We start from the raw sequence: 56625 nt of genomic DNA, 5'->3' as shown, positions 1-56625 counted from the left end.
CAGGCCATCGAGCTGTTTCACATATTCGGCAGTTTTGGTGGCCACGGCCGATAAGGTCTGGACAAAGTTAAGGGCAGGGCGCTCTACGGTCAATAAACTGCGCGCAGAACCGGCCAGCTTTAAAAAGGCTTCATTGGCTGCCACGCGATCACCATCCTGTTTCAGCCATTCAATCTGAACGCTTGGATCGTACTGCTGGATTAAGGCATTCACCCAAGGCTGACCGGCCAGCACCATGTCTTCACGGCTGATAATGGTGGCGGTGGCCTGTTCATCTTCCGGGGTAAGTAAAGCGGTAATATCTGCCTCGCCAATATCTTCCTGCAGGGCCTGCTGAATATTGATCTGGATAGATTGCTCCAATAAAGATTGTGGTATGCTCATTGCCTGTCCTTATCTCTTTACCCATGAAAATTGCGCGATATATTAGCACTGTTCGGCTGGCCCGATGCGCTTTTTCGCGGCTTTTTTGTCTGATTTGAGATTTTCAGCTGAAAGTTTTAGGATGGGCTAAATTTTTATACTGAAAAAAATATCAGGATCATTCTATGCAGCAGGCGGCTTCTTTTCAGGTCATCCAGGGACAGTTAAAAGGTGCGCGGCAGGTGCCTTCACCGAATTTTAACCAGCGTCCGCAGCAGACCGAAATTCAGCTGGTGGTGATTCACAATATCAGTTTGCCGCCATCACAGTTTGGCGGCGGTTATATCGAACAGTTTTTTCAAAACCGGCTGGACTGGTCGGCGCATCCTTACTTTCAGACCATTGAAGGGATGCAGGTCTCGGCGCATCTGCTGATTTTGCGTAGCGGCGAAGTGCTGCAATGTGTCAATTTCAATGACCGCGCCTGGCATGCCGGACGTTCCAGTTATCTGGCCAAGCCGGAATGTAATGATTATTCCATTGGTATTGAACTGGAAGGCAGTGATGATCTGCCCTTTGAAGCGATCCAGTATCAGGTACTGGCGGAAGTGGTGTCGGCCTTGCAGCAGGCCTATCCGAAAATCCAGCGTCATCTGGCTGGACATTCCGATATTGCCCCGGGGCGCAAGACCGATCCGGGACCTTATTTTGACTGGAGCCGGTTCCGGTCTTTACTGCGTGACTGCAACAGCAGGATAGAAGCAGCATCTTCATCAATTCATAACGAAACTTGTGCTTAGGTTTCTTTACAATAGCGGCTAAATTTTTATTTGGGTGGTTCCGATGGCGCTTTGGCGATCGACCTTTATTGTCAGTACGATGACCATGCTGTCCCGGGTGTTGGGACTGGTGCGGGATATTGTGTTATTAAATGTGTTTGGTGCGGGAAAGGATTTCGATACCTTTGTGGTGGCCTTTCGTATCCCGAACTTTTTCAGGCGACTGTTTGCTGAAGGGGCATTTTCCCAGGCCTTTATTCCGGTTCTGACCGAATATAAAACCAGCCGCACCCATGCCGAAGTGCAGATTCTGATTAGCCGGGTGTTTGGCTGTCTGGCCTCGGTGATGAGCCTGCTGACGCTGGCTGCCATGGTGGCAGCGCCGGCGGTGATGTACGTTTACGCACCAGGTTTCCATAGCGATCCGGAAAAATTTGCGCTGGCCACGGACATGTTCCGCCTGACCATTCCCTATTTGCTGTTTATGTCGCTGACCGCTTTTGCCAGCAGCATCTTAAACAGTTATGGCTCCTTTACCACGCCGGCCTTTGCACCGGTGCTACTAAATCTGGCCATGATTGCCGGAGCCCTGTGGCTAACGCCGTATATGGCCGAGCCGATTATGGCCTTGGGCTGGGCGGTGATTATTGCCGGAGCCTTGCAGCTGGCGATCCAGATTCCGGAATTATGGCGTAAAAAGCTGCTGATTCCGCCAAAAATCGACTTCAAGCATGAAGGCGTTGAGCGCATCATGAAGCTGATGCTGCCGGCCCTGTTTGGGGTATCGGTGACCCAGATTAACCTGTTGCTGAACACCATCTGGGCGTCATTTATGCAGGATGGTTCGGTATCGTGGCTGTACAGTGCCGAACGGATGACCGAGTTGCCGCTGGGCCTGATTGGGGTGGCAATTGGTACGGTGATTTTACCATCCTTGTCGGCGCGCCATGCCGAGCAGAATCAGGAAAAATTCCGTGGCATGATGGACTGGGCGGCGAAAATTATTGTGCTGGCTGGTGTGCCTGCCAGTATTGCACTGTTTATGCTGTCGACCCCAATTATTCAGGCCCTGTTCCAGCGCGGCCAGTTCACCTGGGAAGATACCCAGATGACGGCCTTGGCCCTGCAATGTATGAGTGCCGGGGTCATCGCCTTTATGCTGATTAAAGTCTTTGCTCCGGGCTTTTATGCCCAGCAGGATACCCGCACCCCGGTTCGGGTCGGTTTAATGGCGGTGGCAGCCAATGCCATTTTAAACGTGGTGTTTATTGGGCTGTTTAAACTGATTGACTGGGAAGCCGAGCACATGGCGCTGGCACTGGCATCTTCAGGTTCCGCGCTGGTCAATGCCGGTATGCTGTATTTCTATTTGCATAAACGCGATATTTTCCGTTTTGGCGGGCACTGGAAAAAACTGCTGTTCCAGTTTGGCACGGCCAATGCGGTGATGGTGGCTGCCTTGTGGTACGCTTTGAGCTGGTATAACGGTGATGTATCGCAGTGGATGCGCGTGCTGGAAGTTTTGCTGCTGTGTGTGGTGGGTGTGGCAGCGTATGCTCTTGGTCTGCTGGCCACCGGTTTCAGACCGCGTCATTTAAAACCTTAATCCGGTAGAGCTGAACACGAAAGATGTTCAGCTCCTATAAAAAAACCCTTTGAGACTCAACAGCTCAAAGGGTTTTTTTATAGGCTTTTATTGCACGATGCTGCTGCACGAGCAGCGCAAGCGTCTTTATTTATTGATCACTTCCAGCAGTTCGACATCAAAAATCAGGGTGCTGTTCGGTTCAATCGCATCGCCAGAACCAATCTGGCCATAGCCCAGATTCGCCGGAATAAAGAAGCGGTATTTGGCTCCTTCACGCATCAGTTGCAGCCCTTCGGTCCAGCCCTGAATGACTTGTGTGACCTGAAATTCAGCCGGTTGCTGACGCGCCATCGAGCTGTCAAATACAGTGCCATCAATCAGGCGGCCTTCATAATGCACGCGTACTTTGGAGCTGGCCTTCGGTTTTTTTCCGGAACCGGATTGCAAGACCAGATATTGCAGCCCCGATGAAGTGACTTTCACCCCATCCTTACGCGAGTTTTCTGCCAGAAAGGCCTTGCCAATCATGTCATTGGCTTCAGCGCGCTGTTTCAGCTCAATCAGCTGTTTGGCTTCGGCCTGCTTTTTGAACTGGGTCAGAATACGGGCCATGTCTTCATCGCTCAGGCTGGCTTGCTGGCCCAGTGAGGCGGCTTTTAAACCCGCCACAAAGGCATCCAGATCCATACCTTTTAAGGTGTCGACATTGCTGCGCCCCATTAAATAACCAAAGCTGTAGCCCACCTGCTGTTCAGTGGAGCTTTTGGTGGTCACCGGTTGAGCCAGTGTGGCCGCGCTACACAGGGCGAGGCCGAGCAGGGTGATCGTTTTTTTCATATTATGCGTCCCTAAACAACGAAGGAGAGCCAGGCTCTCCTTGTTTTTTATTTTACTTCAATCAGCTCAACATCAAAGATCAAGGTGCTGTTTGGTGGAATCATGCCCGGCACGCCCTGTTCGCCATAACCCAGTTGTGACGGGATATACAGCGTGGCTTTCGAGCCTTCTTTCATCAGTTGCAGACCTTCGGTCCAGCCTGGAATCACCTGGTTTAACGGGAACTCGATTGGTTCACCACGCTCAACCGAGCTGTCAAATACTTTGCCATCGACCAGTTTACCAGTGTAGTGTACTTTTACCACAGAGCTGGCCGTTGGCTGTTTGCCATTGCCTTGCTGGGTAATTTTATATTGCAGACCTGACGCGGTGGTTTGTACCCCTGCCTGTTTGGCATTTTCAGTCAGGAAGGCATCGCTGGCCGTTTGTGCCTGCTGGGCCTGATCAGCCTGTTTTTGTTGCAGTTCCTGCTGGAACTGTTCATAGGCCTTTTGTAATTCTTCTTCAGTATAGGCTGGCTGCTGACGCGCATGACCTTCACGGACACCAGTCACAAAGCTGTTAATGTCCAGCTCTGGTGGAGTTTGATGGGCAACTTCATAGCCTAATGCATAGCTGATTTTTTCAACCGCAGACGCATTTGCAGATGCTTTTGAGGATACAGTGGCAGGGTGTTGAGTTGCATAATAAACAGGAACAAGTGCAGCACCGCCTAAAATTACAGCAACAGCAATGGGTAAGGCTTTACTCATAGGTTTTCTCAAATCATTTTATCGTGTCAAAGCTGCTTTCATGTTAGCAGACTTTTTGAATCAAACCGCTGACATCAATCATTCGGTTTGGCTAATTAATATATGCGCATCGTTAAGCATATGCCATAACAGACTGAATATCTAACACATTTTTTATACAATCGGGGCCAGCCGCAGAGGTGGCCCAATTTATTCGTGAGTAATTGTATCTATTATAGATTTGGCTTCAAAGCAGATTAAAAATCTGCTTTCAGCACCACCCGGTAACGCGCCCGGCCAGCATGTAAATGTTCAATTGCCTCGTTAATCTGCGACATCGGGAATACTTCAACCTGCGGCGCCAGCTGTTTGCGGGCGGCAAATTTCAGTAACTGGCGCAAGGTCGATGGTGAACCGGTCGATGAACCTGTCACCGCTTTGCCACCACCAATTAACGCACCAGCCGAGACCTGTAACGGCTCTAAGGTCAGGCCCAGCATATGCAGCGTACCATTTGGTGCCAGGGCAGACAGATATACCGGCCAGTCCAGGCTGACATTCACCGTACTTAAAATCAGGTCAAACTTGCCGCGCTGGGCTTTCAGGGCAGCGCTGTCACGGCTATTCACCACATGATCGGCGCCCATGGCTTTTAACTCTGCGGTTTTCTCCAGGTTGGAACTGAAGGCCGTAATTTCACAGCCCCAAGCTTTGAGCAGTTTAATGGCAATATGCCCAAGGCCGCCAATTCCAATCACCCCGACATGATGCACCGCCTGAATCTGGTGCTTAATGATCGGATCAAATACGGTAATACCGCCACAGAGCAGCGGGCCGGCACTTTCCGCATCCAGATCAGCCGGTAAGGGAATGACCCATTGCCAGCCGGCGCGGACCTTATCGGCAAAACCGCCGGCATGTCCGACAATGGTGGCGACACTATCGCCGGTACATTGCACCTGCCGGCCGGACAGGCATGGATCGCAGTGCTGGCAGCTTTCTGCCGTCCAGCCAATGCCGACACGCTGGCCCACAGATAATCCTTTGGCTTCACTTCCTAACTGGACAATGGTGCCAATAATTTCATGCCCGGCCACCACCGGATAGACCGAAGAGCGCCAGTCATTGTTAATCACCGACAAATCGGAATGGCACAGGCCACAATATTCCACCTGAACTTCGACCTGATGCGGCAACAGTTCGCCAGCATCAAACTGATATGGCACCAGTGCTTCGCCGGGTTGCATGGCGGCATAGGCACGGATGGTAGTGTTGCTCATGATGAGTGCTCCTCGGCTAAAGGGGGAAGGGATTTAAAGGCGCAGTGATCTTCATGGTCGTTGACCATGCCGACGGCCTGCATAAAGGCATAACAGATGGTGGGGCCAACAAATTGAAAGCCCTGCTTTTTTAAAGCTTTAGACAGCGCCACACTGGCTGCAGTATAGGTCGGTGCGCTGCGATAATCGGGTACGGCATGCTGCTCGGGCTGATGATCGACAAATTGCCACAGCCAGTCGACCAGATTGATACCTTGCTGCTGCAGCTGGAGCCAGGCCTGAGCATTGGTGCGGATGGCTGCGAGTTTGGCCGGATGCCGGATTAATCCGCGATCCTGTAATTTGTCCTGCAAGGCCTGATCAGACAACGCGGCAATATCGGCAATGGAATATTGAAAAAAATGCTGACGGTAACATTCGCGTTTTTTGAGCACGGTAATCCAGGCCAGACCGGCCTGCTGGCCTTCCAGACATAGCATTTCAAACAGCTGCGCTTCATCGTGAAGCGGGCGGCCCCATTCCTGGTCGTGGTAGGCGATATAGAGCGGATCTTCGGAGCACCAGCCGCAGCGTGTTCGATCCATAGATGATGCTCCTGTACGGGTTTAAAGCTGGAAATGAACCCATTGATCCTGACGGTTATCCCAGTAAGACAATTCCGCCTGAGGCAGATCGGCAAAGGCAATCCAGACATCCTTGCCGGATTTATCGGCATAGCCGGTGCTGATCAGAAGTGCATCTTCAGTAATTTCCATGATCCAGCCCTGATGACTCTGGCCGTTCAACATAATTTTCTGTTGATTCCCGGATTCGGCAAATTCGACCAGTCGATTGATCAATGCTTCTGACATGTACACTTCCTAAAGCAAACTAACGTAAATAGGGATAGGGATTGACTGCACCGCGACCTTTGCCATTTAAATACAGGCCATAATGCAGATGCGGCGCGGTATGGCGGGCGTTGCCGCTATTGCCGACATAGCCAATGAGATCGCCTTTCTTGACATAATCTCCGACCTTCAGGCCACGTTTATGCCGGTCCAGATGGGCATAATAATGCCAGCTGCCGCCCGGTCCCAGAATCCATACCACTTTACCACCCAAATTGTTATTGCGTAAGTCGGCAATGAGGCCTTCGGTGGCGCTGTACACCTTGCTGCCGCGTGGCGCTAGAATATCAATGCCTTCATGTAGGCGACCGCGACTGCGTGACGCACCCCAGGTATCTTGCAAGTGTTGACGTTTGACGCCCTGTACCGGCACTGGCAAGCGGGTTTTCAGCGGCATGTGCTGCAGTTTTTTAACCATGGCCGGCGGTAGGGGTGCAGCAGATTTTTTCGGTGCCGAGGTACAGGCCGCTAGCAGAATCAGACTGAAGAAAACACAGCAGAGTGAAATCGAGCGAAGCACAGCATCTCCCTGATGATTATTATGTCGATGGTATTCGAATTCCAGTCTTTGACTATGTCATAAATCGGCGGCCGAGATCAATTTTTTCATGGCGGTCGGCAGTCCACGTGCAGTGGCCTGTGCCGGCGTCATCCATTCGGCGTCCAGCTCAATCGCCAGATGTTCCTGCTGGTCCGGCTCGACCGGAATTACACTGGCATCCAGCAGCCAGGTAAAGTGGGTAAAGCTGTGTGAAATCTGCAGCTGCTGTTGTCGCTGTTTCAGACCCAGACGCTGACAGAGCGCCTGAAACTGCGCTGGATCATCAATAATCGGCAGGCACCATAATCCGCCCCAGAGGCCGCTATTCGGCCGCTGCTGCCACAGCCACTGGCCATCACTGTGTAAGAGCAACACCTGGGTCTGTCTTACGGGTACGGCTTTTTTCGGTTTTTTAAATGGTAATTCGGCTTCTAGGCCCTGCTGGTGGGCCTTGCAGTGCTGCTGCATCGGGCAGTACAGACATAAGGGTTTTTTCGGGGTACAGATGGTGGCACCGAGGTCCATAATCGCCTGGGTGTAGTCATGATTACGCTCGGTCGGACACAGCTGTTCTGCCAGCTGCCACAAGGCCCGTTCATGTACCGGTTTGGACAGATCATCTTCAATGGCAAAAAACCGCGCCAGCACCCGTTTGACGTTGCCATCCATAATTACGCCGTATTGTCTGAGACCCAAAGACATCAGTGCGCCTGCGGTCGAGCGGCCAATGCCGGGCAGGGCCATCCACTGTTCCAGATTTTCCGGGAAATGTCCTTGCTGGGCCACTATGCCAGCCGCTTTATGCAGATTGCGTGCCCGGGCATAGTAACCGAGTCCGGCCCAGTACGGCGCCACTTCCTCCCAGGAGGCTTGGCCTAAGCTTTCCACATCGGGAAAACGCTGAATAAAACGCTCGAAATATTGCAGCACGGTTTTGACCTGGGTCTGCTGCAGCATGATTTCCGATACCCAGACTTTATACGGGTCATCGGCCACCTGCCAGGGCAGGTCATGGCGACCGTGTACATCAAACCAGGAAAGCAGGGCATGGGAAAAAGAAAAGGCAGACATGAGAACCGGAACTGTTAAGCAGTCGCCTAGTATACCCAAATCTTGCCGATGCAGCAGGCAATAAAAAAGGTGATGCCGCGGCATCACCTTCTGTTTTGGTAGCGGTAAGGCTTAGATGCTGCCGCTCATCCCCCAGCGTTGGTCCAGCTTGAGGATTTGACCTTCATAGCGTGGAATAATATGGATATGCAAATGCTGCGATGGGCTGCCAAACACATCGCCATCGTTAAAGCCGACATGAAAGCCCGCCGGTTGATGGCGCAGCTGTAATTCATTCCGCGCCAGTTCCAGCAGCGACATCAGGCTTTTACGTTCTTTGTCGGTAACATCAAAAAAAGAACTGACATGACGTAGAGGGATAATGACACAGTGGCCTTTAGACAATGCGTTCGGTTCGGGTAGAATCACGCCATAATCATTTTTGGCAATGACATCATATTCATCAAAGTTGCAATATGGGCAGTCTTGTTCGGTCATTCTTCTATCCTCTATTCAAATTCATTAATCTTTTTCAATATATATGGCCTCATGCCAGAATCAGGCCAAACGGCGTTGTAATAATTGGTACATGGCATCCAGGCTTTGCTGTTCTGCTACCGGGCTATAGCCGAGGTCGACGCCATTGGCTTTGGCACGTTCATCGGCCAGCGGGTTACTAAAGCCGTGCTTGGCATCTTCAAACACAATCACGTCATGTTCTACCTGGGCGGCGTGCATTTCTTCACGGAAGCTGGCCACATCATCCAGCGTTACCATGCTGTCCAGTTCACCATGCAGCACCAGAATTTCTGCCTGTACCTTGCCTTCCTGCGCCGGTTCTCTGGCCGCCAGAATGGCATGGAAAGTCGCAACGGCTTGCAGGTTGGCGCCTGAACGGGCCAAACCCAGCACCACTTTGCCGCCATAACAGAAGCCAATGGCTGCCAGTTTAGCCTGATTTACTTCCGGTTGGGCAGCTAAAGTGTCCAAAGCCGCAGACGCACGAGTCACAATTGTATTCGGGTCTTCAAAGGTCTGGCTCATCCACTCATTGGCCTGGGCAGCCGTGGTGGTATTTTTCTTGTCGCCATACATATCAATGGCCAGGGCGGCATAACCATGTTCTGCCAGTTCGCGGGTACGCTGTTCAATATATTCATTTCGGCCCCACCATTCCGGTGCCACAATCACACCCGCGACTGGTGCATCGGTTTCGGGTGCAGCAAAATAACCAACCAACTGGCTACCATCTGCCGCCGTATACTGAATTTCGCGAGTTTTGATTGCTAAAGTCATGCGTCCAATCCTTGTGTTTTTTGAAATAATTCGATTAAAACATAAAAATGAGACAGCGGTTTGAAAAACATTTCAATGGGCCTAAACAAATGTGAGAAAATATTTTTAAGTTATTTTTCAAAGAATAATCTGTCTGTATCTGCTGTCGGTCTAAACACAGGCATAAAAAAAGAAGGATTTGCATCCTTCTTTTTTGTGAGGGTCAGGGTATAAGAAACTATACCTTGCCGCGGGACAGGAAACCGACAATTGCCAGAATAACAGCAATAACCAGTAGAATGACCGCGAAATCTTTAGATAAACCAGCGACACCACCGAAACCGAGTAGACTGGCAATAAGTGCGATTACAGCGAAGATAATGGCCCAACGAAACATAATTTTTCTCCATGTGTTTTTATACTTCTTGATCAAGTATAGGGGCAAGTCGCTGATTTGATTGTTTTGCTTTTGTTTATTAAGTGTTCAACTATTTATTTAAGTCTATGATTCTATTGTATCTATGACATAGCACATGCTTTTGTAGAAGACTGTTATAATAGACCGGTTATTTTGTAGTGTTGTGCATCATGTCTGATCAGCTTCGTCCCCAATTCTGGAAAAATTATCCGTTAACAGCCTTAACCCAGGCAGAATGGGAAGCGCTGTGTGATGGCTGCGGCTTATGTTGCCTGGTTAAACTGGAAGATGAAGACAGTCATGAAGTCGCTTACACCAAAGTGGCCTGCAAGCTGCTGGATTGTACGACTGCCCGCTGTTCGGACTATCCGAACCGGCAGCAACAGGTGCCGGACTGTATTCAGCTGACGCCGGAAAAGCTGGACAGTATTCACTGGCTACCGCCAAGCTGTGCCTATCGCCGTTTAAAAGAAGGTAAAAACCTGCCGTCCTGGCATTATTTAAATACCGGTTCACGTCAGAGCGTGATTCGCGCCAAAAAATCGGCCGCTGGCCGCTGTATTTCTGAAACGGAAGTCAATGAAGAAGAAATAGAAGACTATATTGTGCGCTGGGTACGTTAAGTTTTTAGGCCGTCTATATCTTTAAGAGCAAAATTGGCGATTTAAACCTGATAAAACAACTGCCGACACTCAGGCTGAGTTTCCCGCAGCAAGCGCTAAAAAATCGGCTATTGAAATACTGCATTTTGCCATAACATAGTACACTCAGCCGCAGCTTTGTACAGAAAACCTTCTATGTCAGACAGCCATATTCCACTTCCTGAACGTTTGCGCCCGCGCGATCTGTCGCAGATTATCGGTCAAGATCATCTTCTGGGTGAGCAGGCCCCGTTACGCCAAATGATTGATCAGGGCCATTTGCCCTCAATTATTTTCTGGGGACCACCAGGCGTTGGAAAAACCACCATTGCCTTGTTGCTGGCGCAGGCGGTTGATCGTCCTTTTGTCAGTCTGTCTGCGCTCAATACCGGGGTTAAGGAATTACGTGAAGTGATTGCCGATGGCGGCGATTTACTAACGCCGGTGGTGTTTATTGACGAGATTCACCGCTTTAATAAATCCCAGCAGGATGCCTTATTAAATGCGGTCGAGAAGGGCAAAATTACCCTGATTGGTGCCACCACGGAAAACCCGTCTTTTGAGGTAAACAGTGCCTTGCTGTCGCGCTGCCAGGTCTATACCTTAAATGCACTGAGTGCCGAGGCCATCCAGCAGCTGCTGACCCAGGCGGTCCAAAGCGATAGCTTCTTAAAAGAACGTTATATCCAGATTGAGGAATTTGAAGCGCTGGTGCAGTTTGCGGCGGGTGATGCACGTAAGGCACTCAATTTACTTGAACTGATTGCCGGCACCTTTGAGCCAGACACAGAAAACAGCATTAACAATGCCCTGGTTGTGAAAGTGGCGCAGCAGAATATTGCCCGTTACGACAAATCTGGTGAGCAGCATTATGATCTGGTCTCGGCCTTTATTAAGTCGATTCGTGGCAGTGACCCGGATGCAACCTTGTACTGGATGGCGCGCATGCTCAAGGGTGGAGAAGACCCGCTGTTTATTGCGCGGCGTATGCTAATTGCTGCCTCGGAAGATATTGGCAATTCCAATCCGAATGCCTTGTTGCTGGCCGGTGAATGTTTCCGCGCAGTGCAGGTGATTGGTATGCCGGAAGCGCGGATTATTCTGGGCCAATGCGCAGTCTATCTGGCCACCAGTGCCAAAAGTAACAGTACCTATCTGGCCATTAACAAGGCGCTGGACTTGGCGGAAAAAACCGCCAATTTGCCGGTACCGTTACATTTGCGCAATGCACCGACCAAGCTGATGAAAGAGCAGGGCTACGGGGTGGATTATCTGTACCCGCACAATTACCCGGAGCATTTTGTACTGCAGGATTATCTGCCGCCAGAATTAAAAGGCACCAAGCTGTATGAATCGGCGCGCAATAAACGTGAAGTCGAAGCCGAGCGTTTACAACAGCGGCGCTGGATGCAGCAGCAACAGCAGCAATAAAAAAAAGCCCAATTCAGAGGGATGAATTGGGCCAAACTGGATGTTAGATTGGGAGAGAACATCCGCGAGGATTAACGAAACTGATCGGCAGCCACTGTAAAATTTACTATGTGTTGCCTATGTGCTTAAGCATAGGCCAAAACGGAAAAGATGTGAAAACGATCATTTTTATAAGTTGAATTTGTTTTTTCGATTGAAATAAAAAAACTCAGCCAATAAAAAAACCGGATCAGCTGATCCGGTTTTTTATCGTTCATCTTGGAGATGATCAGATATTGTCGAGGTTGATGCCTAAACGTGCCGCAACTTCTTCATAGGCTTCAACCACGCCGCCTAAACCTTGACGGAAACGGTCTTTGTCGAGTTTTTTCTTGGTGTCTTTGTCCCATAGACGGCAGCCGTCTGGAGAGAATTCATCACCCAGCACGATACGGTCGTGGAACACACCAAATTCAAGTTTGAAATCGACCAGAATCATGTTGCCGGCATCAAACAGGGCTTTTAGTACATCGTTAACTTTGTAAGTCAGTTCTTTCATTTGTGCCAGCTGCTCAGCAGTCGCCCAACCCAGCGCAATTGCTTGAGATTCATTGACCATTGGATCGCCTAAGGCATCATCTTTAAAGAACAGTTCAAATGTTGGCGGGGTCAGTTCCTTGCCTTCTTCGACACCGAGGCGACGGCAAAGAGAACCAGCTGCATAGTTACGGATTACGCATTCAACCGGAATCATGCTCAGCTTTTTCACCAGCACTTCATTTGGGGTCAGCAGTTTTTCAAAATGCGTTTCGATACCGGCTTCAGCCAGTTTTTCCATAATAAAGGCGTTAAAACGGTTGTTCACCTTACCTTTACGATCTAGTTGTTCGATCTTTTCGCCATTGAACGCAGAGGCATCGTCACGAAAGACTAAAATCAGGTGGTCTTCACTATCTGTGGTATAAACAGATTTCGCTTTACCAGTATAGAGCAAGGTTTGTTTTAACATGAGGGAACCTTTTTCAGAAAAAAATGCCTAGTAATGTCTAGGCTGGCCAATTTTGGTAAATCTGGGCCAACAGGTCTGCAGCTTTTTCTTTGTCTGCAAAACTGTTGTCGGCGTTGAACACAGCCAGGTTGTTACTTGTACCGACAGAGGTGAGTCTTAAGACGTAGGTCTGTTGATCGACCGAGATGGTGACTTCGTAACGGTTTTTGCTCTGACCAATAATGCTATGGTTCAGGCTGCTGAGTGTGGCAAGCGTATACTGCCAAATTGTAGCAGAATTTCCATCTATTTTGAGCAGTGGATTTTGATTTCCATCTACAACCGGTTGTGGACGACCTGGCGCGGTGTTGTCCTGTACAGCAGCGGCCTGAGTCGGCTCTACGGCTGGAGGACGAGGAAGTGCGAAACGGTTGCCACGGCTGTTTTCCAGCTTCGGTGCATGTTCAATGGCCAGTGGGTCAACCGTTGGTGCAGGATACAATGGCGTTGCTGGTCGGGCCACAGCACCTTCAGGATATTGTAAGGGCGCAAGGGTGGTGGTGTCTTTATAATCCAGAGAGCCATTGCTGATGGCTAAAGAACTACAACCTGCCAAACTTACCACTGAAAGTGCAGCGATTAAACCAAAACGTAATTGCATAATATTGTGCTCTTATTAAATGACACCCGAAGCCTGTAAAGCTTCACGTAACGGTGCGCGATATTGTTCTGCAAGTGGCGTTAATGGCAGGCGGATGCCGGTACCAATTAAGCCCATTTCATGAAGTGCCCATTTCACCGGAATTGGGTTTGATTCACAAAATAGAATATTGTGTAAATTTGCAACTGTATTGTTACGTGCTTCAGCGCTGTCATTGTCGCCGGCAATGGCTGCGGCACAAACTTCGCTCATGACTTTTGGTGCCACATTGGCCGTAACCGAGATATTGCCTTTGGCACCAGCCAGCATTAACTGATAGGCAGTGGCATCATCACCTGAATAGACAGTCATGTCTTTACCCGCCAGACCGGCCAGTAATTCACGGCCACGTGGTACATCGCCAGTGGCATCTTTAATGCCCACAATTTGTGGAATGTCGGCCAGACGAATCACTGTTTCGTTGGACATGTCGACGCCAGTACGGCCCGGAACGTTATACAGGATTTGTGGCAGATCCACTGCTTCGGCAATAGTCTTATAATGCTGATATAACCCTTCCTGGGTTGGCTTGTTATAATATGGCGTGACGAGAAGTGCGGCATCGGCGCCGAGTTCTTTGGCTTCTCTGGTCAGTTCGATCGCTTCATGCGTTGAGTTTGCACCAGTACCAGCAATCACCGGGATACGTTTGTTGGCCACGCGAATGATTTCTTTAATCACACGTGTATGTTCAGCCATGCTTAATGTAGAGGCTTCACCTGTCGTGCCCACGGCCACAATACTGTTCGTGCCTTGTTCTATGTGCCACTCAACCAGCTTCTCGAGACCTTTCCAATCTACGCTGCCATCTTCTAACATTGGGGTGACGATTGCGACAATTGAGCCTTGAATGGTCTGTGCTTGCTGAGTCATTTTGAAAAAATATCCTATTTTTCCATCCACAAAAGTTCGTAGAAACAGAAAACGTGGATGGTTGCAGTATTTTGATTTGAGTCAGAATTCAATAAGTCATGATTGAATAATGCTTATGCAAATTATGACTGATTCAGTGTGTCAGAACAATATCCGTAAGTCAAAGCCAATATCAACTTTATCCGCTGCTCAAAACAGTCCGGTATAAGGCATAAGTTGGTGCTTTTACAGCAGTTCCGGTTCATCTTCGACTTTAGAATGAACTGGTGAGTAAGCATAGGTCTATAGAAGCTGTCCGGACAGCAATTTTGCCTGGAAAAAGCAGTAAAAAGCTGTGAAAACCAGGTAAAAGGGTCGGAATTAAGATAAAAAAACACTTAAACTAGACCTGAAAATTATTTGAATAGCCTTTTTTTTAATGCCATTTCCTGCTTAAACCAGCTCGGAATGATTTTTTTCAGATCTAAATAAAAATAATAATTTTGACTGTTTGTTTATTTGTAACCGTTGATATTTATATGAATTTTATTGTTTTTTTAAATTGATATGCCTCAATTAAGTCTTTCTAAAACTATATGTTTGCGTGTCTTAAAATAAGAAATGTCTATTAATTTTTTGCCAGACCAGCGCTTTATTCCACTTATTGGTAGTTAATTCAAAGGACATCCTCATAGATGATGGCGGTCTTAACCTTTTATAAACACTGATTGAAACAAGGATTCTCCAATGGAAAGATCAGATAATCGACATGCGATTGTGACAGTAGCCATCTGTTTCTTGATTGCGGTCATTGAAGGCTTGGATATCCAGGCAGCAGGTATTGCCGCAGTTGGTATCCGTGAGCATTTTGGCCTCGATAGCTCGCAATTGGGGGTGTTTTTTAGTGCAGGGATTCTGGGCTTATTGCCTGGTGCACTGGTTGGTGGACGCGTGGCAGACCGTATTGGCCGTAAACAGGTGCTAATCTGGTCGACTGCCGTATTTGCGGTCTTTACTTTATGTACCGTATGGGTCAACAGCTTTAACTCATTACTGGTGGTGCGTTTCCTGGCCGGTGCCGGTCTGGGTGCAGCCATGCCAATTCTGATTACGCTGGCCTCTGAAGCGGTATCACCACAAAACCGTGGCCGTGCCGTGGGTCTGATGTACTGTGGTATGCCAGTCGGTGCTGCGATTTTATCGTTAATTGCCAGTACCGATTTCGGTTCTAACTGGAAAAACATTTTCTACCTAGGCGGTTTATTACCTATTATCGTCATTCCAGTGATGATGTGGTTATTGCCAGAATCAAAGGAATATTTAAAAGCCAAAGATCAGGCTGCGAATACGACAGCAGAAGCTACGCCACAAGGTTCGTTTAAAGATCTGTTTAACTCGAACAACCTGCTACGTACCATGTTCATCTGGGTCAGCTATTTCTTCACCCTGATGGTGGTGTACATCATGCTGAGCTGGTTACCGTCGCTGTTCCAGGAACTGGGCTTCTCGCGTAAAGAAGGCGCAACTGCACAGTTCTACTTTATGGTCAGCGCGACGATTGGTACCGTTATTTTGGGTATGCTGACCGATCGCTGGAAAAAAGCCTATGTCATTCTGTTGATGTATGGCGGTATTCTGGCCGGTCTGCTGGCACTGAACGCTGCAGGTTCATTAACTCAAATGTATCTGGCCTCTGCGCTGGTGGGTGCATTCGTCATTGGCTGTCAGGGTGTACTGTATGCCTTCGGTGGTATTGTGTATCCAACTGAAGTGCGTGGTACCGGTATTGGTGTGGCGTCTGCCGTGGGCCGTGTTGGTGCGATGCTTGGGCCTGCGATTGCCGGTTCACTGTTAACGGCTGGCTTTGGTGCAGCAGGGGTGATCTCTGCCGCGATTCCATGTATCGTGATCTCTGCCATCTTTATGTTACTGCTGGTGCGTCGTATTCAAAACTAAACACGCATTGTAACGACCCCTTCAGACAGCCCGCATATGCGGGCTGTTTTGTTTTCACCGTACAGTCCAATGATTCCGCTGCAACAAAACCATCCATTTGGTATATGCTAGGACGCTGACAATAAGCGAAACATGGATAGGTGTTATGCAAGCGCAGACGGCATTGATCGTAGTAGATGTACAAAATGGATTTACACCGGGCGGTAATTTGGCCGTCGCTGATGCCGATCAGATTATTCCGATCATTAACCAGCTGGGGCAGGTCTTCGACAATATTGTCCTGACCCAGGACTGGCATCCGCAGAATCATATTTCTTTTGCCGACAATCATCCGGGCAAACAGCCGTATGAAGTGGTGATGCTGGAATATGGCGAGCAGGTGCTGTGGCCGGCACATTGCGTCCAGGGCACAGCCGATGCCGAACTGCATCCGGCATTGGACTTGCCGCAGGCGCAGCTGATTATCCGTAAAGGTTTTCATGCACAAATTGACAGCTATTCGGCCTTTATGGAAGCGGATCAGAAAACCACCACCGGTCTCGCTGGCTATTTAAAAGCGCGTGGTATCGACACGGTGTTTATTACCGGCATTGCCACCGATTTTTGCGTGGCCTGGACCGCCATAGATGCCTGCAAGCTGGGCTTTAATACCTTTGTCATTGCCGATGCCAGCAAAGGCATAGACCTGAAAGGTTCATTGCAACATGCCTGGCAGGAGATGCTAGCGCATGGGGTAAAACGGGTCTATAGCAAAGATGTGTTGGGCCTGTTACAGCCTGCTGCACAGCCAAGCCTGGCCTGATTGGCCCGAATCATTCATTCAGAACGTGCCGAGGTCTATGGTGTTAGGTTTTAGCCAGTTTGTACAGAAAACTTTTGCCCTGTGGGTGCTGCTATTTGCCGTGATTGCCATGTATCAGCCAGAGGCTTTTGTCTGGTTAAAAGCCTATATCACCTGGATGCTTGGCATCATCATGTTTGGTATGGGCATGACCATGTCACTGCAGGATTTTAAAGGCGTGCTGCAAAGCCCGAAAGCAGTCGCGATTGGCGTGGCCGCGCAGTTTATGGTGATGCCGCTGTTGGCCTATCTGTTATGTGCCTTGTTCCGGTTACCGGCGGAAATTGCCATTGGGGTGATTCTGGTTGGCTGCTGCCCGGGTGGTACGGCTTCCAATGTAATTACCTATATGGCCAAAGGCAATACCGCCTTGTCGGTGGCCTGTACTTCGGTGTCGACCTTGCTGGCGCCGCTGCTGACCCCGGCAATTTTCTTTGTGCTGGCCAGCCAGTGGATTGAAATTGATGCCTGGTCCATGCTGAGCTCGATTTTACAGGTGGTACTGTTCCCGATTGTACTGGGCCTGCTGCTGCGCACGCTGTTTAAAACTCAGGTGGAGCGTTCCATTACCCTGATGCCGCTGGTTTCGGTGGTGGCGATTGTTGCCATTGTCGCGGCAATTATTGCCGGCAGCCGGGCACAGATTCTGGAAAGCGGCTTGCTGATTTTAGCGGTGGTGATGCTGCACAATGGCCTGGGCTATTTACTCGGTTTCTGGGCGGCGCGTTTATTTAAATTACCCTATGCCGACAGCAAAGCGGTGTCGATTGAAGTCGGAATGCAGAATTCTGGCTTGGGCGTGGCCTTGGCGGCGGTGCATTTTGCCGCGTCACCGGTGACTGCCGTGCCGAGCGCCATCTTCAGTTTATGGCACAATATTTCCGGACCGGCGCTGGCCAGCTATTGGGCCAGCCGGCAGCGCCAATAAAGGACAGCTGTCATCTGGCTGTCATTAAGGCAAGGAGGCTTTAGCATATTGAATATGCTGTCTTTTTACTTAGACAAAAAACAAAAAAATGATAAAAAACAGATTTTTATTTTGAACAAATTTGGGCTAATTTTCATCATTTGGTTATTTTTGTAACACAACTGTCATATTCAATTTCTAAGATGCCCTCACAGAGGCGGCACAAACAGACTGTTGTAAGACAGCATAGAGTGAGATATGAGCGATTTTCAGCATTCATCCATGACCTATTTCAATCGGGAACTGGCATTATTCGAGTTCCATCAACGGGTATTGGCCCAAGCGCTGGATGAGCGTCTGCCGCTGCTGGAACGCTTAAACTTTCTGATTATTTTTTCCCGAAATCTGGATGAGTTTTTTGAAATCCGCGTGGCGGGTTTAATGAAACAGCTGGATTTAAATGCCCTGACCCGCACTCCGGATGCAATTCCGACCGAACTGGTGCTGGCACAGTTATCTGAAGAAATTCATGCGGCGGTCGAGCTGCAATATCGCACCTTAAATCAGGACATTCTGCCGCAGTTGCAGCAGGCCGGGATTCGTTTTATTCAATATCCGCAAATTCAGGACAAGCATAAACCCTGGATTGCCCAGTATTTTGCCAAACAGGTCCAGCCGGTACTGACCCCAATCAGTCTGGACCCATCACATCCGTTTCCGCGACTGGTCAATAAAAGCCTGAACTTTATTGTCAGTCTGGAAGGTAAGGATGCCTTTGGCCGTGAAATTGAAATGGCGATTGTGCCAGCCCCACGTTCCTTGCCGCGCTTAATTGCCTTGCCGCCTGAAGTGGCCGGGGAAGGGGAGGAACAGATTTTCCTGACGGCAATTATCCAGCAGCATATCAATGACCTGTTCCCGGGCATGAAAGCCACCGGCTGCTATGCTTTTCGTGTGACCCGAAATGCCGACCTGATTCTGTCGGAAGATGTCGATGATCTGGCGGTGGCCTTAAAAGATGAGCTGTCATCACGCCGTTTTGGTCGCGCGGTGCGTCTGGAAATTGAAGATGACTGCCCGCAGAGTATTATTGACTACTTGCTAGATGAGTTTGATCTGGATCAGCAGCAGCTGTATCAGACCAGTGGCCCGATTAACCTGTCGCGTCTCACCACCAGTTTTGACCGTCCGGAACTGAAATATCCAATTTTTAGCCCGGTGATTCCGCCGGTGTTTCGCAAGCAGAAACCGATTTTTGAGGTGCTGAAGAAGCAGGATGTATTGCTGCATCATCCGTTTGATTCTTTTCAGCCGGTGATCAGCCTACTCAAAGAAGCGGCCAAAGATCCGCATGTGCTGGCTATTAAACAGACCCTGTATCGCAGTGGTCCGGACTCGGAAATTGTGCAGGTACTGGCTGAAGCGGCGCGTAATGGCAAGGAAGTCACTGCGGTCATTGAACTGCGTGCCCGCTTCGACGAAGAATCCAATATCATGGTTGCCAACGTGCTGCAGGAAGCCGGTGCGGTAGTGGTGTATGGCATTGTCGGCTATAAAACCCATGCCAAAATGATTCTGGTGGTACGCCGCGAGCAGGACCAGCTGGTGCGTTATGTGCACTTGGGCACCGGTAACTACCATGCCGGCAATGCGCGCATGTACACCGACTACGGCCTGATGACCACCCAGCCGGATATCTGTGAAGATGTGCACCGCATGTTCCAGGAACTGACCGGCATGGGCAAAATGGCCAAACTGAAAAACCTGCTGCATGCGCCGTTCACCCTGCACACTGAACTGCTGAAACTGATTGAACAGGAAATTGAATTTGCCCAGGCCGGCAAAGCCGCGCAGATCATGATTAAAGTCAATGCCCTGACCGAGCCACAACTGATTGCGGCGCTATACCGTGCCTCGCAGGCCGGGGTGCAGGTTGATCTGATTATCCGTTCGATTTGCTGCCTGATTCCCCAAGTGCCGGGCATGTCAGACAATATCCGGGTGCGTTCGATTGTTGGTCGTTTCCTGGAACATACCCGCGTCTATTATTTTGAACATGGCGGCGAGAAAAAACTGTTCTGTGCCAGCGCTGACTGGATGGGACGTAACCTGTTCTCACGGGTTGAAACCTGTTTCCCGATTCTGGACAGCAAGATCAAGAAATGTATTGTCGAAGATGGTTTACGCAGCTATTTAAATGACAACCAGAATGCCTGGGAATTGCAGTCCGATGGCCACTGGCAGAAAGTGCAGCCGGAACCGGAACAGCCCCTGCACAGTGCACAGGCCTATTTACTGCAAAAAAAGCTCCTCAAACTCTAAGCCTCTATCAAAAAATCCTGACACGGGTCAGGATTTTGATCAGACGACAGCGGCTGCTGCGTCTTAAGACGCTTTAGAGTGCTTGCCACGTAAAATTTCAGTTCTTAACTGCTGGGCCAGTTCGGCCGCTTCACTGTCCAGGCCATTGACCATATAGGCATGCCGGGTCAGCACATTGGTCGGGTTTGGCATACTGACCAGTTCATAATGATCGGACAGAGTTTTCAGTAATTCATGCGGTAAATGCACCGCATTTTCCTTAGCTGACAGCTGGCTGACCAAGCGTTCTGCCGCCTGCACCGAAGACAGCTGCATGGCATCGACCGGGCTGGACAGTGCACTGCGGGTTTGCAGCACAAAGCGTTTTTCTTCACGGTAGCGTTTATACAGCACTTCAGACAGCAGCTGGAACACGGTGCCAATCATCGCCAGACACGGTGCCGCATTCGGTTTATCGGCCGACATGCTTAAGGTGGCGCCATCTTCATGGAATGGTTGTACCGTGGTGATATCCTGCTGGCTAAGTTTATAGTGCTGCACACACAGCTCGATGCTCTTGTTCAGGAAAATCTGGCATAGATTAAAATACGGCACCGAAACGGTTTTGTTGACCGTATCCATCAACTGTTTCGGATCATAGAACTGGATGTTTAACGAAATTGTATGCTGATCAACCGGGGCCGGTTTGTTTTCTTTCAGTTTTGGTGCGGCTTTGGCCTGTTGCTGCGCCTGTGCAATCGCCAATGCGGTATTGTGTTTTTCCTGCTCCAGTGCCTGGGTCAGATTCTGGATTTCGTGTTTCAGACGCGATTCATTGTTGATACGCGCCAGATATTCTGAACGGCTTGGACGGGCAATCGCACGATAGGCCAGCCACAGCAGGGCATGAATAAACAGCGAACTGAGAATCGCCATCCACTGGGTACGCAGAATTTCGCCAATACTTGGTTTGACCAGGGTCACTTCAATGGTGCCGACTTTCTTTTCGTTTTGCAGCGCATCGCGTACAAAGACTTCACCCTGACGGGTTTTGGCCAGGCCACCGGTGGCCAGCACCTGATTGTTGGTATTCAGAATGCGAATTGAGGCAATACTCGGGTTGGTGGCATAACGATCGGCCAGAAGCGCCAGTGAAACGGTATTGGCCGGTTCCAGCTCGGACAGGCTGTCTGTGACCAGCTGGCTGGTGATCAGCTGGCCTTGACTGGCCCGATTTTCATTGAGCTGGTGAGTCGTTGCCAGTACCAGTAAAAAGGTATGCAAGGCAAAACTTATGGTCAGTAGGCTAGCAAATAGCCCTTGTCTAGGCGCATTCAACGTAAACTTCCAAAGTAATTCTACTTAATTTCGATTATGATTCTAACAATAGTTGTAGCTCAGACCCGAGTCAATTCATGCGAGAAATCATTCTTATATCATTTTTAGGACCTGACCAACCGAATCAGTTTACTCGATTAATGCAGGTTCTGTCCGCTCATTCCTTACAAATCTTAGATGTCGGTCAGGCGGTCATTCATAACCAGTTGACTTTAGGTATTGTCGTCTCATCAGATGACCAGACGGCTACCGCATTAGCCATGAAAGAGATCCTGATTTTAGCACATGATATTGGCTTAACTGTGCGCTTTAAACCGATCTCTGCAACAGAGTATGAACAATGGGTCAATGAAGGTGGCCGTACCCGTTACATCGTGACGGCTTTGGCGCCAGAACTCAATGCCTCTCATCTGCAGGCAGTAACACAAATTGTATCCAGCCAGGGTTTCAATATTGAGACCGTGACCCGTCTGTCTGGCCGTCCGGCAGCAGATGGTTCCAGCCAGGGGCCAAAACGTGCCTGTGTGCAGTTTGGTTTAAGCGGTCAGATGCTCGATGCCGCAGCCATGCGTGCCGCCTGTTTAAGCCTGTCCAACGCGCTAAGCGTCGATGTCGCGGTACAGGAAGACAATGCTTATCGCCGTAACCGTCGTTTGGTCTGCTTTGACATGGACTCAACCTTAATTGAGCAGGAAGTGATTGACGAACTGGCGATTGAAGCCGGTGTCGGTGCACAAGTGGCTGAAATTACCGAGCGCGCCATGCAGGGCGAGCTGGATTTTCAGCAAAGTTTCCGTGCCCGTGTGGCCTTGCTAAAAGGTCTGGATGCGTCGGTTCTGCCAAAAATCGCCGAGCGTTTAACCGTGACTGAAGGCGCCGAGCGTCTGATTTCGACCTTAAAAGCCCTGGGCTATCGCACTGCGATTCTATCGGGTGGATTCCAGTACTTTGCCGAATATCTGCAGGACAAGCTGGGGATTGATGAAGTACATGCCAATATTCTGGATGTCGAGCATGGCGTGGTAACCGGGGAAGTGAAAGGCCATATTGTGGATGGTGCGCGTAAAGCTCTGCTATTGCGTGAACTGGCCGAGAAAATGGGTATTTCTCTGGAGCAGGCCATTGCGGTAGGTGATGGTGCCAATGACCTGCCAATGCTATCCATTGCCGGTCTGGGGGTTGCTTTCCGTGCCAAACCGCTGGTACGTGAAAATGCCAATCAGGCGATTTCCAGCGTTGGCTTGGATGGTGTTTTGTATCTATTAGGTGTCCATGATAAAGACCTGAACCGGGCTTAAGCACATCACAGGTTGAATCAAGCGCAGCATAAGGGCTGCGCTTTTTTTATGCAAAATCAGTGAACAAGGGCAAATGTTCATTTTTTGACTGAATCGAAATCTGCTTTAAAAACATCGAAAAAAATATTTTTCAGGGCAGTTTTGCAGGTTGTTTTTTTGTAATGACACGCGAAAGAAGGAGTAGCCTTATCTTCAGAAATCTTTAAAATTAAAAAAGTGTAATGACAATATAATATTGCGACAATGTGTGTCGCGTGGTCAAAATTTAAGTCTTTTTTTATCCAGAAAACTACTCATAATGCTTCCATAGATTTGAAATTGGCCTTGCCATTCATTTACAAGTATTGAAGATGGCATGGGGACTCGACAAGATCCACATCCATTTTTGGACGGAGGTTTTTATGTTAACAGCGAATTTAGCAACTATAGTCGGCTTGAGCTTGGTAGCGGCTGCTTTGATTGCTGTTTTCTTTTCGCCTTATCGTCGTTGGTTAAGCTTCATGTTGGCCGGTATGGCATTCTGGGGCATTTTGGAAACGGTCCGTTTTAGCGTACAAACTGTTTTTGAACTGCCTGTGACCTACAGCTATCTGTCTGCATTAACCCTGGCGATGATTGTTGTGACATTGCTTCTGCTACGCGAAGACCGTCGTGCAGAGCGTGCATTGGCCAAAAGACGTTATATCGAACATACCCCAGTGTATGAAGATGACCAGCAGCAGTATTCCAGCCGTTAAGTCTATACAGATAAGACGTCCAAAAAATGTACAGTCATGTACATTTTTTTTTACTTTCGATAATGATTGTTATACAAAGCCTTGCTGAAAAATCAGCTGTTTATGGTAGGATGAAAAGCAATCTAACCCAACAATTACAATAGGCTCGGACGTCATGAAACTTTCCTCAATTCCTGTCGTGAAACTTCCTCTGGTTGATGTCAGCACGGATCCGCTTGATTTGCTCGTGACAGGTTTGGCTTTGCGTATGAAGCAGCTAGCCCGTACCAGCCCTAAATTTATTGAGTTGGTTCATGAGCGTCAGTTCCGCATCCAGATTGGTACCGATACCGGTTTTGCCCGCCAGATTATTGTCAATAATGGCGACATTGATACCGTGTCGGGTGATGCTGAAAAAGCCGATTTTATTTTGCAGTTCGCCGACAGCGAGCAGGGCGTGAAAACCCTGATGAAAGGCGATCCGACTGCCTTTATGACCGGCATGCAAAATGGCACCATTAAAATGGAAGGTGATTTTGGTCTGCTGGTCTGGTTTAACCAGGTGGCGAAACTGGTACCACCAAAGCTGCCGAAACCGGTCAAAGAAAAAATTAAAATGGCGCGTCAGTTTATTAAGCAGAAAACTGGTAAATCAATCTGATTGCTGCGTCGAAACGCCCAAGAAAAAGGTCTTCCAGTGGAAGACCTTTTTTATGCACCAAGCATTGGCTTATTCAATTTCCAGCTGAAAGGTCACCGGCCCGTCATTGACCAGATGCACTTTCATATCGGCGGCAAAAATACCGGTTTCTACCTGTGCAAACTGGCTTTTGGCATAGTCCACCAGCTGATCATACAGTTCTTTGGCTTGCGCGGGGGGCATCGCCGGGCCAAAGTCAGGGCGTAAACCTTTCTGGGTCTGGGCCATCAGGGTAAACTGCGATACCAGTAAAATACCGCCGCCGGCCTGGCTGACATTCCAGCCCATCTTGCCCTGTTCATCATCAAAAAAGCGATATTTCAGGATTTTATCAATCAGCTTTTTGCCTTTGTCCAGATTATCGTCTTTGCCCAAACCTAAAAAAACCAGAATACCGTGCTGAATTTCTCCGGTTGTTTCACCCTCAACAACGACTTTGGCTTCTAGCACTCGCTGTAATAATGCGCGCATATTTGACTCAAAAACTGAAAATTATGTGCATTGTACAAGAACCGCAGCAAGTCTGCAGATTAGCTCTGCTTAAAATGTATTCTAATCTATTGACTATATTTGATAATATTTTAAATAATCTAAAAACACGATTGAATTTATAAAAATTATCAGTTTTATCTATTTTTTACTCTCGAGTATCTTAGCCCATGCAGGAAAGGTAATAAATTGAGAGATTTAGAAATGTTTAAGCGTTCATTACTGGTTGCAATGCTTGCAACTGTCACAGCCGCACAAGCTGCCCCATTAACTAAAGATAACGGCGCGCCAGTGGGGGATAACCAGAACTCGATCACTGCTGGTCCAAATGGTTCCGTTTTACTTCAAGATGTACAATTAGTTCAAAAATTACAACGTTTTGGTCGTGAGCGTATTCCTGAGCGTGTGGTACATGCGCGTGGTACGGGTGCCTATGGTGAATTCGTTGCAACCAAAGACCTATCTGATCTGACCCTTGCTTCATTGTTCAAAGCCGGTACTAAAACTCCAGTTTTCCTACGTTTCTCTACCGTAATTCATGGTAAAGGCTCACCAGAGACCCTACGTGACCCACATGGTTTCGCAGTGAAGTTCTACACACAAGAAGGTAACTGGGACTTGGTCGGTAACCAGACACCGGTCTTCTTTATCCGTGATGCGATCAAATTCCCAGACTTCATTCATGCCATGAAGCCAAGCCCGGTGACTAACGTACAAGATGCCAACCGTGTGTTTGATTTCTTGTCGAGCCAGCCATGGGCAACCAACATGCTGACCTATGTATACGGCAAGCAAGGTGTTCCAACCAGCTACCGCGAACAGGACGGTTTTGGGGTTCACGCTTACAAACTGTATAACGACAAAGGCGAATACAAGTACGTGAAATTCAACTTCCGTTCTAAACAAGGCGTGAAGGGCTTGAACGTGAAAGAAGCGGCTGAGCAGCAAGGTAAAGATTTCAACCATTTGACCAATGATCTTTATAACAACATCTATGCAGGTAACTTCCCGAAATGGGATCTGTATATTCAGGTGCTTGATCCTAAAGACCTGGGCAAGTTTGATTTCGATCCGCTAGATCCAACTAAAATCTGGCCAACTGAGCTGGTTCCAGAAACTAAAGTCGGTACCTTGACCCTGAACCGTATGCCGAAGAACTTCTTCAATGAAACTGAACAGTCAGCATTTGCGCCAGGTAACCTGGTTCCAGGTATCGAGCCATCAGAAGACCGTCTGTTACAAGGCCGTATCTTCTCTTATTCAGATACACAAATGTACCGTCTGGGTGCAAATCATCAGCAGATTCCAGTCAACCGTCCAGTGGTAAATGTGAACAACAATAACCAGGATGGCTACATGAATGTATCTGAGCGTGACTCAGATGTGAACTATGAGCCAAGCCGTAAAGAGCCAAAAGCTGCCACTGAAAAAGCACGTGCGGTACAAACACCATTATCTGGTCATGTACAGCAAATTGGCGTGAAAGAGCAGAACTTCAAGCAGGCAGGTGAGCTGTACCGTTCATACACAGCTAAAGAGAAAGATGACCTGATCATGAACTTGGCTGCTGACTTAGGTGCAGTGAAAGATTCAGAAACCAAGCACATCATGTTGTCTTATTTCTACAAGGCAGATGCAGACTACGGTACCCGTATGACCAAAGCGGTGAACGGTAACCTGGCGACGGTTAAAGCTAAAGCTGCAAAATTAAAAGACTAATCTCGATTGGTCTTGAGGAACTGGTGACTAGGGTATAGCGCATCACCTCCGAAAAGTCCTGTAAAACTCCAAACCTTTCCTGCACCCTAGGGGGAGTTTTACAGGCACCTCTTTATTTTGCCGATTCAGACAGGAGCAGCAAGATGCGTATTTTCACCATGCTCTGTGCCGGACTGTTCAGCCTGGGAGTAGGCGCAGCACCAGCCTGGGCACAAGCAGATTCATTCTCGGCCACAAGCCAAACCGTAGCATCATCTGCCGCACAAGAGCTGATTGATCTGTTTTTTGCGGCTGCCCGCAGTGGCCAGCATGACGTGATTCAGGAATTTTTACAGCACGGTTTTCCGGTCGATGTCCGTAATTCGGCCGGTTTTACGCCATTAATGATGGCGACGTATTATGGCCATCAGCCAATTGTCAGCACCTTGCTGGCCTATGGCGCCGACCGCTGTGCACGTGACCAGAAAGGTCATACCGCGCTAATGGCAGCCATTGTAAAAGCCGAGTGGGGTATTGCCCGGCAGTTACGTCAGGTCGATTGTGATGCTCACGCGGTCCAGACTGGCCAGCTGACTGCCGAAGAATTTGCCCGGGTATTTGGCCAACAGCAGCAATTTCAGAAGCTGAGTGAGGACTAGCCGAGCGCCAGGTTCTTACCCAATGGTCGATACAAAAGGTTAAATATCGCTGTAAAAATTATGCTTTAATGCAAGGAGTACAGCAAAAACGAACTCTTATGGCACCAATCATCCACTCTTTGCTTGATACCGACTTGTACAAATTTACCATGCTACAGGTGGTCTTACATAAATTCCCGCAAACCCACAGTGTCTATCATTTCCGCTGCCGTAATCTGGAAGATACGGTCTATCCACTGGCGGATATTCTGGATGATTTAAATGCACAGCTGGATCATTTGTGCCGCCTGAAATTTAGCGAAGATGAACTGCAGTATTTGCGCAGTTTACGCTTTATCAAAAGCGACTTTGTCGATTATCTGGAACTGTTCCAGCTCAAGCGCCGTTTTATTCGTGCCGGCATCGACAGTGAAGGGCGTCTGGATATTGTGGTAGAAGGCCCGATGGTTCAGGCCATGATGTTCGAGATTTTTGTGCTGGCCATTGTCAATGAGCTGTATTTCAGCCGTATTCGCAGTGACGAGGTGCTGGCCGAAGGTGAACGCCGTCTACAGGCCAAAGTGGCCTTGGTGCAGCAATATGCCGCCGAGCAGAATCCGGAAGATCCGCCATTTCTGGTTTCGGATTTTGGTACACGCCGCCGTTACAGCTTTGCCTGGCAAAAGCATGTGGTGCAGCAGATTAATGCCGCCGCGCCGGGTGTATTCCGCGGCACCAGCAATGTGCTGCTGGCCAAACAGCTTGGCATTACTCCAATTGGCACCATGGCGCATGAATTTTTACAGGCCTTTCAGGCGCTGGATGTGCGTTTACGTGACTTCCAGAAAGCGGCGCTGGAAACCTGGGTACAGGAATATCGGGGTGACTTGGGGATTGCCCTGACCGATGTGGTCGGGATGGATGCCTTCCTGCGTGATTTTGACCTGTATTTTGCCAAACTGTTTGATGGCCTGCGCCATGACAGTGGTGACCCGTATAGCTGGGGCGACAAAGCCTATGCCCATTATAAAAAGCTGAAAATTGACAGCAAAACCAAGATGCTGACCTTTAGTGATGGCCTGACCTTGGAAAAAGCCTGGGCGCTACACAACTACTTTAAAGACCGCTTTCAGGTCAGTTTCGGGATTGGCACCAACCTAACCAATGATATGGGACAAACTCCGCTGAATATTGTGTTAAAGCTGGTGGAATGTAACCGTCAGTCGGTGGCCAAAATTTCCGACAGTCCGGGCAAAACCATGACCGACAACGACACCTTCCTCGCTTATTTGCGTCAGGTGTTTGATATTCAGGAATAAGCAAAAATACAGGCCAGGTCCAGTACAAAGGCTGGACCTCGTCCTCTCCCTGATGGCGGGTTGACCTCTATCCATTTTTCTGCGCAAGGAATGCAGAAATTCAGGATAATCCTAAAAATGACTTGTGCTAACATCAGGGACAAGGATAGTGATAAAACATACAACCACGATGAATGATGCCACGATCAATTTCGGTCTGTTGATTGAAGCCGAAGACCTGGTGCCCTATTTAGGCAGTGAAAAATTACGTATTGTCGATTTAAGCCGCAACTCGGTCTATGAACAGCTGCATATTCCACATGCGCTACATGTAAAGCCAAAACTATTGCTGCGTCAGGAAGAGTATGCTTCGGGTTTATTGCCGGAGCAGGACGGCCTGGAAGAACTGATCCGCTATTTAAATATTTCCCCTGAGCATCATGTGGTGGCCTATGACGATGAAGGCGGAGCCTGGGCCGGGCGTTTGCTGTGGAATTTACATTGTTTAGGTTTTGAAAATACTAGCCTGCTCAATGGTGGGATTCATGCCTGGCTGGCGGCCGGTCTGCCGACCTCGTCGGAGCTGCCGAGCTTTGCGCCGGTTGAGCATTTGGTGCCGGTACAGCTGAATGATCAGTATCAAATTCAATATGATGCGTTATTAGAGCAGGTACAAAGTGCTGAACTGCAACTCTGGGATTGCCGCACTGCAGAAGAATATAGCGGACAGCGACTGGCGGCGCGACGCGGCGGTCACATGCCGGGCGCCCGACATTTCGAGTGGAGTACTGCCCTTGACCGCGAAAATCATTTAAAATTGCATCCGCTAGAACGCACGCAGCAACGTCTGGAACAACTTGGCTTTGATTTAAGCCAACCGGTGGTGGTGTACTGCCAGTCTCATCATCGTTCCGGTCTGGCCTATATTCTGGGCCGTTTACTGGGTTGGCCAATCCGGGCGTATGCAGGTGCGTGGAGTGAATGGGGCAATCGCCTCGACAGTCCTATCATTACCGGAGAGTTGCCGTCTTGAGCCTCACATCTCGTTTAAAAAAACAATTATTTATTCAGGCCCAGCGCGTGGTACCCCAGCACCAGTTGTCTCGTGTGGTGGGTAAAATTGCTGCCAGTGAACACCCGATGGTGAAAAATGCAGTAATTCAGGCATTTAAAATGCAGTACGGAATTGATATGTCGATTGCCGAGCAAGGCAATGCCCTGAAATTCAAATCCTTTAATGAATTCTTTACCCGTGCCTTAAAAGATGGGGTGCGTGTGGTCGATGCCGATCCGAACAGCATTGTTTCTCCGGCTGATGGCGCGATTTCCCAGCTGGGTAAAATTGAAGATGGTGCAATTTTTCAGGCCAAAGGCCAGAATTTTACGGTTGAAAACCTGATTGCCGATCCGCAGCTGGCCGAGCCATTTAAAAATGGCCAGTTTGCCACCGTGTATTTATCACCGCGGGATTATCACCGGGTGCATATGCCATTTGCCGGTACCTTAACTGAAACTCTGTATGTACCGGGCGAGCTGTTTTCAGTGAACCAGACCACGGCAGAACATATTCCGGGACTGTTTGCCCGTAATGAACGCATGGTCTGCCTGTTTGATACCGAGATGGGCCGGATGGCGGTGGTGCTGGTGGGTGCCATGATTGTGGCCGGTATTGAAACGGTTGCCACCGGCAAGGTCAAACCATCGGGCCGTTTGGAGCTGAACCAGCATGACCTGTTCCTGGAAAAAGGCGCCGAATTAGGCCGTTTTTATCTCGGTTCTACCGCAGTGATTTTATTTGAACAGGATAAAATGCAGTGGGATGCACAGTATCAGGCCAATTCTCTGGTGGAAATGGGCAAAGCCATGGGTCATCGCCTTTAAGCTGTTTGTATTGAAATGAAAAATGCCCGGATTAATCCGGGCATTTTTATGGGTATTCGGTTTAAAGGCTATACAGCCGTTCTTTGGGAAAGACGGCCTTAAAGGTTGAGCCGCTATTTTCTTTGGACTCGACTTCTAAATGGGCATTGTGCTGCATCAAGACATGCTTGACGATGGCCAGCCCTAAACCGGTACCGCCGGTCTGACGGCTACGCGCGCTATCTACCCGATAAAAACGTTCGGTTAGACGCGGCAGGTGTTTCGGATCAATGCCGATGCCGGTGTCCTGCACGCTAAAATAGCCATGCTCGCCATCATCATGCCAGCCAATGGTAATGGTGCCGCCTTTCGGGGTGTATTTGATGGCGTTGGTAATTAAATTGCTAAAGGCACTGGCCAGTTCCATATCGGAGCCAATCAGGTCGCAATGACTGTCGATATCCAGATTTAGGGTATGGCCATAATCAATATTGTAGGCATGCGCATCATCAAACAGCTGGTTCATCAAACTTGGCATGTCAATAATCTGGTTTTTGGCAATGGTTTTTTCATTTTCCAGACGCGACAGCAGCAGCAGGTCATTGACCAGCGCATTCATACGCCGGGTCTGCGACTGCATCTGTTCAAAGGCACGTTTCCAGCGCGGATTCATGTCTTCCTGGTCGGTAAAGGTTTCAATATAGCCACTCAGTACGGTCAGCGGGGTGCGTAATTCGTGCGAGATATTGTCGACAAAGTCTTTGCGCATCTGTTCCAGATTGTGCATCCGGGTCATGTCATGTGCCACCAGTAGGCGGCTTTCGCCACCAAAGCGGGTCATTTTGACCTGCACATAGTGTTCATCCAGCACGGTCGATTTGATTTTCAAGCCATCTGGTGCCTGATCAATATGATGAAAATATTCAATAAATGCCGGTTGGCGCAAAATGGTTAAAATATTGCGACCACGATCCAGTGGCTGAATGCCGAGCAGGCGCTCTGCTGCCGGGTTCCACCATTCGATCTGATGGTTATCATCAATCAGCACTACCGCTTCGGCCAGGGCCACTAGTGACGACTGAGCGCGGTCAATCAGCCCGACCATTTCGGCCTGGACAATACGTTCCTGACGCTGCGAGCGGTAGACATTAAATAATAAAGCCCCCCAAATGCCATGCAAATTGGGGGGGACATCATAGGGACGGTTGGCAATCCAGTCATTGACCAGATAGAGGGAGCGCATTTGGGTGGCGAAAAACGCCAGAAAGCCAATAAAAATACAGATCCAGAACTGTTCGATCCCGAGACCAATAAAACCTGCAATTACTAAAAAAAAGATCAGTAAACGGAGATCTTGTTTGGCAAAAGTCCACAAACTGCTGTAACGGACATTCTTGTGGTCACGGGCCAGTTCGGGGACAGGGTATGGTTCATACATAAAAAGCGATTAACCTAAGGCGACATCCGCACGGGTTGAGAAACGGTATCCAGTGCCACGAACCGTTTGTACAAAGCGGTCTGCGCCAAATGGCTCCAGCACCTTGCGTAAACGACGAATATGCACATCAATGGTACGATCCTCAATATATACGTTGCCACCCCAGACCTGGTCAAGTAGTTGTGCACGGGTATAGGCACGTTCCGGATGCGTCATAAAGAAGGCCAAAAGACGATATTCGGTTGGACCCATGTCCAGAATGTTGTCGCCAAAGCTGACGCGCTGGCTGACCGGATCTAGAATCAGGCCGTTGGCATCAATGGTTTTTTCACCATTCAGGGCATTGGCACGGCGCAGTACGGCTTTGATGCGTGATACCAGCTCACGGGTAGAAAACGGTTTGGTCATGTAGTCGTCGGCACCGGCATCCAGACCCTGAACCTTGTGGTCTTCTTCACCGCGTGCAGTCAGCATGATCACCGGAATTTCCGCCAGGTTTTCATCACGTTTTAAACGACGACATAAATCAACACCGCTGACGCCGCCAGGCATCATCCAGTCCAGCAAAATCAGTGCCGGGCGTTGATCGACGATCATCTGATGCGCCTGTTTGGCATCTTCGGCCTGTAAGCAATGAAAGCCGGCCATATCCAGTGAGGTATGAATCATCTCTCGGATTGGAAGTTCATCATCGACAATTAAAATGTAGTCATCTTTCACAACGCAATACCCTATAAGTGAACGGTGAACCGTTTATATTTATGACAGGCTTATTACAAAGATTAATTATGACAGTATCATTGCAGAAAGGGCAGGTAGCGCTATTTTCGCAATGTTTTGTGACAATTTTTTGTACAGAATGGGCTGAATCCAGAATTCATTTAAAAAAATTTAAATAAAAGATTCAAATATTTAATTTTTCTTGCAGTTTGATGACAGGGATTCAGGCTTTTTTGCTACTTTCTGGCTCCGCTTCGGAAAAATGTTCGAGCAGGGAAATGAACACCACGCTACAGGCGCTGAGCACTTCATCCATTGACTGCTTAAAGCCGCTCATGACCCAGCGGATGGCAATTTGGGTGACATAACCGTTCAGGCCGCTGGCAATTAATGACAGTTCGCGTTCTGAATGCTGCAGGTTTGGCATCATTAGCATGACAAAGGCCTGAATCATGCGGTCAAAGCGCGCCATGCTTTCCTGAATGGTGGCCTGATTATGCAGTTCCTGTACCAGCATGGCATCAATATAAATAATCCGTGCCATCTGTGGGTTGTCTTTGAGCGTAGTCAGCAGGGCAGTTAAACCGGCTTCAATCATTTTTTGCGGATTGGTCGAGGCCTGCATGATGGCCTGCATCACATTGTGTTGCAGTGCATCAATCAGCTGTAAAAAAATGGTCTGGAACAGGTCTTCACTTTTTTTGAAGGATTCGTAGAAATAGCGCTCGGTGAGTTTGGCCTCGGTACAAATATCTTTCACCGTGACCGCAAAAAAACCATGCGTACCATAGGCGTGCAGGCCGGCTTCAATCAGTTTTTCCCGGCGTAGCTGTTTGCGCTCGCTCAGCGATAATCCTTTAAATTGGCGCTCTTTATTTTGGGTATTCTGCGCATTTTGGGGAGCGGGGTGTTGTGCTTCGGTCATAGTAAAAAGGCCAGTTCACATCCTATATTGCTATAGATTAACAAGATTTTGCGCTAAGTGCGAAGTTTGGCACTCAGATTTGAACGCAGCAGACAGAAATCTGCAGGCTTTTGTGTTGACAATGATTATTGTCAAAATTATATTTGAGTGGTGAAATTGAAGTGCGCTGCCGTGCCTGAGGGACGCAGCAAGACCATCCATAAAAAGGAAGCGGAATGAAAAATTTTAAAAATAAAGTCGCGGCGATTACCGGAGCAGGTTCAGGCATTGGCCAGCAGCTGGCCGTATTATTGGCCCAGCAGGGCTGTCATCTGTCTTTAAGTGATGTTAATGAAGAAGGTTTGGCTAAAACCAAAGCCTTGCTGAGTGATTATAACGTGCGAGTGACCACGGCGCAGGTGGATGTGGCAGATCGGGCGGCCATGAAGCACTGGGCTGAACAGACCGTACAGGATCATGGCTCGGTCAATATGATTTTTAACAATGCCGGGGTGGCCTTAGGATCGACCGTTGAAGGTGCCTCTTATGAAGACCTGGAGTGGATTGTCGGGATTAATTTCTGGGGCGTGGTGCATGGCACCAAAGAATTTTTACCATATATCAAACAGACTGGTGATGGCCATATTGTCAATATTTCCAGCCTGTTCGGGATTACTGCGCAGCCAACCCAATCGGCCTATAACGCGACCAAGTTTGCGGTACGTGGTTATACCGAGTCGTTGCGTCAGGAACTGGATATCCAGAACTGTGGCGTGAGTGCGCTGTGTGTGCATCCGGGCGGGATTAGGACCAATATTGCCAACGCCGCGAAAATGAATGACAGCCTCAGCAGTCTGGGCATGAACTCAGAAAAGTCGATACGCTCTTTCAATAAATTATTGCGTTATCCGGCAGAGCATGCGGCACGCGATATTCTGGATGCGGTTTTAAAAGATAAACGCCGTTTATTGATTGGCAATGATGCCAAAGCTATTGATTTAATTCAGCGGATTGTCCCAAGTGGCTATCAGCGGGTGATGGCGGTGGCGACCCAGCTGGGCAAAGGCCGTAAATAAACTGTATTTTAAAGAAGCCTGCGTTAAGCGGGCTTTTTTGTGGCTGTTCAGCATATTTCATTTTTTATTTATCTGAAATTCAGAATAAAACTGTCAAGTTTTTGACAGATTTGAATAAGCCGTTTTGACATCATCAGCTCATCCCGAGTGGAAACCTTTAAAAACATCAAAAGAGAAATGAAGGAAATTTAATATGAGCTATGACTATCAACATATTCAGGTCAAACCGATTAATGGCCGTATTGGCGCTGAGATTCAGGGTATTCAATTATCTTCGCAATTAGCGCAAGCGGTGATTCAGGAAATTAATCAGGCGCTATCTCCTGCCGTCAAATTAACACCTCAATAGTCTTTTTCTTCCAGACAAACTGATAATACAGACCCTGTAAAATACACAGACTGACAAAGGCCAGCGCATAGGCATACCAGATGCCTTGTAATCCCCACCACTGACTAAACAGATAGGCACACGGCACTTCAATCAGCAAAATTGCCAGCACATTAATAATCATTGGCACCGTGACAGTCCCGCTGGCGCGCATAATCGAAGCGAAAATGGCACTGGCCCCAAAGAACAAAATTGACCACAATACAATAAACAGCAGCTGCTGGCCCAGCTCGACCACCTGCGGGTCGGTAATAAACAGCGCCATTAAATATTTCGAGAATAAATAGGCCAGTACCACCAGCATCCCGGTAATCATCAGGTTCATGCCCAAAGCAGTACGGGTGACTTTGGCCAGTAAATCGGACTTGCCAGCCCCAATCGCCTGCGCACCAAAAATAGAGGCGGCAATGGCAATCGACAGCGCCGGAAACTGAATATAGTTCAGCACCTGATTCACCGCACCATAAGCCGCTGTGGCTTCAGCGCCATAACGGTTGACCAGCCCGACAATTACCAGACCGGCCACCGACGTGGTGACCATCTGAATGCCGGTCGGAATGCCCAAACGTAAAATAATCTTGCTCAAGATCGGTTGATGGCGAATATTTTTCAGCAATTGCCAATCCGGTCGTAGCGGATGGTTTTTCTTGTTCAGATACACCGCCAGAAAAATCAGCACCGCCAGATAACCAATAATGGTGGCGATAGCCGGGGCAATAATCCCCAGACGCGGAAAACCAAAATAGCCGGCAATCAGCACCGGGGTAATAAACAGCCCGATCAGGCTGGTCATGCCTAAGGCAATTAAGGGGGTAATACTGTCGCCCACGCCGCGTAAAATGGAGGTGTAAATAATATAGACAAACAGCAGCGGGCTACCGGCCAGCATCCATTGCACATAGGGCAACGACAGATGCATCACCTGCGGATCGGTACCGAGCGCCAGCAGAATGGATTTGGCGAAAATCACGCCTAAAATGGCAATGATGGTGCCGCCAATCAGGGTCATAAACAGGGTCGAGCCGACCACACAGCGTACTTTTTCAATATTCTGCGCGCCCCAGGCCTGCCCGACCAGCACGGTTGAACCGGCTGACAGCCCGATCACAAAGGCCATCAAACAGAACAGAATCGGGAAGAATACCGCCACCGCTGCAATGGCATCGACACCCATCATCTGGCCAACAAAGACAGTGTTGATGGTGCCAGACAGGTTTTGCAGAATATTGGTGGCAATCAGCGGCAGCAGGAAAATCAGGAAGGTTTTCCAGAGCTTGTGTTGATTCACCAAAGGTTGATGCTGCGGCATGAGCAATCCTGTAACCGGTTTATGATCGTGTGCATGAATGGCTTTACCCTAGCATGAGCCTGTAGCAAAAAGCCTTAGCAATTGCGTAACTTAGCTGATCTTATTGACTCATGTTAACAGGCCGAGAAAATCTCTGCGGCCCGATCCAGCGTCTCATCTTTTTTGGCAAAACAGACCCGAATCAGGCGTAAATCATCCGGCGGGGTTTGATAAAAAGCAGAAATCGGAATTGTGACAATCTTGTGCTGCTCGGCCAGATACTGGCACATCTGTAGATCATTTAAATCCGGGCGGATGGCGCGATAGTCCAGATTCTGGAAATAGGTGCCTTGCGCGGGAATCCACTGAAAACGGGAGTGCTGGATACCGGCCTGAAAGCGGTCACGTTTGGCCTGATAGAACGCGGCCAGTTCAGCAATATGTTCCGGATGCTGTTGCATAAATTGTGCCAGTGCGACTTGCACCGGGGTCACACCACAGAAATTGGCAAACTGATAAACCTGCCGGAACAGCTGCATCAAAGCCGGTGAGGCCATGCAATAACCGGTTTTCCAGCCGGTGACATGAAAGGTTTTACCAAAAGAACCAATCACAAAACTGCGCTCGTGCAGAGCTGGAAAATCAAGCGCTGAATAATGCTGCTGGCTATCATAGACCAGATGTTCATAGACCTCATCGGACAGTACGACAATATTGCGATCCTGAATCAGCTCAATCAGGGTATGCCAGTCCTCGGCTGACCACAGCGTACCGCTCGGGTTATGCGGAGTATTGACGATGATCATACGGGTACGATCATGAATGGCATCTTTGACCTGATTCCAGTCGACCTGAAAATGGGGCGGCTGCAAGGCCAGATGGATAGCTTTCCCGCCAGCCAGTTGCACGGTGGGAGCATAACTGTCATAGCTGGGATCAAAAATAATCACTTCATCTCCGGCCTGCACCACCGCCTGAATGGCACAGAAAATGGCAATGGTCGCGCCGGCGGTAATACTGATTTCGGTGTGAGGATCAAACGAACGGCCAGTCTGTTGCTGCTTTTGCGTGGCCAGCTGTTCTCTGAGCAATAACAGCCCATCGCCGGGTGGATACTGGTTCTGGCCCTCTAATGTCGCCTGACACAGGGCCTCCAGCAGGGCCGGTGGGGCCGGAAAATCGGGGAAACCCTGTGACACATTCAGGGCATTCAGGCGCTGAGCCAGGGTGGTCATGACACTAAAAATGGTCACACCAAGCGCAGGAAGTTTAGATTGAAGTTCAAGCATGACCATTGACTACCGTTATTGTGTATGCACATCGCATGATAAGCCGCCATCCGCCAGCAATTGAAGCGGTGAGCGAAAAAAACTGAATTAAATCAATTCGACCAGCGCCCGGATAATCCCCAGTGCCAGACCAATAAAGGCCCCCACCACCACGCCATTGACCCGGATCATATGCAGGTCGCCGCCGACTTCGTTTTCAATTTTGCCAATCATCTCGCGTGAATCCCATTCATGAATCCGCTCACTAATAAAACGGATCACTTTTTCACTGTACTGGTCAGAGAGATTGACGGCGATGCCGCTCATTTTGTCATTCAGCAACTGGCGTACGGCGCCGTTACTGATAATGTTCTCACCGACCTGCTGAATGGCCACGCGCAGGTTTTCCGCAATACCGGAATCGGGTTTTTCCAGATCTGCCCGGATTGCATCACACAAAATCACCACTGCACCACTAATAAAATTCAGCACTTGCGGACTGTCCAGCAGGGCATTTTTGGTCTGGTTCAGGCGTTGGCTGGCGGCACTGTCCTGATCGGCCAGCTGTTGCATCAGCTGATGCGCCATATCTTCCACTTTTTGTCGCCACGGATGATCGGGATCGGCCAGCATCGAATCGACCCGTTCCAGTAAAGAGTCGATGGTGCGCTGCTGTACATCAATACCAATCCAGCTGGCACCTCTGGCCAGACGCCACACGCCCAGTTCTTTAAACAGGGTGCGGGTCAGCTCGCGGGTTTCTTCCGGATGTTGCAGCATCCAGTCATGCGCCAGATCCAGCCCGCGTTGCAGCACATCCTGATGGAAATCATTTTCCAGCACTGCGCGCAGCATTTCACTGGCCAGATAATTAATGTCAGTATTTTTGACCCATTGCACGCTGTTGTTCTGGATAAAGCGGCCAATCTGTTCCTGCCCGACAAATTCAAAAATCTTCGGTACGGTCTGTTGAATCAGCTGGCTGACCTGCTGGTTGTTCTGTGGATTGGCCAGCCATTTACCCACGGCCAGCGATACATCGGTATTGTGCAGGCTGCGCTGTACAATTTGCGGTGACAGGAAATTTTCCTGAACAAAACGTCCCATCGATTCGGCAATACGGTCTTTGTTGCGCGGAATAATTTCAGTATGGTCCCGCAGAAACTTGGGAATGGGCAGCCGGCCAAAGGGATTACGAAACAGCACAGTAATCGCATACCAGTCAGCCAGCCCGCCGACCACGCCAGCTTCAGCTGACAGCATCAGAATATGAATCAGCCAGATATAGTCAGGCAGCAGTTTGGCCAGCACCATTAAACAGATCCAGGCCAGCACGGCCGTGATCAGGGCCATGGTGGCAAAACGCTTGCTGCGTTGCAGGTTTGGAGAAGTCGGTGCTGGCGCTGTCTGCATGCATGTTTCCCTAGTTTGAAGTGGCTACCGGTGGCTGTAACACCTGACCGCCTGGACTGAGCCCGTATTTTCCACCCAGTGACTGCAAGATCAGGCGGGCATCAAAGGCATCACTTGGGGCGCTTTTTTGATCTTTATAACATTGAATCGTATAGGAAACCTGAATCGGGTCAACATTAATGACCTGCGGGTAGTCATAAAATGGGTCAGGCCAGAAAGCCGGATGGCGACGATAATAGCCATAAGGATAAAAGCTCGGTGCCGGATAGACCACAGCCTGACGCGGTGGCTGCTGGCTGCGGTTACTTGGATCATCCAGCACTTTAAAGAAGGTATGGCCCTGTTGCAGCGTGGTTTGCGCAGCTTTGACCAGGGTAATTTCTTCGGCGGTGCCAAAGCTCATGTTGGGACGGGCCTGAAAACTGATGCGATAGGTCTGGCTGTTCAGCGGCGTCACCGAATATTGACCCAGCTGGTCAAAGGTCAGCGGCTTGGATGGTGTGGTGGCACAGCCGCCCAGCAGCAGACTGAGCCCGAGGCCTAAACCAAGAATTAGATGTTTCATGCTGTTCTCCTGTGAAGATACTGCAAGGGGAGAATGAACCGCGTTTTAATTAAAAACTGCTGTTCGGTTGGGTCAGGAACTCCAATTCTTCTGCGCTTGATTGGCGTCCCAATATTTGATTGCGATGTGGATAACGGCCAAAGCGCTCAATGATCACTTTATGTTGCTTTTCAAAATTCAGATTTTCAGGGTTGCCCAGCCGTTGAAACAGTTTCAGAGCAAATTCATGGATTATCTGCGATTCACTGTGCATAAATGGCATGTATAAAAAACTGCGCTGCTCCGGACTCAGCTGCTGATCCAGTTTCAGGCTGATGGCTTCCTGAGCCAAAGCCAGCGCCAGTGCATCCTGCGCAAATGCACGCGGAGAATTGCGGTATAAATTACGTGAAAACTGATCCAGTACAATGATTTCGGCCAGCCGTCCTTCGGCACTGCTGCGCCACGACCACAGCTCGGCCTGACTGGCCGCCGTATGCGTGGCCTGAAAGCGCTCCGCAATCAGCCGGTCAAAGTCATCACTTTTGGCAAACCACTGCGGGCGGTGGGCTGCATCAAACCAGAAATCCAAAATATCTTGATAATTCATATGTTTTATGAAGTCGCTGCGGTATAGGATAATAAAATCACAAATTTCACATGTCTTATAGAGCAACTTTGTGATAAAAAATTGCCAAAAATAAAGTTGTGGGTTTGTTTGAAAACTATACAGGATGTAATGTGCCGGCACTAAATCGCGTTATACTGATATAAACCGATGATTTTCTTTAGTAGTTTTTTGCGATAAGCGAGATTGTAATGAGTCAACCCGAATCGACCTCTCAAGATACTTTAACGACTTGGGTGGATTCTTCGCTACTGCGCGGCATGTTGCGCGGTATTGAGCGTGAAAGCCTGCGTATGCAAAGCAATGGATTTCTCTCTCAGGCAGCCCATCCGAAGGGCTTGGGTTCGGCACTGACTCATCCGCATATCACCACCGATTATTCCGAAGCATTAATGGAGTTTATTACTCCGCCGCAGGACAGTATTCCGGGTGCACTGAATTATTTAAGCGATATTCATGCCGTGGTGTATCGTCAGCTGGAACATGAAGAAAAACTCTGGCCGCTGTCAATGCCGTGTATGCTGGATGATGCCGAAGAACGCATTCCGCTGGCGCAATATGGCAGCTCCAATATTGGCCGTTTCAAGACCTTATACCGTCATGGTTTAGGGGTACGCTATGGACGCCGGATGCAGACCATTTCCGGGGTGCATTATAATCTGTCTTTCCCGGATGCCTTATTTGAAGCGCTGCAACAACAAGAAAGCGATGAGGCACTCAAAAATCTGAGCCTGCAGGATTATCGCAGCCATCGCTATTTCGGTTTAATCCGTAATTTTATTCGCCTGACCCCACTGGTGATGCTGGTGGTCGGTGCCAGTCCATCGGTGTGTCAGTGTTTTATGACCGGCCGTGAACATCATTTGCTGCCACTGGTACGCGGCACGCTGTTCCTGCCGTATGCCACCGCCTTGCGCATGGGCCGTTTTGGCTATCAGAATTCGGCGCAAAAACAGCTCGGGATTCACTATAACAACCTGAGTGGTTATTTAGAGGGTCTGCAAAAAGCCGTCAAAACCCCGTATCAGCCATTTAGCCGTTTGGGTCTGAATGATGCACAGGGTGAGCCGATTCAGATCAATGATCACGTGCTGCAAATTGAAAACGAATACTACAGTCTGGTGCGTCCAAAACAGGTGCCGCAGGCGGGTGAAACCCCATCGCAGGCGCTGGCCAATCGGGGTGTTGGCTATGTGGAGTTACGCGCGGTCGATGTCAATCCATATAGCCCGATCGGGATTGATGAACACACCGCCGGCTTCCTGGAAGTGCTGGCGCTGTACTGTCTGCTGAAAGACAGCCCGGCGTTATTGGATGATGAACAGGACATTATTGAGCGCAATCAGGCCGAAGTCGTGAATCGTGGCCGTGCGCCAAATGCCAGCATTTTGGCAGATGGCCAGTCCTATCCAATTGAAGACTGGAGCCGTAGTCATGTTCAGGCCATGCAGCCTTTGGCTGAACTGCTGGATCAGGCCTATGCCACAACGCTATATAGTCAGGGTCTGGCGACCATGCTCGGCCGGATTGATGAAGTCGATGCGACGCTATCCGCGCAGGTGATTGAGGATACCTTACATCAGGGCGGCACCTGGAACTTTGGCAGCCATATGGCGCAGCAACATGCCGACGTCTATCAGGCGCATGTATTAAGCCCGGAAACGCTGGCCTATTTTGAAGAAATGGCCCAGCAATCATTGCAACAACAACAGCAACTTGAGCAGGAACAGACCTTGAGTTTTGAGCAGTTCCTGACTCAGTACCGATAAAAATAGAAAGAGGATTGACCATGCAATGGAGTTATCGCTTCGTGAGTGGTGTTTTGTTTTGTGCCAGTGTGGTGGGGATGGCCTTCGCCCTGTATCTTGAGCATGTGCAAGGTCTGGCGCCGTGTCCATTATGTGTTTTCCAGCGTGTCGGCCTGATTGGCCTGGGAATCATTTCCCTGATCGCGCTGCTCCACAACCCGCTTTCGGGGGCGTTTAAACGGCTGTATGCCTTTTTGGGCAGCTTAAGCATTTTATGGTCGGCCGGTGTTGCCGCGCGGCATGTCTGGCTGCAAAACCTGCCGCCAGATCAGGTGCCAAGCTGTGGCCCGGGACTGGATTATCTGGTTGATGCCTTGCCAATGAAAGCCGTACTGCAACAGGTGCTATCTGGGTCTGGTGAATGTGCAGTGATTGACTGGACTTTTCTGGGCCAATCCTTGCCGGTCTGGTCGTTAGTGTTCTTTATTGTGCTAACGATTATTAGTATCTGGCAGTTAATCCGTACCTATCCCTATACTGCGGCCAAAACCAAGCCGGTAAAAAAGAAATAATATTGTCTCCAGATCAATAACAAACAGGAGGGCGATGACCCTCCTGTTTTAATTGTAGCGCATCAATTTTTAAGTCAGGGCAATGCCTTCAATACTTTCTAAATTGACAATATATTCACGTACCTGTTCATTGACCCGGTCATCATTTTCAGGATAAAACCATTTCACAATCTGCTCGGCCACGCTGGAATGGTACTGAATTTCCATATGATTTAGACCATAAAATACCGCCTTATGCGATTCTGGCAGTTTGAGCTGAAAACGCGGGTTCGGATGTTCACCCAGCGCACTTTTGACACTGACCAGATAATCGCCAATTACTTTGCGGGTGCGGTTGCGCTTGTTCTCATATTCAATGGTGCCGGCCACCAAAAAGGCATTAATATGGGACGGGAAGGGCGCTGGTTTACGGTTATCATCAATTTCACCAATTCGCGCTTCATTGTGTTCCCAGTCATCATCGCGCACGCTGCCATAACGTAAATCCAGAATACCGTTACTGCGGATATTCACCACATGCCCGACAATTTTCATAAACGGGAAACGCCCCAGTTTATCCTGTAAGTGAAAGCCGAAACGCTCCAGCGCTGCACCATGATGCGGCGAACCCAGACAGACCAGGTTATCGACTATGTGAATCCACTCATGCAAATCCTGTTTGCCATAAAACAGAGCACTGCGTGACACCAGTCCGCCCATGCTATGTCCAATCAGGCTGATGCTGGTGATATTCGGATTGCGCTGAATCAGATCTTCCAGGGTATTGGCCAGACTATGACCATTGGCGGAAATACGCCGTCCGGTATTGTAATTTAAATACAGCATGGTGTTGTGCTGGCGCTGTGCCAGCAGTTTTTCGCCAATACCACCATATTGCTGATGTGACCAGTCCAGATGGTTCATACACAGGCCATGCACAAACAGAATCACCTGTCCGGTCAGCTCGCCTTTTTGCACACTGCCGTAGTGGTCATAAATGGTCATTGGCAATGCCAGCGGATTTTGCTGATTCAGCAAATAATCACCCAGTACACCATTTAAAATACCAACCAGCACATGCATATACGGTGTCAGTGGCTTGTCATGTAAACGTGGAAAACGGTCAATCACCTGACGCAGGCTGGGTGCCAGCAGGTAGTTGCTATAGTTTTGCAGCGTATCAAAGGACAGGCTGTACAGCTTGCGAATGGGCGACATATTCTGGAATTTTCGGGAGTGCTGTTCACTCATGCCAAACAGGCTCAGCAAGACCTCACGCTGAATGGTCTGCACCAGCTCTTTGACCACCTGATGCACCGGCATACTTAACAGCTGCGCCAGACCTTCCAGTAAATCGGCCTGGCTGGGCGGTGTGGTGTCCCATTTACAATAAGTTTCATGCAATGGCGTTAAACTTGGCATGTGCTACTGCCCCCTAACAATAGTGTCGCGGCTACTTTCTTTTTCGTTGGCTTCACGGTATAAATTTCTAAGCTTAATTTTATATCATTCATCCCGAACAACTTTTACAATAGCCAGGATGACGCCCCAGTTTTAATTTTTTTGTCTAACAATTATTTGTGACATACAAATTAAAACATGAATGTGATCAAAGTCTCAAAAAAGTAAATACAACAATGAACATGGATAACATCCGATTAGCACAATGAATTTAATTTATTTGCATGGTTTCAGGAGCAATCCCTTTTCTGCCAAAGGCCAGCTGTTGCGGCAAGCGCTGGCACAGCGGAGTGACATTCAGGTGCATCTGCCCGATCTGAATGCGCCGCCACGCGAGGTAATGCAGCACTTATCTGCACTGATTGAGCAGCTGGATCAGGTAGCGCTGGTCGGCAGCAGTCTGGGTGGCTTCTATGCGACACAACTGGTCGCACGCTATGCGGTTCCGGCTGTGCTGATTAATCCGGCTATGCGACCATGGCAGTTGTTTCAGGAACTGTTTGGCGATGCGCAGATTCCGCTGAAAGTGCATGAACACTGGACGCTGGAGCGGCTACATTTACAGCAACTGGAACAGATGGCAGTGCCTTTTGTTGAAAAGGCAGACAAAATTTTAGTGTTATTGCAGCAAGGCGATGAAGTTTTGGATTATCGTGACGCACAGCGTTATTATAGCCAGGCCCAGCATAGCTCTCTGATCATGACCGAAACCCGCGGCAATCATGGGATGGACAACTTTGCGCTAAAAATACCTATGCTGCTGCAGTTTTTATCGGATTCCCTAAAATAAGGAAACAGTACAACGTGTCTCAATATACGGCTCAATCTCTTGAAGTTTTATCTGGTCTCGATCCGGTCCGTCGCCGTCCGGGTATGTATACCGACACCTCGCGTCCGAACCATTTGGCGCAGGAAGTGATTGATAATGCTGTCGATGAGGCACTGGCCGGACACGCCACCAAAGTTAGCGTGACCGTGTATAAAGATGGCTCGCTGGCAGTAGAAGACAATGGCCGCGGGATGCCGGTGGATATTCACCCGGAATATGGCCAGAGCGGAATTGAAATTATTCTGACCAAGCTGCATGCCGGCGGCAAGTTCAGTACCGATAACTACCAGTTTTCCGGTGGTCTGCACGGGGTCGGGATTTCTGTGGTGAATGCCTTGTCGACCCGGGTAGAAGTCGATGTACAGCGTCAGGGCAATCTCTACAAAATGGCTTTTGAGCAGGGCGAAGCCACTGGACCACTAGAAGTGCTGGAAGGTAAAGCGCCAAAACGTGCGTCAGGCACCTTGGTGCGTTTCTGGCCGGAAGCCAAATATTTCGATTCACCTAAATTTGCCTTAAAAGCCTTAAAACATAATTTAAAAGCCAAAGCGGTTTTGGCGGCTGGCCTGCAAATCAATTATATCGACCAGATTAATGATGAAAAAATCACCTGGCAGTTTGAAAATGGCCTGGTCGATTATTTAATGGATGAACTGGAAGACCGCGAGATTATTCCGGCGCCGGCCTTTGTCTCTTCGGGCAATGCAGAACGCGCCAGCGCAGAGTTTGCGATTTGCTGGAATGTTGAAGGCGGTGAAAGCATTCAGGAATCTTACGTCAACCTGATTCCGACCGCGCAGGGCGGTACCCATGTCAATGGTTTGCGTTCCGGTATCACCGATGCCATGCGCGAGTTCTGTGAGCTGCGTAACCTGTTGCCGCGTAACTTGAAACTCTCGGCCGAAGATGTCTGGGATGGAGTGAACTATATCCTGTCGCTAAAATTCCAGGAGCCACAATTCTCCGGTCAGACCAAAGAGCGTCTGTCGAGCCGTGAAGCGTCCGGAATTGTGCAGAATATTGCCAAAGATGCCTTTGCCTTATGGCTGCATCAGAATTCAGATATAGCGCTGCAACTGGCAGAAATGGCCATCTCCAAAGCCGGTCGCCGTTTAAAAGCAGCCAAAAAAGTCGAGCGTAAAAAGATTGTGTCGGGTCCGGCGCTGCCAGGCAAGCTGGCCGACTGTGTCGGTCTGACCCGTGAAGAATCGGAACTGTTTATTGTTGAAGGGGATTCTGCGGGCGGTTCGGCCAAGCAGGCACGTGACAAGAATTTCCAGGCCATCATGCCGATTCGCGGTAAAATTTTAAATACCTGGGAAGTCTCTTCCGATGAGGTGCTGGGCTCTCAGGAAGTGCATGATATTGCCATTGCGATTGGGGTTGATCCGGGTTCAGATGACTTGTCTGAACTGCGTTATGGCAAAATCTGTATTCTGGCCGATGCCGACTCTGATGGTCTGCATATTGCCACCTTGCTCTGTGCGCTTTTTGTCAAACATTTCCCGGCTTTGGTAGAAGAAGGGCATTTATTTGTGGCCATGCCGCCATTATTCCGGATTGATGACAATAAAGATGTACATTACGCACTGGATGAAGATGAGCTCAACGGCATTTTAAATAAATGCAAAAGCAAAAATCCGCAAATCACCCGCTTTAAAGGCTTGGGTGAAATGAACGCCAGCCAGCTGCGTGAAACCACCATGGACCCGGATACACGCCGTCTGGTGCAACTGGATCTGGATGATATTCATGTCACTGCCGGTTTGCTGGATAAACTGCTGGCCAAAAAACGCTCCGCAGACCGGAAGCAGTGGCTAGAGCAAAAAGGCAATCTGGCTGATCTGGTGGTTTAAAACCTTAAAACTTTCATCATTTTAGAAAACCTGCCCGTCTTGGTGCAGGTTTTTTTATGTCGCTGATTTTTTCTCCAAAATGAGGCAATACGGCTGGATAGGGTTGCCCTTTTTTTGTTCACTTTTGAGCCTCCTTAGCCTTCAATATCTCTAAAAACTCTAGAGCGCACTCTGCTTGGGTGTATGTGGTGCTGATCAGTGCAGCGTAGCTGAAGGGCTATGCTTCATTTTTTATATTAATATAAGTAACTAATTTTTATGATTTAAATCTTACTTGTCCCGTCTAGATCTGCCTGTCATTTTTGCGTTTGGCATAGAAATTGAATTATCCGCTGCAGTCATAGAACAACAGGCACCATGTTCAGGTGCTGCATAAGTGTGGAGAAATTCATGAAGTTCCAGCGCAATCTGTTTTCAAAAAGTATGTTAGTGGCCAGCATGGCCGGGGTTGTGGCGCTCAGCGGCTGCTCAAAATCGACCGAAAGTAGCGACAGTGCCAGCACAGCCCAGCCAGCGGCCAGCACCGGTGAGACCATTAAAGTCGGCATCCTGCATTCCTTGTCCGGCACCATGGCCATTTCAGAAACCTCGCTAAAAGATACCGCGCTAATGGCAATCAATGAAATTAATGCCAATGGCGGGGTGCTGGGCAAAAAGCTGGAACCGGTGGTGGTTGATCCGGCCTCTGATTGGCCACTGTTTGCGGAACAGGCGCGCCAGCTGATTACTCAGGATAAGGTTGCGGTCATTTTTGGTGCGTGGACTTCAGTATCACGTAAATCGGTACTGCCGGTGGTGGAAGAGCTGAATGGTCTGCTGTTCTATCCGGTGCAATATGAGGGTCAGGAACAGTCGAAAAATATTTTCTATACCGGCGCAGCACCTAACCAGCAAGCGATTCCAGCAGTGGAATATCTGATGAGTGAAGAGGGCGGTCAGGCCGAACGTTTTGTGCTGCTAGGAACGGATTATGTCTATCCACGGACCACTAACCAGATTCTGCGCGCTTTCCTGAAATCAAAAGGCATTGCCGATGCCGACATTATGGAAGAGTACACCCCGTTTGGGCACAGCAACTATCAGACCATTGTCAGCAATATTAAAAAATTCTCGGCTGGGAAAAAGACTGCGGTCATTTCCACCATCAATGGCGATTCCAATGTGCCGTTCTACCGTGAACTGGGCAATCAGGGCATTAAAGCTTCTGATATTCCGGTGATGGCGTTCTCGGTGGGTGAAGAAGAATTACGCGGTATTGATACCAAGCCACTGGTCGGCCACTTGGCATCGTGGAACTACTTTATGTCGGTAAAAAATCCGGTCAATACCGAGTTCACCAACAAAATGAAGCAGTACGCAGTCGATTATAAACTGCCAAATGCCAACAAGCTGGTGACCAATGACCCGATGGAAGCGACCTATGTCGGCATCAATATGTGGAAGCAGGCGGTAGAAAAAGCCGGCACTACCGAGGTGGATCAAGTCCGTGCAGCCATGGCTGGTCAGGAATTTAAAGCACCCTCTGGTTATACCTTAAAAATGGATGCGTCAAACCATCACTTGCATAAGCCGGTCATGATCGGGCAAATCCGTGCCGATGGCCAGTTTGATATTGTTTATAAAACCCCGCAAACCCTACAGGCAGAACCTTGGAGTCCTTATCTTCCGAAGTAAGTTTGACATCACGCCTGCTGCTTCGGCAGCAGGTTTTTTTTCGATTTCTCTGCCTTCTTATAAAAAAGAGGACACACAATAGGGGGATATAAAATGAATATTCGCGTGAATATCGCCGCTATTTTTCTGATTTTTGCCCAAGTTTTATCGATACAGCTGGCTCAGGCCGAACAGCCGCAAACACAGACAGCCGTTGCTGTGACACAGGCCGATGCCATCCAGCAATTTGTGCAAGGTGATTTCGCCAGCCGCCGTGCCTTACTGAACCAGTGGCCCGGCAGCCTCGAACAGCTGGATCAGCTTGCACAATATGTTGAACAGCAGCAGCTCTATAGCGGCGCCAATGGTCAAACCTATATTCTGGAATCGGATGAGCGTTTACTGCATTATCCGGCACTGGAGCCGGTCAGCGACTGGCCAAGTGATCTGGCGCAGGTCACGCTGGTGAATACCTTGCAGAAAGCGCTGACCTTTGCGCTGGCGCATTCAAAAATGCAGTCAGAAGATGCGGCTGAGCGCCTTGAAGCTGTCGATATTTATGAAAGCAATCTGTCTGAATTACAGCTGGCGCAGATCAATCGCCTGTATTTACAGGAACGGAATAATAAGGTGAAGGCGCGTCTGGCCCAGCTCAAAGCACGGCTGGATTATCAGCAGCCAGATGTGCTGGTGAAAATTCAGGCCGCCCAGGTACTGGCCGATTCCAACCGTCCCGATGTACTGGCCATGGTGGAGCAGGAGCTGCAACAGCCGAATCTGAATCCGGAACTGAAAGCCGTGTTGCTGGAGGCCAAAAGCGCCATTCAGACCCGCTTACAGGCCAGTGAATGGGCTGGCCATCTATTTTCCGGGCTCAGTACCGCCAGTATTTTGCTGCTGGCGGCGTTAGGACTGGCCATCACCTATGGTCTGCTCGGAGTCATCAATATGGCGCATGGCGAGCTGATCATGATTGGCGCTTATACCACCTATGTGGTGCAAAGCCTGTTTAAAAGCCATTTTGGCAGTTATCTGGACTGGTACCTGATCGTGGCGATTCCGGCAGCCTTTCTGGTCAGCGCTTTAATTGGCATGCTGATTGAACGCTCGGTAATTCGTCCGCTCTATGGCCGTCAGCTGGAAACCCTGCTGGCCACCTTTGGGGTGAGTCTGATTTTAATGCAATTGGTGCGGATGATCTTTGGCGCACAAAACGTGGAGGTGTCCAATATTGCCTGGCTGTCTGGTGGCATTTCCATTAGCCCAAGCCTGATGCTGCCGTATAACCGTATCGCAATTATTGTCTTTACCATCGCCGTGCTGTTGTTACTGGTCTATTTACTCAATAAAACCCGTTTTGGTCTGTTTGTGCGGGCTGTAACCCAAAACCGTCAGATGGCACGTGCCGTCGGAATTCGTTCCAGCCGCATCGACATGATGGCTTTTGGTCTGGGTTCTGGTCTGGCTGGACTGGCCGGTTGTGCCTTGGCGCAGGTCGGAAATGTCGGCCCGGATTTGGGGCAGAACTACATTATTGATGCCTTCCTGGTGGTGGTAGTTGGCGGGGTTGGTCAGGTCTGGGGTGCGGTACTGGCAGCACTGGGTCTGGGTATTAGCGGGACTGCGCTGGAAATTGGCATGGGCGCTGTACTGGCCAAAATTATTCTTCTGGTTCTTGTGATTTTGTTTATTCAAAAACGCCCACAAGGTCTGTTTGCCATCAAAGGCCGTTTTGTGGAGTAAGCGCATGAAGATCACACATTTACTTTCCGATAAACCCTATAGCGGGGCAGCCATTGCCGCCTGTTTTGCGATTTTACTGCTGTTGCCGTGGCTGCATCTGTTGCCGAGTGATTCGGCACTGCATCTGTCGGCTTATTGGGTCACCCTGATTGGCAAAATCATGTGTCTGGCACTGGTGGCTTTGGCCTTGGATCTGGTCTGGGGCTATGCCGGTATTTTAAGTTTGGGTCATGGCCTGTACTTTGCTCTGGGCGGTTATGCGTTTGGCATGTACCTGATGCGCCAATCCGCGGGTGATGGGCTGCCAGACTTTATGCGTTTCTTAAGCTGGACCGAGTTGCCGTGGTTCTGGGTTGGTACGGAACATTTCCTCTGGTCGCTTGCACTTGTTGTTTTAGTGCCGGGCATCATTGCCTTTGTGTTTGGCTTCTTTGCTTTTCGCTCCAAAATCAAGGGCGTGTATTTCTCGATTATCACCCAGGCCATGACCTTTGCTGCCGCACTACTGTTTTTCCGTAATGAAACCGGTTTCGGCGGCAACAATGGTTTTACCGGCTTTAAAACTATTTTGGGCATGGATATTACCTCGGCACCGATGCGGGCCAGCCTGTGTTTTATCACCGCGCTGGTGCTTCTGCTGTGCTTTATCGGGTTGCGTCATCTGATGAATCAGCCTTATGGCCGTGTGCTGGGTGCAATTCGTGACAGTGAAAACCGTCTGCAATATCTGGGCTATCGCACGCTGTGGTACAAGCTGTCGGCCTGGGTACTGTCTGCGGTGATCGCGGGTATTGCCGGGGCGCTGTATGTGCCACAGGCCGGCATCATCAACCCGAGTGAAATGAACCCGGTCAACTCAATTGAAATGGCGGTCTGGGTCGCAGCGGGTGGTCGTGGCACCTTAATTGGGCCTTTGCTCGGCGCGGGTGTGATTAACGCGGCCAAAACCTATTTCACCGCTGCTTCCCCAGAGGCGTGGTTACTGATTTTAGGGGCGCTGTTTATTGTGGTGACCATCTTCCTGCCGAAAGGGATTATTGGTCTGTTTGACCGTTTTAAAAAGGAGCGGAGCGAATGAGTGAACTGTTGCAAGCTCATGGCGGCCATGCTGCTGAAGGTTATGGCCGTCCCAAGGAACAGGGCGCAGATTTTAGCCACGGTATTGCGCTGTATTTGGAAAAAGTTAGCGTGTGGTTTGATGCCTTTCGTGCCTTAAATGACTTGTCTTTGTATATCGAAGAAGGGGAATTACGTTGCATCATTGGACCCAATGGTGCCGGTAAAACCACGTTAATGGATGTGATTACCGGTAAAACCCGTCCCACCGAAGGCAGTGCCTTTTTTGGCCAGACCTATGATTTAGCCAAGATGAGCACCGAACAGATTGCCGAGGCCGGAATTGGACGCAAGTTCCAGAAACCCACAGTATTTGAAAATTTTACTGTCATAGAAAACCTGCTGCTTGCCGCCCCGAAAGATAAACGGGTGAAAAAGAGTTTCTTTAGCAAGCTCGATCCGGATGCCCAACAGGCGCTGGAGGAATCGTTGGCGCAAATCCGCTTACAGGAATTGGTGCATAAACCGGCCGGATTGCTGTCGCATGGCCAAAAGCAGTGGCTGGAAATTGGCATGTTGCTGATGCAGCGCCCGAAGCTGATTTTGCTGGATGAACCAGTGGCAGGTATGACCGATGCCGAAACTGAACGCACCGCAGAGCTATGTCTGGAGCTGAAGAAAAATCATACCTTGATTGTGGTTGAGCATGACATGAGCTTTATTGACACCATCAGTGAAAAAGTCACGGTGCTGGCACAGGGTGCCATTCTGGCAGAGGGTACATTGGCCGAAGTTCAGGCCAATGAAGATGTGATTGAAAAATATTTGGGACGTTAAGGAGACCGCGATGCTAGAAGTCAAAGACGTCAATCAGTTTTATGGGGGCAGTCATATCCTGCGCGATGTATCGTTTCAGGCTCCGGTCGGCGCATGTTCAGTGGTGCTGGGGCGTAATGGCGTGGGCAAAACCACCTTGCTGAAATGCTTGATGGGCATTTTGCCGATTAAGTCCGGGCAGATTCTGCTGGATGGCAAAGATATTTCCAAGCTCAGTCCGGAGCAGCGCGTGCGTGAAGGTTTGGCCTATGTGCCGCAAGGCCGCGATATTTTTTCGACCTTAACAGTTGAGGAAAATATCCTGATTGGGATGGCGAAATTTAAAGGCACAAAAACCCGAAAAGTACCGGAACATCTGTACGAGATTTTTCCAATTCTGGATGAAATGAAGCAGCGCCGCGGCGGAGATTTATCCGGTGGTCAGCAGCAGCAATTGGCAATTGCCCGCGCGCTGGCTTCTGAACCGAAGGTATTAATTCTGGATGAGCCAACCGAGGGTATTCAGCCCTCGATTATTAAAGATATTGGCCGGGTGATTCGTAAACTGGCTGATAGTGGCGAAATGGCAATTGTGCTGGTCGAACAGTTCTATGATTTTGCCGAAGAGCTGGCCGATGGCTATACCGTGATGGCGCGTGGCCAGGTGATTGCACAAGGTGCCGGCAGGGAAATGCCGGAGAAAGGGATTCGGGAGTTAGTAGCGATTTAATTTCCCTCTCTCAAAGGGAGGTTGGAGGGATTTAACAAGTCAAAGCCTCCCTGAGCAAGAGATCAGCACGGCTTGATCTTGCAGCGCAAGAAGGGAGGTTTGGAGGCTTTAATTTCACCTCTCCCTGTCTCCGAAAAGGAGAGGGAAATTGTCATTCAATTTCCGTATTTTCATTCCATAAAAAATACCCGCCATACTGGCTGGATCTGAACTCACCCCCGCTACTTTTACCCTGTTCAGTTAAAAAGTGTTTGCCATTTTCGTTTAAGGTCAGGAAGCCTTTTGCAGTTAACTTCTCCAGTACATCTGCGGTTTTTAGCTTATGTTTTGCAGCCAGTTTGGAGGTGGTGAGTTTGGGTAGTGTTGAGCTTTCTTCGCCACGCTCTACTTCGGCCACCACAGCATCCGCTTTCACTTCATCGAGGCTAATCCGGACTTCATCACTAATCCGAATAATGCGCTGCGCTTCTTCATAGGCATCTTTAAATACTTCATCATCTTCGTATTTGCGAACCAGAATCCCCATTTCATTGTTATTAATCTGGCTGAATTCATATAAATTCAGGCTGGAAATAATACATTCTGATTCATTCAGATAGCATTTTGCATGCAGGTTCTTGCAGAAGCTTAAACGGACATAATCCAGTTTTTGCAGCCACTTAATTTCCTCTGGATGCAGGTCGCTTTTGCCATACACAATACGGATGTCAATTTTGAGCCGATCTTTATCTTCGAGTAATTCTTTAATCCGGTCATTGAGGCGTAAATAGGGGCTAATCAGAATTAAACGCTCTTTGGCATTCTTAATCAGTTCTTCTAGAAAAAAGTTGGTTGCACTGGTGTTTAAAAACTTGGCCATAAAAATCCCCGTGTCATTCTTATTGATGGCTTAGATCATAGTCTAAGTATAGGTAAAAATTAAACAAAAAAAAGAGCACTGAAATCAGTGCTCTTTTAGATGGATGCTGAGCGTTTAGCTAAAGAACCAGTATACGAACAGCGCAATAATGAAGGTACACAGGATGTTTAATACTATCCCGACACTCATCATTTCACGCTGTCTGATATGACCGGACCCAAACACAATTGCATTTGGCGGTGTTGCTACAGGCAACATAAAGGCACACGATGCACCAATACCAATAATAATCACCAGAATTTCTTTTGGCATACCCATCTGGTCGGCAATGGCGGCAAAGACCGGTACCAACAGTGCAGCAGAAGCGGTGTTACTGGTAAATTCAGTCAGGAAAATAATGAAAATGGTCACCACAAAAATAATCACCAGCGGTGATGCCGTACCAAATACATCTGCAACGGTTTGACCCAGTACCAGCGATGCACCTGAATCTTTTAACATCGCACTTAAGGTTAAACCACCACCGAACAGCAGTAACACCCCCCAGTCGGTGTTTTCAGAAACCTGTTTCCAAGTGGCTGTACCTAAAATCACCACCAGACAGGCGGCGACCAGCGCGGTCCAGGTATCCGGAGATGAAATACCAAAGTTCTCGCTGAGTTTTTTGCCAAAAATCCAGGCAATCGCGGTACAGATAAACAGAATCATGGTCGCGATACGGGTTCGGTTCCATGGAATTACTTCTGTTTCAAAATGAATTTTCTGGTTCAGTTTCGGACGCAACACCAGATATAAACTGACCAACATGGCTGGCAGTAAAATCAGCATCATCGGCAAACCGATTTTCATCCAGTCGGCGAAGTCATAGTCCAGTGCTTTGGCAGCAATCGCATTCGGTGGTGAACCGACCAGCGTTCCCAGGCCGCCAATACTGGCCGAATAGGCAATCCCGAGAAGAATAAAGACGAAGGTAGAGCGCTCTTTGGTTGAATCTAGGTGCGACAGCAGACCCAAAGCCAGCGGGAGCATCATCGCTGCGGTGGCGGTATTGGAAATCCACATCGACAGTGCAGCTGTGACGGCAAAAATGGCCAGCACTGAAATCCCCAAATGCCCGCCAGACATGGAAATAATCCACATCGCAATTTTACGGTCCAGTTTCTGGATATGTAGGGCAGTGGCCAAGGCAAAACCACCAAAGAACAGGAAAATGACCGGGTCAGCAAAAGTCCGCAGCGCCTGCGTGGTGGTCATCGGTACCAGTTCTTTGCTGGCATTTTCAATCGGCATGCCAAGCGCTACGGCCAGCACCGGCACCAGCAGCGCGGTAATGGTGATATGCACCGCTTCAGTCAGCCATAAAATCCCGATAAACAGCAGCAGGCTCAGGCCTTTATTGGCATAATCATCATAGGGCAAAATATGGTAAAAGCCCCAAGAAAGCAGGGCGGCAATGACAATAATAATCCAGCCTTTGACAATGCCTTTCGGCGCGGCCTCGACCGGTGGTTTTAACGTATCTGTATTCATATACGATCCTTTTATAGATTTATAGGAATTAGAGTAATCGGCCTATTATTTAATATTTTTCAAGCAGGGGGGCAAAGTATAAATTGATTATTTTGTAGCTAAGTGAAGATTAAACCACAAAAAAATGCGGGTTCTGACTGAGGAGTTGCACAGCTTGCCACAGGGCTGAGCCGCCGAGCACGGCCAGTAAGCTGAGAATCAGCCAGCGAAATTTCTGCTGGGAAATATGGGCACGTAACTGGCCGCCAGCCCAGACCCCGAGCAGCGACACCACGGTTAATAAGCCCAGTAAGGACCATTGTTCAGATTTAAATTGCAGCATCACCGGGTAAAGCAGCAGCAGCTGAATCAGTTTACTGACCGCAAAATTCAAGTTGCTGATCAGCACAATTTCGGTTTTGCTGTGTTCGGTACTCAGCAGGTACATCATCAGAAAGGGTGCCATGGCATTGGTGGCTCCGCCGATCACACCGGCCAGCAGACCAAACAGCAGCATGTTTTTCAGACTGGCCTGAATGCGCAGGGGCTGGCTGCGAAACTGATCCAGCACATACCATAAAATAAACAGCCCCATCAGCAGTTTGAGATAGCCATCATTTAGATGTAGCAGTAACTGCACACCGAATACACTTCCGATCAGACTGCTGATAATCAGGCCCCAATATTGACCGGAATAATAGCGCAGCGCCTGAAGAAAGCTGCGTTCGGGGTCGCTATTGAGTAAAAACAGATTCAGGATCAGGCAGGGTAATAGTACAAAGGCTACCGTGGTCGACAGCGGGTACAAGGTGGAGATGGCCGCGGTACTGACCATAGGAAAGCCGAAGCCACTGATCCCGTGTAACAGGGCAGCAATGATACAAAAGATCAGAACCATCAGGTCGGCTTTAGACATGCGTATTTCAACGGACTGGCAGAGTACTGACTAAAACATGCACATACTGGGCTTGTAAAGGGCAAGCCGGCTTATTTTTTATCAAATGGAGCGTAAACCTCTGTCTTTCAGTCAGAGATATAAGCGACACGACATGAAATGTCGTTTAATTGCTAAAAAACAATATATTAAGCTTAGTATGAGCTAATATAAGCCCATGAAAACACTTAAATTACGCATAAAAAACAGTCACACAAAGGTGCTAGACCAATTGGCATCTGAAGTTAATTTTGTCTGGAACTATGTCAATGATTTGTGTTTCAAACACCTACAGCGCAAACAACAATTCTTTTCAGCATACGATATTGCTAAATACACGAAAGGCGCATCAAAGGAATGTAATCTTCATAGCCAAACCATTCAGGCTGTAACAGAAGAATTGGTCACTCGCAGAAAACAGTTCAAAAAATCAAAATTGAGATGGCGTGTCAGTAATAAGAAATCAGCAAGAAGATCACTGGGTTGGATACCCTTTAAAAAGGTCGCTATTAAATATGCCGATGGATACGTTCAGTATGGCAAGCATCAATTCAAGCTATGGGATAGTTACGGACTATCGAAATACAGCATTCAAACAGGCTCATTTGTAGAGGATAGTCGTGGACGTTGGTATGTCTGCTTAGTGGTTGATTCACCCAAACAAGACAAACCTACCGCCACAAAAGCCGTGGGTATTGATCTAGGCTTAAAAGATATTGCTACCTGTTCCGATGGCACAGTCATCAGTAATCCCAAGTTCTATCGAAAATACGAGCAAAAGCTCGGTATTGCTCAGAGAGCGAGAAATAAAAAGCGTGTCCGTGCATTAC

General features: G+C 48.9%; 56 protein-coding genes (1 of these 56 only partly in view). 28 read left to right on the top strand and 28 right to left on the bottom strand.

The window, feature by feature from the left end; all coding sequences use genetic code 11:
- On the bottom strand, positions 1-384 hold the start of the coding sequence (nadC, locus tag FTU50_RS09085) for a carboxylating nicotinate-nucleotide diphosphorylase (protein WP_016658688.1). Its footprint begins 462 nt before the window's first position; 384 of the gene's 846 nt are visible here — the first part of the coding sequence; it begins with the start codon at positions 382-384; the stop codon falls past the left edge of the window.
- Between the two features lie 164 nt (positions 385-548).
- Here nadC and ampD point away from each other — a divergent pair, with 164 nt between their 5' ends.
- Both ampD and murJ read left to right on the top strand, forming a co-directional pair.
- On the top strand, positions 549-1163 hold the full coding sequence (ampD, locus tag FTU50_RS09080; protein ID WP_016658689.1) for a 1,6-anhydro-N-acetylmuramyl-L-alanine amidase AmpD: 615 nt from the start codon (positions 549-551) through the stop codon (positions 1161-1163).
- A gap of 43 nt (positions 1164-1206) precedes the next feature.
- Complete coding sequence (gene murJ, locus FTU50_RS09075; protein WP_218949096.1) at positions 1207-2748, top strand: murein biosynthesis integral membrane protein MurJ; 1542 nt, start codon at positions 1207-1209, stop codon at positions 2746-2748.
- 126 nt (positions 2749-2874) lie between these two features.
- On the opposite strand, the gene FTU50_RS09070 is transcribed toward murJ, so the two are convergent.
- From FTU50_RS09070 to FTU50_RS09025, 10 genes are all read right to left on the bottom strand, one after another.
- On the bottom strand, positions 2875-3567 hold the full coding sequence (locus FTU50_RS09070) for an FKBP-type peptidyl-prolyl cis-trans isomerase (RefSeq protein ID WP_104472308.1): 693 nt from the start codon (positions 3565-3567) through the stop codon (positions 2875-2877).
- A gap of 47 nt (positions 3568-3614) precedes the next feature.
- The gene (locus FTU50_RS09065) at positions 3615-4319 is read right to left on the bottom strand and encodes an FKBP-type peptidyl-prolyl cis-trans isomerase (protein WP_005180950.1); all 705 of its coding nucleotides are present in this window, start codon (positions 4317-4319) and stop codon (positions 3615-3617) included.
- Between the two features lie 236 nt (positions 4320-4555).
- A complete protein-coding gene (locus FTU50_RS09060) occupies positions 4556-5578 on the bottom strand; it encodes an NAD(P)-dependent alcohol dehydrogenase (RefSeq protein WP_180046847.1) in 1023 nt (340 codons plus the stop codon).
- Positions 5575-6162 (bottom strand): DNA-3-methyladenine glycosylase I, encoded by a 588-nt coding sequence (locus FTU50_RS09055; protein WP_104484361.1) that lies wholly within the window; start codon positions 6160-6162, stop codon positions 5575-5577. Before FTU50_RS09055 ends, FTU50_RS09060 begins: the two co-directional genes overlap by 4 nt.
- Positions 6163-6183: 21 nt before the next feature.
- Positions 6184-6429 carry a hypothetical protein gene (locus FTU50_RS09050; RefSeq protein WP_005180946.1) on the bottom strand — a complete coding sequence of 82 codons (246 nt, stop codon included), beginning with the start codon at positions 6427-6429 and terminating at the stop codon, positions 6184-6186.
- Between the two features lie 19 nt (positions 6430-6448).
- A complete protein-coding gene (locus FTU50_RS09045) occupies positions 6449-6988 on the bottom strand; it encodes a M23 family metallopeptidase (protein ID WP_104513161.1) in 540 nt (179 codons plus the stop codon).
- 57 nt (positions 6989-7045) lie between these two features.
- Positions 7046-8080: an A/G-specific adenine glycosylase gene (mutY, locus tag FTU50_RS09040; protein WP_180046849.1), complete on the bottom strand. Its 1035-nt coding sequence runs from the start codon at positions 8078-8080 to the stop codon at positions 7046-7048.
- A 111-nt stretch (positions 8081-8191) separates the two neighbouring features.
- Complete coding sequence (locus FTU50_RS09035) at positions 8192-8557, bottom strand: HIT family protein (RefSeq protein ID WP_005180943.1); 366 nt, start codon at positions 8555-8557, stop codon at positions 8192-8194.
- Positions 8558-8617: 60 nt separating this feature from the next.
- Entirely contained in the window at positions 8618-9355 is a 738-nt protein-coding gene (locus FTU50_RS09030; RefSeq protein ID WP_180062688.1) for a dienelactone hydrolase family protein, read from the bottom strand.
- Positions 9356-9572: 217 nt separating this feature from the next.
- Positions 9573-9731: a DUF1328 domain-containing protein gene (locus FTU50_RS09025; protein WP_005006601.1), complete on the bottom strand. Its 159-nt coding sequence runs from the start codon at positions 9729-9731 to the stop codon at positions 9573-9575.
- A 191-nt stretch (positions 9732-9922) separates the two neighbouring features.
- Here FTU50_RS09025 and FTU50_RS09020 point away from each other — a divergent pair, with 191 nt between their 5' ends.
- Together FTU50_RS09020 and FTU50_RS09015 are read left to right on the top strand one after the other, a co-directional pair.
- Complete coding sequence (locus FTU50_RS09020; protein WP_016658695.1) at positions 9923-10375, top strand: YcgN family cysteine cluster protein; 453 nt, start codon at positions 9923-9925, stop codon at positions 10373-10375.
- Between the two features lie 174 nt (positions 10376-10549).
- The gene (locus FTU50_RS09015; RefSeq protein ID WP_104484357.1) at positions 10550-11824 is read left to right on the top strand and encodes a replication-associated recombination protein A; all 1275 of its coding nucleotides are present in this window, start codon (positions 10550-10552) and stop codon (positions 11822-11824) included.
- A 268-nt stretch (positions 11825-12092) separates the two neighbouring features.
- On the opposite strand, the gene purC is transcribed toward FTU50_RS09015, so the two are convergent.
- From purC to dapA, 3 genes are read right to left on the bottom strand one after another with little or no spacing between them, the layout of a single operon-like run.
- The gene (purC, locus tag FTU50_RS09010; RefSeq protein WP_005180935.1) at positions 12093-12812 is read right to left on the bottom strand and encodes a phosphoribosylaminoimidazolesuccinocarboxamide synthase; all 720 of its coding nucleotides are present in this window, start codon (positions 12810-12812) and stop codon (positions 12093-12095) included.
- Positions 12813-12849: 37 nt separating this feature from the next.
- Positions 12850-13452, bottom strand: a complete 603-nt coding sequence (locus tag FTU50_RS09005; protein ID WP_005180933.1) for a hypothetical protein — start codon at positions 13450-13452, stop codon at positions 12850-12852.
- Positions 13453-13467: 15 nt separating this feature from the next.
- The gene (dapA, locus tag FTU50_RS09000) at positions 13468-14364 is read right to left on the bottom strand and encodes a 4-hydroxy-tetrahydrodipicolinate synthase (RefSeq protein ID WP_005180931.1); all 897 of its coding nucleotides are present in this window, start codon (positions 14362-14364) and stop codon (positions 13468-13470) included.
- A gap of 726 nt (positions 14365-15090) precedes the next feature.
- Between dapA and mhpT the strand changes: the two genes are divergently transcribed.
- The 4 genes from mhpT to ppk1 all read left to right on the top strand — a co-directional run bounded on the left by mhpT (position 15091) and on the right by ppk1 (position 20369).
- Positions 15091-16299 (top strand): 3-(3-hydroxy-phenyl)propionate transporter MhpT, encoded by a 1209-nt coding sequence (gene mhpT, locus FTU50_RS08995; RefSeq protein WP_180046851.1) that lies wholly within the window; start codon positions 15091-15093, stop codon positions 16297-16299.
- A 145-nt stretch (positions 16300-16444) separates the two neighbouring features.
- Complete coding sequence (gene pncA, locus FTU50_RS08990; protein WP_163140786.1) at positions 16445-17101, top strand: bifunctional nicotinamidase/pyrazinamidase; 657 nt, start codon at positions 16445-16447, stop codon at positions 17099-17101.
- A gap of 37 nt (positions 17102-17138) precedes the next feature.
- A complete protein-coding gene (locus tag FTU50_RS08985; RefSeq protein ID WP_163145362.1) occupies positions 17139-18068 on the top strand; it encodes a bile acid:sodium symporter family protein in 930 nt (309 codons plus the stop codon).
- A 237-nt stretch (positions 18069-18305) separates the two neighbouring features.
- Positions 18306-20369, top strand: coding sequence for a polyphosphate kinase 1 (gene ppk1, locus FTU50_RS08980; protein WP_075175034.1), 2064 nt, complete (start codon positions 18306-18308; stop codon positions 20367-20369).
- A 63-nt stretch (positions 20370-20432) separates the two neighbouring features.
- On the opposite strand, the gene FTU50_RS08975 is transcribed toward ppk1, so the two are convergent.
- Positions 20433-21686: a hypothetical protein gene (locus FTU50_RS08975; RefSeq protein WP_168398334.1), complete on the bottom strand. Its 1254-nt coding sequence runs from the start codon at positions 21684-21686 to the stop codon at positions 20433-20435.
- Positions 21687-21763: 77 nt separating this feature from the next.
- Between FTU50_RS08975 and serB the strand changes: the two genes are divergently transcribed.
- The 3 genes from serB to FTU50_RS08960 all read left to right on the top strand — a co-directional run bounded on the left by serB (position 21764) and on the right by FTU50_RS08960 (position 24361).
- Positions 21764-22984: a phosphoserine phosphatase SerB gene (serB, locus tag FTU50_RS08970; protein WP_005180917.1), complete on the top strand. Its 1221-nt coding sequence runs from the start codon at positions 21764-21766 to the stop codon at positions 22982-22984.
- Between the two features lie 401 nt (positions 22985-23385).
- Entirely contained in the window at positions 23386-23721 is a 336-nt protein-coding gene (aciT, locus tag FTU50_RS08965) for a ciprofloxacin tolerance protein AciT (RefSeq protein WP_005180916.1), read from the top strand.
- 154 nt (positions 23722-23875) lie between these two features.
- On the top strand, positions 23876-24361 hold the full coding sequence (locus FTU50_RS08960; protein WP_016658700.1) for a hypothetical protein: 486 nt from the start codon (positions 23876-23878) through the stop codon (positions 24359-24361).
- A gap of 69 nt (positions 24362-24430) precedes the next feature.
- On the opposite strand, the gene dtd is transcribed toward FTU50_RS08960, so the two are convergent.
- Complete coding sequence (gene dtd, locus FTU50_RS08955) at positions 24431-24871, bottom strand: D-aminoacyl-tRNA deacylase (protein WP_180046852.1); 441 nt, start codon at positions 24869-24871, stop codon at positions 24431-24433.
- Positions 24872-25093: 222 nt separating this feature from the next.
- Between dtd and FTU50_RS08950 the strand changes: the two genes are divergently transcribed.
- The 5 genes from FTU50_RS08950 (at position 25094) to asd (ending at position 30404) form a co-directional block, all read left to right on the top strand.
- A complete protein-coding gene (locus FTU50_RS08950) occupies positions 25094-26608 on the top strand; it encodes a catalase (protein WP_005180906.1) in 1515 nt (504 codons plus the stop codon).
- A 143-nt stretch (positions 26609-26751) separates the two neighbouring features.
- The gene (locus FTU50_RS08945; RefSeq protein WP_171431540.1) at positions 26752-27246 is read left to right on the top strand and encodes an ankyrin repeat domain-containing protein; all 495 of its coding nucleotides are present in this window, start codon (positions 26752-26754) and stop codon (positions 27244-27246) included.
- A 98-nt stretch (positions 27247-27344) separates the two neighbouring features.
- Positions 27345-28544 (top strand): nicotinate phosphoribosyltransferase, encoded by a 1200-nt coding sequence (gene pncB, locus FTU50_RS08940; RefSeq protein ID WP_087662325.1) that lies wholly within the window; start codon positions 27345-27347, stop codon positions 28542-28544.
- A gap of 169 nt (positions 28545-28713) precedes the next feature.
- Positions 28714-29556, top strand: a complete 843-nt coding sequence (locus FTU50_RS08935; RefSeq protein WP_005180899.1) for a sulfurtransferase — start codon at positions 28714-28716, stop codon at positions 29554-29556.
- On the top strand, positions 29553-30404 hold the full coding sequence (gene asd / locus FTU50_RS08930; protein WP_005180897.1) for an archaetidylserine decarboxylase: 852 nt from the start codon (positions 29553-29555) through the stop codon (positions 30402-30404). Before FTU50_RS08935 ends, asd begins: the two co-directional genes overlap by 4 nt.
- A 61-nt stretch (positions 30405-30465) precedes the next feature.
- Here asd and phoR read toward each other — a convergent pair whose 3' ends face one another.
- The 3 genes from phoR to FTU50_RS08915 all read right to left on the bottom strand — a co-directional run bounded on the left by phoR (position 30466) and on the right by FTU50_RS08915 (position 33466).
- Positions 30466-31821, bottom strand: coding sequence for a phosphate regulon sensor histidine kinase PhoR (gene phoR / locus FTU50_RS08925; RefSeq protein ID WP_016658705.1), 1356 nt, complete (start codon positions 31819-31821; stop codon positions 30466-30468).
- Positions 31822-31830: 9 nt separating this feature from the next.
- Positions 31831-32541, bottom strand: a complete 711-nt coding sequence (gene phoB / locus FTU50_RS08920; RefSeq protein WP_005180894.1) for a phosphate regulon transcriptional regulator PhoB — start codon at positions 32539-32541, stop codon at positions 31831-31833.
- Positions 32542-32764: 223 nt separating this feature from the next.
- The gene (locus tag FTU50_RS08915) at positions 32765-33466 is read right to left on the bottom strand and encodes a TetR/AcrR family transcriptional regulator (protein WP_168384468.1); all 702 of its coding nucleotides are present in this window, start codon (positions 33464-33466) and stop codon (positions 32765-32767) included.
- Positions 33467-33681: 215 nt separating this feature from the next.
- On the opposite strand from FTU50_RS08915, the gene FTU50_RS08910 reads away from it, so the two are divergent.
- Together FTU50_RS08910 and FTU50_RS08905 are read left to right on the top strand one after the other, a co-directional pair.
- Positions 33682-34521, top strand: a complete 840-nt coding sequence (locus FTU50_RS08910) for an SDR family oxidoreductase (RefSeq protein ID WP_016658706.1) — start codon at positions 33682-33684, stop codon at positions 34519-34521.
- Positions 34522-34714: 193 nt separating this feature from the next.
- On the top strand, positions 34715-34870 hold the full coding sequence (locus FTU50_RS08905; protein WP_168370814.1) for a hypothetical protein: 156 nt from the start codon (positions 34715-34717) through the stop codon (positions 34868-34870).
- On the opposite strand, the gene FTU50_RS08900 is transcribed toward FTU50_RS08905, so the two are convergent.
- From FTU50_RS08900 to FTU50_RS08880, 5 genes are all read right to left on the bottom strand, one after another.
- Positions 34851-36218: an MATE family efflux transporter gene (locus FTU50_RS08900; protein WP_005180888.1), complete on the bottom strand. Its 1368-nt coding sequence runs from the start codon at positions 36216-36218 to the stop codon at positions 34851-34853. The two genes, FTU50_RS08905 and FTU50_RS08900, sit on opposite strands and share 20 nt — an antisense overlap.
- A 113-nt stretch (positions 36219-36331) precedes the next feature.
- Positions 36332-37486 (bottom strand): methionine aminotransferase, encoded by a 1155-nt coding sequence (locus tag FTU50_RS08895; RefSeq protein WP_180046854.1) that lies wholly within the window; start codon positions 37484-37486, stop codon positions 36332-36334.
- An 87-nt stretch (positions 37487-37573) separates the two neighbouring features.
- Positions 37574-38878 (bottom strand): DUF445 domain-containing protein, encoded by a 1305-nt coding sequence (locus tag FTU50_RS08890; protein ID WP_016658710.1) that lies wholly within the window; start codon positions 38876-38878, stop codon positions 37574-37576.
- Positions 38879-38888: 10 nt separating this feature from the next.
- Positions 38889-39443, bottom strand: a complete 555-nt coding sequence (locus FTU50_RS08885) for a hypothetical protein (protein ID WP_005180882.1) — start codon at positions 39441-39443, stop codon at positions 38889-38891.
- A gap of 49 nt (positions 39444-39492) precedes the next feature.
- Positions 39493-40032, bottom strand: a complete 540-nt coding sequence (locus FTU50_RS08880; protein WP_104470558.1) for a DUF924 family protein — start codon at positions 40030-40032, stop codon at positions 39493-39495.
- A gap of 209 nt (positions 40033-40241) precedes the next feature.
- On the opposite strand from FTU50_RS08880, the gene gshA reads away from it, so the two are divergent.
- Entirely contained in the window at positions 40242-41819 is a 1578-nt protein-coding gene (gshA, locus tag FTU50_RS08875; protein ID WP_180054862.1) for a glutamate--cysteine ligase, read from the top strand.
- A gap of 20 nt (positions 41820-41839) precedes the next feature.
- Positions 41840-42370, top strand: a complete 531-nt coding sequence (locus tag FTU50_RS08870) for a disulfide bond formation protein B (protein WP_016658712.1) — start codon at positions 41840-41842, stop codon at positions 42368-42370.
- A 69-nt stretch (positions 42371-42439) separates the two neighbouring features.
- Here the strand turns inward: FTU50_RS08870 and FTU50_RS08865 are convergent, their stop codons facing one another.
- The gene (locus FTU50_RS08865) at positions 42440-43771 is read right to left on the bottom strand and encodes a hypothetical protein (protein ID WP_168405536.1); all 1332 of its coding nucleotides are present in this window, start codon (positions 43769-43771) and stop codon (positions 42440-42442) included.
- 244 nt (positions 43772-44015) lie between these two features.
- Between FTU50_RS08865 and FTU50_RS08860 the strand changes: the two genes are divergently transcribed.
- The 7 genes from FTU50_RS08860 to urtE all read left to right on the top strand — a co-directional run bounded on the left by FTU50_RS08860 (position 44016) and on the right by urtE (position 52493).
- Positions 44016-44600 (top strand): YqiA/YcfP family alpha/beta fold hydrolase, encoded by a 585-nt coding sequence (locus FTU50_RS08860; RefSeq protein WP_005180877.1) that lies wholly within the window; start codon positions 44016-44018, stop codon positions 44598-44600.
- A 14-nt stretch (positions 44601-44614) separates the two neighbouring features.
- Positions 44615-46495: a DNA topoisomerase IV subunit B gene (gene parE / locus FTU50_RS08855; RefSeq protein ID WP_005180875.1), complete on the top strand. Its 1881-nt coding sequence runs from the start codon at positions 44615-44617 to the stop codon at positions 46493-46495.
- Between the two features lie 390 nt (positions 46496-46885).
- Positions 46886-48169, top strand: a complete 1284-nt coding sequence (gene urtA / locus FTU50_RS08850; protein WP_160255399.1) for an urea ABC transporter substrate-binding protein — start codon at positions 46886-46888, stop codon at positions 48167-48169.
- 93 nt (positions 48170-48262) lie between these two features.
- The gene (gene urtB / locus FTU50_RS08845) at positions 48263-49891 is read left to right on the top strand and encodes an urea ABC transporter permease subunit UrtB (protein ID WP_180046860.1); all 1629 of its coding nucleotides are present in this window, start codon (positions 48263-48265) and stop codon (positions 49889-49891) included.
- 4 nt (positions 49892-49895) lie between these two features.
- Positions 49896-50969, top strand: a complete 1074-nt coding sequence (gene urtC, locus FTU50_RS08840; RefSeq protein WP_016658716.1) for an urea ABC transporter permease subunit UrtC — start codon at positions 49896-49898, stop codon at positions 50967-50969.
- A complete protein-coding gene (gene urtD / locus FTU50_RS08835; RefSeq protein ID WP_104513174.1) occupies positions 50966-51784 on the top strand; it encodes an urea ABC transporter ATP-binding protein UrtD in 819 nt (272 codons plus the stop codon). The genes urtC and urtD overlap by 4 nt, the downstream gene beginning before the upstream one ends.
- 10 nt (positions 51785-51794) lie before the next feature.
- Positions 51795-52493, top strand: a complete 699-nt coding sequence (gene urtE, locus FTU50_RS08830; RefSeq protein ID WP_180046862.1) for an urea ABC transporter ATP-binding subunit UrtE — start codon at positions 51795-51797, stop codon at positions 52491-52493.
- A 151-nt stretch (positions 52494-52644) separates the two neighbouring features.
- On the opposite strand, the gene FTU50_RS08825 is transcribed toward urtE, so the two are convergent.
- The 3 genes from FTU50_RS08825 to FTU50_RS08815 form a co-directional block, all read right to left on the bottom strand.
- Entirely contained in the window at positions 52645-53352 is a 708-nt protein-coding gene (locus FTU50_RS08825; RefSeq protein ID WP_180046864.1) for a phospholipase D family protein, read from the bottom strand.
- Positions 53353-53466: 114 nt separating this feature from the next.
- Complete coding sequence (locus FTU50_RS08820) at positions 53467-54882, bottom strand: DASS family sodium-coupled anion symporter (RefSeq protein ID WP_005180862.1); 1416 nt, start codon at positions 54880-54882, stop codon at positions 53467-53469.
- A gap of 109 nt (positions 54883-54991) precedes the next feature.
- Positions 54992-55777 (bottom strand): sulfite exporter TauE/SafE family protein, encoded by a 786-nt coding sequence (locus FTU50_RS08815; RefSeq protein ID WP_016658721.1) that lies wholly within the window; start codon positions 55775-55777, stop codon positions 54992-54994.
- Positions 55778-55973: 196 nt separating this feature from the next.
- On the opposite strand from FTU50_RS08815, the gene FTU50_RS08810 reads away from it, so the two are divergent.
- Positions 55974-56625 (top strand): RNA-guided endonuclease TnpB family protein (locus FTU50_RS08810; RefSeq protein ID WP_180054864.1); only part of this gene is annotated, 652 nt, incomplete at its 3' end.

Origin of the sequence: Acinetobacter sp. YH12112 (assembly GCF_013418945.1) — a bacterium.
Lineage (GTDB): Bacteria > Pseudomonadota > Gammaproteobacteria > Pseudomonadales > Moraxellaceae > Acinetobacter > Acinetobacter indicus.
This window is presented reverse-complemented; position numbering and strand designations above follow the sequence as displayed.

What these genes read in the sequence shown, in the direction of transcription:
- ampD (WP_016658689.1), top strand. Translation starts at nt 549, where the DNA reads ATGCAGCAGGCGGCTTCTTTTCAGGTCATCCAGGGACAGTTAAAAGGT.
- murJ (WP_218949096.1), top strand. Translation starts at nt 1,207, where the DNA reads ATGGCGCTTTGGCGATCGACCTTTATTGTCAGTACGATGACCATGCTG.
- FTU50_RS09070 (WP_104472308.1), bottom strand. Translation starts at nt 3,567, where the DNA reads ATGAAAAAAACGATCACCCTGCTCGGCCTCGCCCTGTGTAGCGCGGCC.
- FTU50_RS09065 (WP_005180950.1), bottom strand. Translation starts at nt 4,319, where the DNA reads ATGAGTAAAGCCTTACCCATTGCTGTTGCTGTAATTTTAGGCGGTGCT.
- FTU50_RS09060 (WP_180046847.1), bottom strand. Translation starts at nt 5,578, where the DNA reads ATGAGCAACACTACCATCCGTGCCTATGCCGCCATGCAACCCGGCGAA.
- FTU50_RS09055 (WP_104484361.1), bottom strand. Translation starts at nt 6,162, where the DNA reads ATGGATCGAACACGCTGCGGCTGGTGCTCCGAAGATCCGCTCTATATC.
- FTU50_RS09050 (WP_005180946.1), bottom strand. Translation starts at nt 6,429, where the DNA reads ATGTCAGAAGCATTGATCAATCGACTGGTCGAATTTGCCGAATCCGGG.
- mutY (WP_180046849.1), bottom strand. Translation starts at nt 8,080, where the DNA reads ATGTCTGCCTTTTCTTTTTCCCATGCCCTGCTTTCCTGGTTTGATGTA.
- FTU50_RS09035 (WP_005180943.1), bottom strand. Translation starts at nt 8,557, where the DNA reads ATGACCGAACAAGACTGCCCATATTGCAACTTTGATGAATATGATGTC.
- FTU50_RS09030 (WP_180062688.1), bottom strand. Translation starts at nt 9,355, where the DNA reads ATGACTTTAGCAATCAAAACTCGCGAAATTCAGTATACGGCGGCAGAT.
- FTU50_RS09025 (WP_005006601.1), bottom strand. Translation starts at nt 9,731, where the DNA reads ATGTTTCGTTGGGCCATTATCTTCGCTGTAATCGCACTTATTGCCAGT.
- FTU50_RS09020 (WP_016658695.1), top strand. Translation starts at nt 9,923, where the DNA reads ATGTCTGATCAGCTTCGTCCCCAATTCTGGAAAAATTATCCGTTAACA.
- FTU50_RS09015 (WP_104484357.1), top strand. Translation starts at nt 10,550, where the DNA reads ATGTCAGACAGCCATATTCCACTTCCTGAACGTTTGCGCCCGCGCGAT.
- purC (WP_005180935.1), bottom strand. Translation starts at nt 12,812, where the DNA reads ATGTTAAAACAAACCTTGCTCTATACTGGTAAAGCGAAATCTGTTTAT.
- FTU50_RS09005 (WP_005180933.1), bottom strand. Translation starts at nt 13,452, where the DNA reads ATGCAATTACGTTTTGGTTTAATCGCTGCACTTTCAGTGGTAAGTTTG.
- dapA (WP_005180931.1), bottom strand. Translation starts at nt 14,364, where the DNA reads ATGACTCAGCAAGCACAGACCATTCAAGGCTCAATTGTCGCAATCGTC.
- mhpT (WP_180046851.1), top strand. Translation starts at nt 15,091, where the DNA reads ATGGAAAGATCAGATAATCGACATGCGATTGTGACAGTAGCCATCTGT.
- pncA (WP_163140786.1), top strand. Translation starts at nt 16,445, where the DNA reads ATGCAAGCGCAGACGGCATTGATCGTAGTAGATGTACAAAATGGATTT.
- FTU50_RS08985 (WP_163145362.1), top strand. Translation starts at nt 17,139, where the DNA reads ATGGTGTTAGGTTTTAGCCAGTTTGTACAGAAAACTTTTGCCCTGTGG.
- ppk1 (WP_075175034.1), top strand. Translation starts at nt 18,306, where the DNA reads ATGAGCGATTTTCAGCATTCATCCATGACCTATTTCAATCGGGAACTG.
- serB (WP_005180917.1), top strand. Translation starts at nt 21,764, where the DNA reads ATGCGAGAAATCATTCTTATATCATTTTTAGGACCTGACCAACCGAAT.
- aciT (WP_005180916.1), top strand. Translation starts at nt 23,386, where the DNA reads ATGTTAACAGCGAATTTAGCAACTATAGTCGGCTTGAGCTTGGTAGCG.
- FTU50_RS08960 (WP_016658700.1), top strand. Translation starts at nt 23,876, where the DNA reads ATGAAACTTTCCTCAATTCCTGTCGTGAAACTTCCTCTGGTTGATGTC.
- dtd (WP_180046852.1), bottom strand. Translation starts at nt 24,871, where the DNA reads ATGCGCGCATTATTACAGCGAGTGCTAGAAGCCAAAGTCGTTGTTGAG.
- FTU50_RS08950 (WP_005180906.1), top strand. Translation starts at nt 25,094, where the DNA reads ATGTTTAAGCGTTCATTACTGGTTGCAATGCTTGCAACTGTCACAGCC.
- FTU50_RS08945 (WP_171431540.1), top strand. Translation starts at nt 26,752, where the DNA reads ATGCGTATTTTCACCATGCTCTGTGCCGGACTGTTCAGCCTGGGAGTA.
- pncB (WP_087662325.1), top strand. Translation starts at nt 27,345, where the DNA reads ATGGCACCAATCATCCACTCTTTGCTTGATACCGACTTGTACAAATTT.
- FTU50_RS08935 (WP_005180899.1), top strand. Translation starts at nt 28,714, where the DNA reads ATGAATGATGCCACGATCAATTTCGGTCTGTTGATTGAAGCCGAAGAC.
- phoR (WP_016658705.1), bottom strand. Translation starts at nt 31,821, where the DNA reads ATGTATGAACCATACCCTGTCCCCGAACTGGCCCGTGACCACAAGAAT.
- FTU50_RS08915 (WP_168384468.1), bottom strand. Translation starts at nt 33,466, where the DNA reads ATGACCGAAGCACAACACCCCGCTCCCCAAAATGCGCAGAATACCCAA.
- FTU50_RS08910 (WP_016658706.1), top strand. Translation starts at nt 33,682, where the DNA reads ATGAAAAATTTTAAAAATAAAGTCGCGGCGATTACCGGAGCAGGTTCA.
- FTU50_RS08905 (WP_168370814.1), top strand. Translation starts at nt 34,715, where the DNA reads ATGAGCTATGACTATCAACATATTCAGGTCAAACCGATTAATGGCCGT.
- FTU50_RS08900 (WP_005180888.1), bottom strand. Translation starts at nt 36,218, where the DNA reads ATGCCGCAGCATCAACCTTTGGTGAATCAACACAAGCTCTGGAAAACC.
- FTU50_RS08895 (WP_180046854.1), bottom strand. Translation starts at nt 37,486, where the DNA reads ATGCTTGAACTTCAATCTAAACTTCCTGCGCTTGGTGTGACCATTTTT.
- FTU50_RS08890 (WP_016658710.1), bottom strand. Translation starts at nt 38,878, where the DNA reads ATGCAGACAGCGCCAGCACCGACTTCTCCAAACCTGCAACGCAGCAAG.
- FTU50_RS08885 (WP_005180882.1), bottom strand. Translation starts at nt 39,443, where the DNA reads ATGAAACATCTAATTCTTGGTTTAGGCCTCGGGCTCAGTCTGCTGCTG.
- FTU50_RS08880 (WP_104470558.1), bottom strand. Translation starts at nt 40,032, where the DNA reads ATGAATTATCAAGATATTTTGGATTTCTGGTTTGATGCAGCCCACCGC.
- gshA (WP_180054862.1), top strand. Translation starts at nt 40,242, where the DNA reads ATGAGTCAACCCGAATCGACCTCTCAAGATACTTTAACGACTTGGGTG.
- FTU50_RS08870 (WP_016658712.1), top strand. Translation starts at nt 41,840, where the DNA reads ATGCAATGGAGTTATCGCTTCGTGAGTGGTGTTTTGTTTTGTGCCAGT.
- FTU50_RS08865 (WP_168405536.1), bottom strand. Translation starts at nt 43,771, where the DNA reads ATGCCAAGTTTAACGCCATTGCATGAAACTTATTGTAAATGGGACACC.
- FTU50_RS08860 (WP_005180877.1), top strand. Translation starts at nt 44,016, where the DNA reads ATGAATTTAATTTATTTGCATGGTTTCAGGAGCAATCCCTTTTCTGCC.
- urtA (WP_160255399.1), top strand. Translation starts at nt 46,886, where the DNA reads ATGAAGTTCCAGCGCAATCTGTTTTCAAAAAGTATGTTAGTGGCCAGC.
- urtB (WP_180046860.1), top strand. Translation starts at nt 48,263, where the DNA reads ATGAATATTCGCGTGAATATCGCCGCTATTTTTCTGATTTTTGCCCAA.
- urtC (WP_016658716.1), top strand. Translation starts at nt 49,896, where the DNA reads ATGAAGATCACACATTTACTTTCCGATAAACCCTATAGCGGGGCAGCC.
- urtD (WP_104513174.1), top strand. Translation starts at nt 50,966, where the DNA reads ATGAGTGAACTGTTGCAAGCTCATGGCGGCCATGCTGCTGAAGGTTAT.
- urtE (WP_180046862.1), top strand. Translation starts at nt 51,795, where the DNA reads ATGCTAGAAGTCAAAGACGTCAATCAGTTTTATGGGGGCAGTCATATC.
- FTU50_RS08825 (WP_180046864.1), bottom strand. Translation starts at nt 53,352, where the DNA reads ATGGCCAAGTTTTTAAACACCAGTGCAACCAACTTTTTTCTAGAAGAA.
- FTU50_RS08820 (WP_005180862.1), bottom strand. Translation starts at nt 54,882, where the DNA reads ATGAATACAGATACGTTAAAACCACCGGTCGAGGCCGCGCCGAAAGGC.
- FTU50_RS08815 (WP_016658721.1), bottom strand. Translation starts at nt 55,777, where the DNA reads ATGTCTAAAGCCGACCTGATGGTTCTGATCTTTTGTATCATTGCTGCC.